We start from the raw sequence: 54,819 nt of genomic DNA, 5'->3' as shown, positions 1-54,819 counted from the left end.
CCGGCGGCCGGGAGGAAGCCGGAGAGGACACGAAAGCGGCCGGGGACGGCGCCGGGGGCGGGGATGTCCGCAGCGGGATCCGGCGTGCGCTCGCGCAGGCCCGCGCCTACCTCGACACGCCGCCGCCCCCCGGCCGGGTCCGGTCGTCCTTCGCGCCGGGCGGCGCGCGGACGCTGCGCGCCGACGGCCCCGGCTGGTCGCTGGTGGCCAGGACCGACGACATCGCGTTCGTGCTGCTCGACGAGGAGCCCGGCGAGGTCCTGCCGGTGGGCCGGGGACCGGAGCTGCCGGGCCTGCTGGAGGCCCTCGGCAGGATGGCCGTCCGTCCCGGCTGAGCCCCCGGGCGCCGCGGGGCTCCCCGGCACGGACACGGGGTTCCGGGCGGCGCCGGACCCCTTTCCCGCGGCCGCGGTCGTGCGCCGCGGCTCGGCCAGGCGCACGACCGCGGCGCGACGGCCTGCGCCGGTGGCCGGGGACTCACGCCCACGGCCTGCCCTCGGCCACCGCGTCCGGGCCTGACTCCAGAGGGTGCCGGCCCGTGGGCGAGGCGGAGGCGAGTCCGCAGCGTGGGGCGGCCCCGGGCCCGCCGCCCCGCGCCCCTCAGCGGCCGAGCTCCTTGCGGGTGACACGGCGCAGCCTGCGCCGCTGGGACGGGTCCAGCGCGAGGTACGCGGCGGCCGGGACTCCCAGAATCACCAGGAGGGCGGCCCACCAGGGCAGCCAGATCCACAGGACGAGCCCGGCCGCCACGCCTCCTGCGGCGATCTTGGCGTTGTTCGACATCGGTGTCGCCTCCTTCGCGGCGCTTGCCGCTCCGTTCTGAGAACGGGCCCGCGTCTGCGGCGGTTCCGGCCGGGACCCCGAGGGGACCCTGAGACTCGACCCTGATGTGCCCCGAGACGCCGCCGCCGGTTCCGCCTCGAAGAAGCACCGCCCTCTCGACATGGTGACCTACATCACAGTCTGGACCTGCCGGGCGGGCACGGAAGTCCGGTACTCTCGGCGACCCGAATCGACTAGTCAAATTTGAGGAGTCAGTCATCGCTGTGCAGACGCCTCCCGCGGCACCACCGTCCGAGATCTCCGAACTGGCCCGGTGCTGCGCCGTGTTCGTACCCGGCGACCCGGCCCGGACCGGCTCCGTGGCCTTCTGGCGGCCCGATGCCGGGATCCCGCCGGCGGTCGCGTCGGGATTCTCCGACGACCTGACGGTCGCCGTTCCCGCGGGCGCCGGGGTCGAGCTGGTGAGCGTGCCCGCCGTGCTGGTGCCGGTGCGGGCGGCCCTGCCGGTCCTCACCCGTGCGCGGGCCGGCGCGCACGGGCACCGGTCGGCCCTGTTCTGGGGGGCGGCGGCCGGGTACGCCCTGCACCTGGTGGCGCGCGGGCTGCTGCTGCCCGGCCTGTCGGCGGGCGGCCACGACGCCTGGCGCGCCGGCCCGCTGCGCGCGGCGGAGGCCGAGGGGATCCGTCACCTCGCCGCCGCGATGCCCCCGGAGGCGCACGCCGTGCCGGTGGACCCGGCCGGACCCCCGCGCCTGCCCGCCCCGGAGCGGCTGGTGCGCGCCTTCCTGGACGCGGTCGCCGACGCGCTGCCCCGCTCCCCCGCCGCCCCGCTCCTGACGGGCGGGCCGGCCTACGCGGCGCAGGAGCCGACGCACCTGTCCGAGCAGCGCGCCTGGGCCGCCGATGTCGCCGCGGGCCACGACGCGGGCGTACGGCTGTCGCTGCGGGTCGAGGTGTCCGGCCTGACGGCCGCGGCGCCGGAGGAGGCGACGCCTGCGTTCCGGGCCGTGCTGCAGGTGCACGGCGTGAGCGACACCGCGCTCGTCGCGGACGCCCGCGACGTGTGGACCGGCACCGGGGACGGGGCGTTCGGACCCGGCGCGCGAAGGGACGCCCTGCTCGCCCTGCGCCGCGCGGCGCGGGCCTGGCCGCCGCTGGCGTCCCTGCTGTCGGCCGCCGTGCCGGACCGCGTCGAACTCGCCGACGAGGAGGTCGCCGACCTCCTCGGGGAGGGCGCCCGGGCGCTCGCCGGCGCCGGGGTGGAGGTGCACTGGCCGAAGGAGGCGGCCCGCGGCCTGACCGCCCACGCGCGGATCGGTCCGCTCGACGACGGGCCGGGGACCGGCAGGCTGTCCGCGCGGGGGCCCTCGTTCCTGTCCGCGGACGCGCTGCTGGCGTTCAGCTGGCGGTTCGCGCTGGGCGGCCGGCAGCTCACGCGGGAGGAGCTGGACCGGCTCGCCGAGGCCGGCCGCCCCCTCGTACGGCTGCGCGACCGGTGGGTCCTGGTCGATCCCCGGGAGGTGCGCGACGCCCGCGCGCGCCAGGACCGCGAGGTCACGCCCGTCGACGCGCTCGCCGCCGCGCTGACGGGCGTTGCGGAGGTCGACGGCCGCCCGGTCGAGGTGCGGCCCACCGGGTGGCCGGCGGTCCTGCGGGAGCGGCTCGCGGATCCCGAGGCGCAGGAGCCCGTCGCCCAGCCCGCGGCCCTGGCGGCCACCCTGCGGGACTATCAGCGGCGCGGCCTGAACTGGCTGGCCCGCATGACGTCCCTGGGCCTCGGCTGCTGTCTCGCCGACGACATGGGGCTGGGCAAGACGATCACCCTGATCGCGCTGCACCTGCACCGGCAGACCGACGCGTCGGCCGCCGGGCCCACCCTCGTGGTCTGCCCGACCTCCCTGATGGGCAACTGGCAGCGGGAGATCGAGCGGTTCGCGCCCGGCACCCGCGTGCGCCGCTTCCACGGCACGCGGCGCGACCTGGACGGCCTGGCCGACGGGGAGTTCGTGCTCACCACGTACGGCACGATGCGCCTGGACGCGCACCGGCTGGCCGGCGTGGCGTGGGGCCTGGTCGTGGCGGACGAGGCCCAGCACGTGAAGAACCCGTACTCGGCGACGGCGCGGCAGCTGCGCTCCATCGGCGCACGCGCGCGCGTGGCGCTCACCGGCACCCCCGTGGAGAACGACCTGTCGGAGCTGTGGGCGATCCTCGACTGGACGACCCCCGGGCTGCTGGGCCGGCTCGGCACCTTCCGCAGGCGCTACGCGGACGCCGTCGAGGGCGGCCGGGACCCGGCCGCGGCGGAGCGGCTCGCCCGGCTCGTCCGCCCGTTCCTGCTGCGCCGCCGCAAGTCGGATCCGGGGATCGCGCCCGAGCTGCCGCCGAAGACGGAGACCGACCACCCCGTGTCCCTGACCGGGGAGCAGGCCGCCCTGTACGAGGCGGTGGTGCGGGAGGCGCTCGCCGGGATCTCCGGCGCCGACGGCATGGCGCGGCGCGGGCTGGTCGTGAAACTGCTGACCGGTCTGAAGCAGATCTGCAACCACCCGGCGCAGTACCTCAAGGAGGAGCGGCCGAGGATCGCCGGCCGGTCGGGGAAGCTGGAGCTCCTGGACGAACTGCTCGGCACCGCCGTGTCCGAGGGGGCGGGCGTCCTGGTCTTCACGCAGTACGTGCGGATGGCCCGCCTCCTCGAACGGCATCTGGCGGCCCGCGGGGTGCCCTGTCTGTTCCTGCACGGCGGGACGCCGGCCACCGAGCGGGAGACGCTGGTGCGGCGCTTCCAGGACGGCGAGGTTCCCGTCTTCCTGCTGTCGTTGAAGGCGGCGGGCACCGGGCTGAACCTCACCCGGGCCGAGCACGTCGTGCACTACGACCGGTGGTGGAACCCCGCCGTCGAGGCGCAGGCCACCGACCGCGCGTACCGCATCGGCCAGACGCGGCCCGTCCAGGTGCACCGGCTGATCGCCGAGGGCACTGTCGAGGACCGCATCGCCGGCCTGCTGAGCCGCAAGCGGGAACTGGCCGACGCGGTGCTCGGCTCCGGCGAGGCGGCGCTGGCGGAACTGACGGACGCGGAGCTGGCCGAACTGGTGGAGCTGCGAGGGGGCGCGCGATGACGCGGTACGACGAGGACGCCGGGCGCACGTTCGCGGTGCCGCCGCCCGCCCGCGGACAGGGCTTCGCGCGGACGTGGTGGGGGCAGGCGTGGCTGGCGGCGCTGGAGGACACGGCGCTGGACCCGGAGCAGGTGAGGGCGGGCCGCCGCCTCGCGCGCGCGGGAGCGGTCGGCGCGGTGTCGGTGCGGCCGGGACGCATCACGGCGGTCGTCCGGGACCGCGACCGCACGGCGCACCGGGCCGACGTCCTGCTGGAGGAGGTGTCCGCCGGGCAGTGGGACCGCTTCGTGGACCTGGCCGTCGAGCGGGCCGGGCATGTCGCGGCGCTGCTGGAGCGGGAGATGCCGCCGCACCTCGTGGAGGACGCGGCGGCCGCGGGCGTCGGCCTGCTGCCGGGCCCGGGCGATCTGGAGCCGGAATGCGACTGCGGCGCCTGGGACCACTGCGGGCACACGGCGGCGCTCTGCCACCAGATGGCGCGGCTGCTGGACCGGGACCCCTTCGTCCTGCTGCTGGTGCGGGGGCGCGGGGAACGCGCCCTGCTGGACGCCCTCCAGGCCCGCGGCGCCGCGCCCGCCGGGAACCGGCCCGCGCGGCCGGAGGGCGTGGACGCCGCCGAGGCGTACGCGGCGGGCGACGCGCTGCCCCCGCTGCCCGCCCTGCCCGGGCTCCCCCGGGAGCCGGGGGTTCCGCCGCCCCTGGACACCGGGACGCCGCCCGCGCCCGGGGTCGATCCGGCCGCGCTGGAGGTCCTGGCCGCCCGGACCGTCGCGGAGGCCCGCCGTCTGCTCGCCGAGGCGCTCCGGCCCGGACACGGCCGGCAGGCACCGGAGGAGGAGCCGACGGTGGCTCAGGACGCGGTGCGGCTGGCCGCCGCGGGCGGCCTCGACGGTGCCGTGCTGGACCGGCTCGCCGAGGGGTCGGGGCGCGGCCGGGAGGAACTGGAGTCGGCCGTGCGCGCGTGGCGTCACGGGGGTGCGGCCGCGCTGTCCGTGCTCGAGGAGGAGTGGGCCGTGACGGGTGAGGCCCTGGCCCGCGCGCGGGCCGCCCTGGAGTCGGCCTGGGACGAGGCCGAGCGGCCGTCGCTGCGGCGGCGCGGCAACCGGTGGACGGTCGTCGGCGCCCCGGGCCAGCTGCGGCTGGGACGTGACGGCCGTTGGTGGCCGTACCGCAGGGAACGCGGCCGCTGGGTGCCCGCGGGCGGCGCGGCCGGGGACCCGGCGACGGCTCTGGCCTGGACGGAGGCGGCTTCCGCGGACGGGACCGCCCCGTGAACTCCCCGAGGTCCGGACGGGCCGGCCCGCCGTGAGGCGCTCGGCCCGGACGTCCTCGCCGTCGCCGGTGAACCGGCCGAGGCCGGCGCCGGGGTCTTCACCGCCCCGCCCGGGAAGCGACGGGCCCCCGGGGGGACGGGGGCGGTCCGCCGGGCAGGACGGCCGGGAAGCCCGGGGAGGGAGCCGGGGAAGGACCGGCGCTCGCGCCGCTCCCGCCGGGCGGCCTCTCGTCCGGCGGGAGCGGCGCCGCCCCGGGCCGTCGGCATCACGGCGGTGAGGGCGCCGGCGGTCACGAGCACGGCGAGCACGAAGTGCGGCGGGTTCCTCCCCGGGGAGGGCCGCCCCCCGGGACCGTCGTGTCCCGGGGGGCGGCCCGCGGCGCGGCCCCCGCGCGGCGGTCGCCCGGGGCTCATGGCGGGGACCGCATGATTCCCGGGGCGTTCCGCGCGAGGCCGCCCGGGCGCGCGCCGCGCACGACGTGCCGTCGCCGGCCGCCGGCGCGCCCGCGCGTGCGGTCAGCCGCGTGCGCCCAGCAGGTGGTCCATCGCCAGCTGGTCCAGGCGCTCGAAGGCCATCCCGCGCGCGGCGGCCGCCTCGGGGTCGAAGTCCTCGAAGGCCGTGCGGTCCGCGAGCAGCGCCTGCAGTCCGTCCGCGGCGGTGGGCTGCGCCAGCTGGTCCAGGCGGGCGGCGCGCAGGGCCTCCTGGACCTCCGGGTCGGCGCGGAAGGCGGCCGAACGCTCCTTCAGGATGAGGTAGTTGCGCATGCAGCCCGCGGCCGAGGCCCACACGCCGTCGAGGTCCTCGGTCCGCGGCGGCTTGAAGTCGAAGTGGCGCGGCCCCTCGTAACCGGCGCTCTCCAGCAGGTCGACCAGCCAGAACGCGGCCCGCAGGTCGCCGGCGCCGAAGCGCAGGTCCTGGTCGTACTTGATGCCGGACTGGCCGTTGAGGTCGATGTGGAAGAGCTTGCCCGCCCACAGCGCCTGGGCGATGCCGTGCGGGAAGTTCAGCCCGGCCATCTGCTCGTGGCCGACCTCGGGGTTGACGCCGTACAGCTCCGGACGCTCCAGGCGCTCGATGAACGCCAGGGCGTGGCCGACGGTGGGCAGCAGGATGTCGCCGCGCGGCTCGTTCGGCTTGGGCTCGATCGCGAAGCGGATGTCGTAGCCCTGGGCGGTCACGTACTCGCCGAGGAGGTCGAACGCCTCCTTCATGCGGTCCAGCGCGGCCCGCACGTCCTTGGCGGCGCCCGACTCGGCGCCCTCGCGGCCGCCCCAGGCGACGTAGACCTCGGCGCCCAGCTCGACCGCCAGGTCGATGTTGCGGATCGTCTTGCGCAGCGCGTAGCGGCGCACGTCGCGGTCGTTGGCGGTGAACGCGCCGTCCTTGAAGACGGGGTGGGTGAAGAGGTTCGTGGTGGCCATCGGCACGGTCATGCCGGTCGCGTCCAGAGCCTGCCGGAAGCGCTTGACGTGCGACTCGCGCTCGGTGTCGGAGGCCCCGAAGGGGATCAGGTCGTCGTCGTGGAAGGTCACCCCGTAGGCCCCCAGCTCGGCCAGGCGCTGCACCGTCTCGACCGGGTCGAGGGCGCGCCGCGTGGCGTCGCCGAACGGGTCCTTCCCCTGCCAGCCGACGGTCCACAGGCCGAAGGTGAACCTGTCCTCGGGGGTGGGCTGGTAGTTCATGCCGCGGCTCCTTGCTTGCTTGCGACTATTTCGTCAGGGCGCTTTACAAATTAGTATGCGGACGCATCCTTGGGAAGGGAGCATTCCTGGGACGTGTCCTTCGGACACGTCCCCCGGCCGGGACGCGGTGTCCCGGAGGAGCGATGTCCGGGCCGCCCCGGCCCGGGTACCGCGCAGAACCCCAGGTCAGATTCCGCTGAGCCGCGGAAGAGGGAGAAGCCCGATGTCAGCAGCCGAGGGTCCGCTCGTCGTCGGCGTGGACACGTCCACCCAGTCCACCAAGGCGCTGGTCGTCGACGCGGCCACCGGCCGGGTCGTCGCCAGTGGGCAGGCGCCGCACACGGTGTCCTCCGGGGCGGGCCGGGAGAGCGACCCGCGCCAGTGGTGGGACGCCCTGTGCGAGGCCCTGCGCCAGTGCGGTGCCGCGGCGCACGAGGCCGCCGCGGTGGCGGTCGGCGGACAGCAGCACGGTCTCGTCACCCTGGACGACCGGGGCGAGCCGGTCCGTCCCGCCCTGTTGTGGAACGACGTGCGCTCGGCGCCGCAGGCCCGCCGGCTGACCGGGGAGCTGGGCGGCGCGAAGTTCTGGGCCGAGCGCACCGGACTGGTGCCGGCGGCCTCCTTCACGGTCACGAAGTGGGCCTGGCTCGCCGAGCACGAGCCGGAGGCGGTCCGCGCCACCAGGGCCGTGCGCCTGCCCCACGACTACCTCACCGAGCGCCTGACGGGCCAGGGCACGACCGACCGCGGCGACGCCTCGGGCACGGGCTGGTGGGCGTCCGGGACGGAGGCGTACGACGAGGAGATCCTCGCGCACGTGGGTCTGGACCCCGCGCTACTGCCCCGTGTGGTCCGGCCCGGCGAGGTGGCCGGGACCGTGCGCGACAGCCACGACCTGCCGTTCTCCAAGGGCACCCTGGTGGCCCCCGGCACCGGCGACAACGCCGCCGCCGCGCTGGGCCTCGGGGTGCGCCCCGGCACCCCGGTGATGAGCCTGGGCACCTCGGGCACGGTGTACGCCGTGTCGCGGCGGCGGCCCGCCGACCCGACCGGCACCGTGGCGGGCTTCGCCGACGCGCGCGGCGACTGGCTGCCGCTGGCGTGCACCCTGAACTGCACGCTCGCCGTCGACCGCGTCGCCGCCCTGCTCGGCCTGGACCGGGAGGCCGTCGAACCCGGCACGGGCGTCACCCTGCTGCCGTACCTGGACGGCGAACGCACCCCGGACCTCCCGAACGCCTCCGGGCTGCTGCACGGGCTGCGGCACGACACGACCGCCGGCCAGCTGCTCCAGGCCGCCTACGACGGCGCCGTGCACGCGCTGCTCGGCGCCCTCGACCTGGTCCTCGACGAGGACGCGGACCCCTCCGCGCCCCTGCTGTTGATCGGCGGAGGCGCCCGCGGCACGGCGTGGCAGCAGACCGTACGGCGGCTGTCGGGCCGCCCGGTGCAGATCCCCGAGGCCAGGGAGCTGGTCGCGCTCGGCGCCGCCGCCCAGGCGGCCGGGCTGCTGACCGGGGAGGACCCGGCCGCGGTCGCCCGGCGCTGGAACACGGCCGCCGGGCCGGTGCTCGACGCCGTGGAGCGGGACGAGGAGACACTGGCCAGGATCGCCGGGGTACTCTCCGACGCGGCCCCGCTGCTGGAGGGCGGCACCGAAGCGCGCTGAGGGACACCGCCCGAGGACCGACCGAGGACTGACGCCAGGCATGACCGCACCGCTGCACCAGACCCACCCGGCCGGTCCGGGGCGTGCGACGCCCGACACCCAGCAGGGCATGCGCCGCCGCAACCTGGCCCGGGTGATGCACACGGTCAGCGCCGGGGGCCCGCTGTCGCGCGCCGCCGTCGCCTCGCGCATCGGGCTGACCCGTGCGGCGGTGTCGTCGCTCGTGGACGAGCTCATCCGCTCGGGGCTGCTGGAGGAGCTGGGCCCCGAGCGTCCCGGCCGGGTCGGCCGGCCCGGGTCGGCGCTCGCCGTCAGCGGGCGCGGCCCCGCCGGCGTCGGCGCGGAGGTCGGCGTGGACCACCTCGCGGTCTGCGCGGTCGACCTGCGCGGGCAGGTGCGGGCGCGGGCCGTGCGGTACGGCGCGAACCGCGGGCGCCCGCCCGAGCCGGTCGCCGGGGAACTCGCCGGGCTGGTGCGCCGGGTGGTCGCCGAGGCGGAGGGCCAGGGCCTGTGGCCGGCCGGGCTCGCCGTGGCCGTCCCGGGCCTGGTGGCGCGCGACGCCCGGACCGTCGTGCGCGCCCCGAACCTCGACTGGCAGGACACGGACCTGGGCGCCCTGCTGCCCGGGGACCTCCCGCTGACCGTGGACAACGAGGCCAACTTCGGCGCGCTCGCCGAACTCTGGCTCGGCGACGGCACGCCGCGCGACTTCCTGCACGTCTCCGCCGAGATCGGCATCGGCGCGGCCGTGGTCGTGGACGGGCGGCTGCTGCGCGGGACGCGCGGCTTCGCGGGCGAGCTGGGACACGTGCCGGTGCGTCCGGACGGACCGGAGTGCGCGTGCGGCGGGCGCGGGTGCCTGGAGCAGTACGCCGGCGAGGACGCGGTGCTGCGCGCCGCCGGTGTGGCGCCCGGCGAGGACCGCGTCGGGCTGCTCGCGGGACGCGCCGCGCAGGGCGACGAGGCCGTACGGCGTGCCCTGCGCGACGCGGGGACGGCCCTGGGGATCGCGCTGACCGGGGCGGTGAACCTGCTGGACCCGGACGGCGTGGTGCTGGGCGGGGCGCTGGCCGGGCTCGCGCCCTGGCTGCTGCCGTCGCTGCGGGCCGAACTGGCCCGGCGTACGGCGGGTCCGGCCTGCCCGGTGTCCGTGTCGGAGCTGGGCTCCGAGGGGCCGCTGCTGGGCGCCGCGCACTCGGTGGTGCGGGGCGTGCTGGACGATCCGGCGTCGGTGGCCGGACGGTCCTGAACGGGGCCGCCCCGCACGGCCCTCACCCGATCGGGCGGGCGAGTTGTCCACAGTTCCGCGGCCGTCCACGGAAGCGCGCCCTGATCTTCTGCCCGGCCCGCACGCCCCGTACCGTGATGCACGCATGACGCGGTCGTGGACGGGCGCCCTCGCGTTCGTCCCGCCCCCCGGCCACGGCCCGCCCCCACCTCGGCGGACCCTCCTCCACCGGTCACCGGCAGAACGGAGCTGTGCAGCGATGAGCGACCCGCGGATCCTGACCGTGCGTCCCGAACCGGGCGAGTACGCCTGGACGTTCGGCGGCGTGCCGCCCGTGGCGCGCATCGCGCCCGGCACGGTCCTCGACCTGTACACCGAGGACTGCTTCGCGGGGCGGGTGCGGTCCGAGAAGGACCTGGTGTCCGAGGTGTGCGAGTTCCCGTTCCTCAATCCGCAGACGGGCCCCTTCCACGTGGAGGGCGCGGAGCCGGGGGACACGGTCGCCGTGCACTTCGTGTCGGTGGAGCCGGCCCGGGACTGGGCCGCGTCGACCACGGTGCCCCTGTTCGGCGCGCTGACCTCCACGCACACCACGGCCACGCTGCAGCCGCCGCTGCCGGAGAAGGTCTGGATCTGGCAGCTCGACCGGACCCGCCGCACGGCCCTGTTCCGGGCGCACGACAGCGACATCGAGGCGGAGCTGCCCCTGGACCCGATGCACGGCACCGTGGGTGTGGCCCCCGCCAACCTGGAGGTGCGCTCGGCCCTGGTGCCCGACGCGCACGGCGGGAACATGGACACGCCCGAGATGCGGGCCGGCGTCACCTGCTACCTCGGGGTGAACGTCGAGGGCGCGCTGCTCAGCCTCGGCGACGGGCACGCCCGGCAGGGCGAGGGCGAGACCTGCGGGGTGGCCGTCGAGTGCGCGATGAACACGGTGGTGATCGTCGAGCTGCTGAAGGGGCTGGCCACGCCCTGGCCGCGCATCGAGTCGGACACGCACATCATCTCGACGGGTTCGGCGCGCCCGCTGGAGGACGCGTTCCGGATATCCCAGCTCGACCTGGTGCAGTGGCTGGTGCGTGACTACGGGTTCAGCGAGCTGGACGCGTACCAGTTCGTCACCCAGGCCGTCGAGTCGCCGCTGGCCAACGTGTGCGACACCAACTACACGTGCGTGGCCAAGCTCCGCAAGCAGTGGCTGCCCGCCCGCGAGACCCACCGCGGCACGCACGCGCGGCTGCGCGAGACGGCGGCCGCGCTCCGAAGCTGATCCCGCGCCCCGGCCGCACCGCTGATCCCGCGCCCCGGCCGCACCGCTGATCCCGCGCCCGTGCCGGACCCCCGCCGCCGGAAGGCGGTTCCCCGCCCGTCTTCCGGCACCCGCGGCAGGCGGTGTCCGCGCCCCACGCCGTCCGCTCCGCCGACGGGCACGTCGCGCGGTGCGGCCGCGGGGCCGGCGCCGCCCTGGCGCGGCGGTCACGCCGTCCGGGGGACCCCGGCCGGAGAGGTTGTCCAGGCGCGCACCCGGAGTGACGATGTCCCCAGCCGCATCGCCCTCCGGGAGGCCGAGTTGACCGATCCATGGGTGGCTCTGGAGCCGGGAACCGACCCCGCCGAGCGCGCGCGGATGCTGCGGCGCGCGCACGAGACGTTCACCGAGGCGGGCACCGTGCAGCGGCCGGTGCGTGCCGTGGTGGCCGAATCGTGGCGGCGTTCGGCGCGGGCGGGCGTCGGGCCGGACGGCACCGCGAGCGTGGAACTGACCGACGGCGAGCTGCGCGCCTACCGCGCGGAGCATCCGCTGGCCCGGGTGATGCCGCTGGTCCGTGAGCTGATGGGCACCTTCGCCGACGACGGCAGGCACCTGCTCGCGGTGTGCGACGCGCACGGCAGGCTGCTGTGGGTCGAGGGGCATCCGGCCACCCGGCGGCGGGCGGGGCGGATGAACTTCGTGCCGGGCGCGCGGTGGGCGGAGACGGCGGTCGGGACGAACGCCCCGGGCACCGCGGTCGCCGTCGACCGGCCCGTGCAGGTCTTCACGGCCGAGCACTTCGTCCGGCGGGTACAGCCGTGGACGTGCGCGGCGGCCCCGGTGCACGACCCGCGTACCGGGCGGGTGCTGGGCGCCGTCGACATCACCGGCGGGGACGGACTGGCGCATCCGCACAGCCTGGGCTTCGTACAGGCGGTCGCGCGGGCCGCCGAGTCCCAGCTGGCGCTGCTGGCGCCGAGGCGGCCCACCGCCGGCACGGCCGAGCTGACCGCGCTGGGCCGTGACGAGGCGCTGCTGGTCACCGGCGGCCGCGGGATCCGGCTGAGCCGCCGGCACAGCGAGATCCTGGTGCTGCTGGCCCGCCGCCCGGAGGGGCTGACCGGCGACGAGCTGCTGTGCGCGCTGTACGAGGACGAGTCGGTGACGCCGGTGACGCTGCGCGCCGAACTGGCCCGGCTGCGCCGGGTGCTCGGGCCGGGCCTGCTGGCCTCGCGCCCCTACCGGCTCACGGTGCCGGTCGAGTCCGACGCCGCCGTCGTGGAGCGGCGCCTGCGGGCCGGCGCGGTGACGGCGGCCGCGACGGCGTACGCGGGCCCGCTGCTGCCCGGCTCCCGGGCCCCGGCCGTGGCGCGGCTCAGGGCCCGCCTCGCCGACGGGCTGCGCACCGCGCTGATCGCCCGCCGCGATCCCGACCTGCTGGCCGACTGGGCGTACGCGCCGTGGGGCGAGGACGACCTGGACGTCTGGCGGGCGCTCGCCGCCGTACGGCCGACGGCCGCGGTGCGGTCACGTCTGGCCGCGCTGGAATCCGAGCTGGCGGCGCCTCACGTCCCGTACGCCGCCGGCGGGGCCGCGGGCCCGCGCCGCGCAACGTGGTCGCAACGTCCCCGCCCCTAGTGTCGCGCCGGGAGCTGCCCGACGGCGGGCAGCGCTTCACCGGGAGGCAGACCAGGATGACCCGTTACGCGGCGCCCGGCACCGAGGGCGCGATCGTCTCCTACCAGTCGCGCTACGACCACTTCATCGGCGGCGAGTACGTGCCGCCGGTGCGCGGGCGGTACTTCGAGAACCCGTCCCCCGTGAACGGGCAGCCGTTCACGGAGGTGGCGCGCGGCACGGCGGAGGACGTGGAGCGGGCGCTCGACGCGGCGCACGCCGCCGCCCCGGCCTGGGGCCGTACGCCGGTCACCGAGCGTTCCGGCGTCCTGCTCCGGATCGCCGACCGCATGGAGGAGCACCTGGAGCAGCTGGCGGTCGCGGAGAGCTGGGAGAACGGCAAGCCGGTGCGGGAGACGCTGGCGGCCGACATCCCGCTCGCCATCGACCACTTCCGCTACTTCGCGGGCGCCGTCCGCGCCCAGGAGGGCTCGCTGGGCGAGCTCGACGACGACACGGTGGCGTACCACTTCCACGAGCCGCTCGGGGTGGTCGCGCAGATCATCCCGTGGAACTTCCCCCTGCTGATGGCCGCGTGGAAGCTCGCTCCGGCGCTGGCGGCCGGCAACGCGGTGGTCCTCAAACCGGCCGAGCAGACCCCGGCCTCCGTCCACTACTGGCTGAGCCTGGTCGCGGACCTGCTGCCGCCGGGCGTGCTGAACGTCGTCAACGGTTTCGGCGTGGAGGCGGGAAAGCCGCTGGCGTCCAGCCCGCGGGTGGCGAAGGTGGCGTTCACCGGGGAGACCACCACCGGGCGGCTGATCATGCAGTACGCCTCGGAGAACATCAGGCCCGTCACGCTGGAGCTCGGCGGCAAGTCGCCGAACATCTTCTTCGACGACGTGTGGGCGGCGGACGACGAGTTCCGCGACAAGGCGCTCGAGGGCTTCACGATGTTCGCGCTCAACCAGGGCGAGGTGTGCACCTGCCCGTCCCGGGCGCTGGTCCAGAGCGGCCACTACGCCGAGTTCCTGCAGGCCGCGGTCGCCCGCACCGAGCAGATCAAGCCGGGCCACCCCCTGGACACCGACACGATGATCGGCGCGCAGGCCTCCAACGACCAGCTGGAGAAGATCCTCTCCTACCTGGACGTCGGCCGGCAGGAGGGCGCGAGGATCCTCACGGGCGGTGAACGCGTCGAGTACGACGGCGAGCTGAAGGGCGGTTACTACGTCCAGCCGACGATCTTCGAGGGCCACAACCGGATGCGGATCTTCCAGGAGGAGATCTTCGGGCCGGTGGTGTCCGTGACGTCCTTCGCCGACTTCGACGAGGCCATCGAGATCGCCAACGACACGCTGTACGGGCTCGGCGCCGGCGTGTGGACGCGGGACATCAACACCGCCTACCGCGCGGGCCGCGCAATCCAGGCGGGCCGCGTCTGGACGAACTGCTACCACGCCTACCCGGCGCACGCGGCGTTCGGCGGGTACAAGCAGTCCGGGATCGGCCGGGAGACGCACAAGATGATGCTGGAGCACTACCAGCAGACCAAGAACATTCTTTGTTCCTACAGTCCCAAGAAGCTCGGGTTCTTCTAGGACCTCACGTCGGGCTGCCCGGAAGCGCTCCCGGCCCCGCGCGCCCCCCGGATCCCGCGGGCCGTGGCCCCGCCGACCGCCCGGCCGGGCACCACGCGTCGTCTGCGAGGATGGGAGCCGTTCTCGGAGCGCCGCGGTATGCGGTGCCCGTCGCCTGACAGGAGCACGCACGGTGTCGCCACAGCACGGGGCCTCCTCCCCCGGGAGACGCGAGCGCCCCTTCGCGGGCGAGGTCCGCAAGCGGACCTCTTCCGCCGAGGGGCGCGGGCGGCCGTCCGCCGCCGACGGGCAGGAGCGCCCGTCCCGGGCGGGCGAGCGCGAGCGGCGGTCCCCGGGCCAGGACCGGGAGCGCGGTGCCGCGGGCCGGGACCGGGAGCGCGCGGGCCGGGACCGCACGGGCCGGCAGGCCGGAACCGACCGGCCGGCCGGCGGGCACCGGCCGGCCCGCGGGAGCCAGGACCACAGGCCGCCCGGGGACGGCCGCGCGGCCTCCCCCGGTCACACGGCGTCCCGGCATCGCCGGGCCCTCCAGGACCGCGCGGACCTGCGGGCCGACTGCGCCGACTGCTTCGCCCTGTGCTGCGTGGCCCTGCCGTTCGCCCGTTCCGCCGACTTCGCCGCCGACAAGCCCGCCGGCCGGCCGTGCTCGAACCTCCAGCAGGACTTCCGCTGCGGCATCCACGCGCGGCTGCGCGACAAGGGATACCCGGGCTGCACCGTGTTCGACTGCTTCGGCGCCGGCCAGAAGGTGTCCCAGATCACCTTCGGCGGCGTCGACTGGCGTCGCGCGCCGAAGACGGCACGCTCCATGTTCGAGGTCTTCCCCGTCATGCGGCAGCTGCACGAGCTGCTCCGGTACCTCACCGAGGCCCTCGGTCTCGCACCGGCCCGCCCCCTCCACAAGCCGCTGCGGAAGGCGCTGGCCCACATCGACGGCCTGACCCGCGGCAGCGCCGAGTCGATCATGGAGTTGGATGTGAACGCGCTGCGTGGCGAGGTCAACGCACTGCTGCTGCGGGCCAGCGAGCTGGCCCGGGCCCAGGTCCCGGGCCGTGGGCGGAACCACCGCGGTGCCGATCTGATGGGCGCGAAGCTGTCCGGCGCCGACCTCAGGGGGGCGAGCCTGCGCGGCGCTCTCCTCGTCGCGGCCGACCTCACCGGCGCCGACCTGCGCGACGCCGACCTGATCGGGGCCGATCTGCGCGACGCCGACCTGCGCGGCGCGGACCTCACCGGCGCGCTCTTCCTCACCCAGGCGCAGCTGAACGCGGCCAGGGGCGACGCGGCCACCGTGCTGCCTCCGACGCTCAGCCGGCCCGCTCACTGGTAGGCGCGGGGTCCCGGACGGCGGTCCAGGCGTGCGTGCCGCGCGCGAGAAGGCCGTTGCCGGGCCGGCTGGGTTCCGGGCGGGCTCTCACCGGTGCCCGGACGCGTCCCGAGGGGGGATGCCGCCCGGCGGGACCGACGAGCGCGGATCGACGGTGAGAGCGGTGCACCCGAGGGGTGCGGCGAGGGAGCGCAGCGCGGCGGCGGAGAGCCTGATCCAGGGCTGGTCCTGGCCGAGGGTCGCCCGCAGTTGCGCGGGGGTGGTGAAGGCGACGGCCGTGCGGCGTCCGCCGGGAGTGCGGAAGAAACAGGTCACATAGCAGCAGCGGACCGGACGGACGGGTACGTACAGCAGGCGGGCCGGCGCGTGGTCACCGGGCGCGGGCCCGTCGCCGTCGCCGCGTCGCATGTCCGCCATGGGTGTCTCCGGCCGGCTCGGGCCTTCCCCGGTGCGGCGTCGGCGCGTCGCCCGGGGGGCACGGGGCCTCGGCGCTGCCGGCCGGGCGACCGGGGGCGGGGCCGGGCCCGTGGTCCGGACGCCTCGGCGCGTCGCGGACGGTTTCCCCGTGCTCACGGTCGTCCGCGGCGGCGATCCGCCGGCCGCCCACGGGTGCCCGACGTGCGCGGGGTTCACCGCACCGGCGTGAAATCGCGTGCTCCGACGAACGCGGGCCGCCGGGCCGGGGCCGCGAAGGGCTCCACCGCCGTGTTCTCCACGCTGTTGAACACGATGAACACGTTGCTGCGCGGGTATGGCGTGATGTTGTCCCCCGAGCCGTGCATGCAGTTGCAGTCGAACCAGGTCGCGGAGCCCGCCCGGCCCGTGATCAACCGGATGCCGTGCGGAGCGGACAGCGCGGTGATCGCCTCGTTCGAGGGTGTCCCCGCCTCCTGCATCCTCAGCGACTTCTTGTAGTTGTCCTTCGGCGTCTCGCCCGCGCAGCTCAGGAAGGTCCGGTGCGAGCCGGGCATGATCATCAGGCTTCCGTTGGTGGTGTGGTTGTCGGTGAGCGCGATCGACACCGACACGGCCCGCATGCGCGGCAGCCCGTCCTCCGCGTGCCAGGTCTCGAAGTCCGAGTGCCAGTAGAAGCCGCTCGCCCCGAAGCCGGGTTTGACGTTGACGCGGGACTGGTGGACGTACACGTCCGAGCCGAGGATCTGGCGGGCCGCTCCCACCACGCGTTCGTCGCGTACGAGCGAGGCGAACACCTCGCTGATCCGGTGCACTTCGAACACCGAGCGGATGGCTCGCGACTTGGGTTCGACGACGGCGCGCTCGTCGGCGCGGACCGCCGGGTCCCGGACGAGTCCGTCCAGTTCGGCGCGGTAGAGGGTCACCTCGTCCGGGTCCAGCAGTGCGTCCACGGTCGTGAAACCGGTGTTCTCGAAGTCCAGCAGCCCGGCTCTCGTCAGGGGGCCCGGCGTGCCGGGCGCGGACCACACCACGGGGTCGCGGCGCGGCATCATCGCCTCGGTCGCGCCCCGGGTCGGGTACAGGTCGGTGGTCCGGCGGTGGTGCAGCGTCGTCATGGTGTCCTCACGCCTCGTCGATCCCGGGTTCCGCCAGCAGCGGGTAGGCGCCGTTCTCGTCGTGGTCCTCCCGGCCGGTCAGGGGCGGGTTGAAGACGCACACGCAGCGGAAGTCGGTCTTGGTCCGCAGGGTGTGCCGCTCGTGGCCGTCCAGCAGGTACATCGTCCCCGGTGTGATCCAGTGCTTCTCGCCGGTCTCCTCATCGGTGAGTTCGGCCTCGCCCGCCACGCAGAGCACGGCCTCGACGTGGTGGGCGTACCACATCGTGGTCTGCGTGCCGGCGTAGAGCGTCGTCTCGTGCAGGGAGAAGCCGGCGTGTTCCCTGGCGAGGACGATGCGCTTGCTCTCCCAGGTGCCGGACGCACCCTTGACGTGCCGGTCGGTGCCTTCGATCTCCTCGAGCGAGCGGACGATCACGGTGTGTTCCCGCCTTTCTTCCGTGAGTCCGGGCCCTCGGTCTCCCGCACCGCGCGGCCGAAGAGCGCGAGCCCTTCCTCCAGTTCCTCGTCGCCGATGGTCAGCGGCGGGAGCAGTTTGACGACTTCGTCCCGGGGGCCGGACGTCTCCAGGAGCAGGCCCAGTTCGAAGGCGCGGGCGCACACGGCGGTGGCGCGCGCCGGGTCGGCGAACTCCATGCCCCACGCGAGGCCGCGACCGCGTACGGCGGGGGCGGGGCCCGGCCGGCCGGCTGCGATGTCGTCCAGCGCTTGCCCGACCTGGTCCCCGCGGGCCAGGGTCTGCTTCTCCAGCCGACCGTCGCGCCAGTACTCCTCCAGCGCGGCGGTGGCCGTCACGAAGGCCGGGTTGAAGCCGCGGAACGTGCCGTTGTGCTCGCCGGGCTCCCAGACGTCCAGCTCGGGGCGGAACAGGGTCAGCGACATCGGCAGTCCGTATCCGCTGACGGACTTCGACAGCGTCACGATGTCCGGTGTGATGCCGGACTCCTCGAAGGAGAAGAACGCGCCGGTGCGGCCGCAGCCCATCTGGATGTCGTCGACGATCAGCAGCATGTCCCCGCGCCGGCACAGTCCGGCGAGTTCGCGCAGCCACTCGGCCCGCGCCACGTTGATCCCGCCTTCGCCCTGCACGGTTTCCACGATCACGGCTGCCGGGGTGTCCAGGCCGGATCCCGCGCTCGTCAGCAGCCGCTCGAACCATCCGAAGTCGGGCGCCCGGCCGTCCGGGTGGTCGTCGAAGGGCATGGGGAGGGTGTGCGTCAGCGGGATGCCCGCGCCCGCCCGTTTGAAGGCGTTGCCGGTGACGGCGAGGGAGCCCAGCGACATGCCGTGGAAGGCGTTGGTGAAAAAGACGACGGTTTCCCTGTTCTTCACCTTGCGGGCCAGCTTCAGGGCGGCTTCGACGGCATTGGTGCCGGCGGGGCCCGGGAACATCACCTTGTACGGCAGCTCGCGCGGCTCCAGCACGATCTCCCGGAAAGCCGCCAGGAAAGTCCGCTTGGCGGCGGTCATCATGTCGAGGGCGTGGGTGATGCCGTCCCGTTCGAGGTAGTCGAGAAGCGCGCGCTTGAGCACCGGGTTGTTGTGTCCGTAGTTCAGGGCGCCGGCACCCGAGAAGAAGTCGAGATAGGGCCGGTTGTTCTCGTCGTGCAATCGGCTGCCGTGGGCGCGGTCGAAAATCGTGGGCCAGCCGCGGCAATAACTGCGCACTTCGGACTCGAGTGCCTCGAAGACGCCGGAATCGGGGTGTGCAACCGTCATGATGACTCGCCCCTCACGAGGAAGAAACGAAGTGGATTCGCCGTCCCGGCGCCGGCGCCCGGCTATCGGCGCAGCGGCCCGATGCGGTACAGGAATTCGGCGTCGTGGGAGTCGGGGAAGAGTTCCGCCGGGAACAGCATCTCCCGCCGGAGCGGCGCCGCGTGCCGCACGGCGAACGACCGGAACAGCCTGTGTGACGCGACGTTGTCCGGGCTGATGGTCGTCTCCAGGTAGCGCAGGGCACCGCCTGCCGTCAGCCGGGCGGTGAGGTGGTCCAGCATGGCGCTGGCGGTGCCGCGTCCCCGCTCTTCCCGGTCCACGGCGATCTGCCAGACGACGAGGGTGTCGGGCTGCTCGGGGCGGCGGAATCCCGTGATGAATCCGACTGGCGCGCCGTCGGTTCCCGAGGCCACCGCGGAAGTCCGCGCGAAGTCCCTGAACCACAGCAGATAGCTGTAGGAGGAGTTCGCGTCGAGTACCCGGGAGTCGCGGGCGATACGCCATGCCGCAGCCCCGTCCTCGATCGTGGGAACCGCCATGACCAGTGTGTCCATGGAACACACCTCGCTCTCACCGTACGGACCGCTCCGCGTGGTTGGTGCAGCTGGATCGATCCGTGTTCCTGCCGTCCGGCGGACGGCCGCCCGGCCTTGAGGGCCGCTCACTTCGTGAGCATCGCTTGGGCTCGGCTTTCGCAGGAAGCGCTGTGTCGGCGCTTCGCTTCGATATTACGCCTGCCGTTCGGAGGACGGCCACCGAGTCTGCCTGTTCGAGCAGGCAGAAGAGGGGAGTACCCGTCGTCGTCCTCGGAAAACCCGGATGAAATGGCTTTGTCCAGGGGGTTTTTCGCGGCGGGGTGGACGAATTCTAGCAATCGCCGTCCGAGTTGGCGAACCTGCGTGGCTCATATCGCGGGGAGGGTTCGCGGCAGGATCCGAAGTCGGGTGTGCCCGCCGTCCGCTCGGCGGGCACACCCGAGAAGCCCGCCGCGCGGGCGGCGGTCGGCGCCGCATCCGGGACGCGTGGTCCCGGATGCGGATCAGGAGTCGTCGCCGGTCACCTCATCGTGCGACGCCTCCCCGGTGCTGCGGTCCTCCACTTCGCCGCCCGACTCGGCCGGTTCGGCTCCGATCGCCTCCCGGGCCGCCTCGCCCCCGGTGTCGCGGTCGCCGAGATCCGCGCCGGAGCGCGGCATGTCCCCGATGCCCTCGGCGCTCCCGGCCGCTTCACCCGGGCTCTCCTCCCGCGGCGTGTCCTGCGTCTCGCTCCGCGTACCGGCCCCCGCCGGGTCCACCCGGCCTCCCGCGGTCTCCGCGGAGAGGTGGGCGACGCGCTCCTGGGCGATCTTGCGCAGGTCCTCGGGTTCGTCCTGGTGCTGTTCCGTCATGGGTCGTCCCGCCTTCTCGGTCCTCCGCCCGCGCGGCAGCCGTCCACTGCCGTGGATCTTTCCCTGCTCGGACACCCCCCGAGCAAATGGGAAGATTTGCACTTTATGTCCCTTTTCAGAGTGCCCATCCTACCGCCCGGTATGCACGTCGTCGCCCGCCCCGCGAGGCGGCCCGGTTCGCAGGCGTTCCGAGGCCCGCACCCCGGCCGGGCGCGGCGCACCGCGGCTCACACCCGGTCGCAGTCGGCCGATTGCCGCGGTCGACAACCCCAGAACGATCGGAAGCATCTTCGAAATATTTCGATACACATGACACGCCAGCCGATCCTGGAGCAGGGAATTCCGGTTCCTGGATCGAAGAAGGCTGACACTTCACAGCTCTCACCAGGAGTGATGACATCAAGAACCTTGCCGGTTCCGGAAGAACGTTTCGCAATCAATACCGAAACGGTTGACGGCCCCAGGGCCCACCAACACTGTCGGCACCGACAGGCCCCGCACGCCCTGCGAGGAGGACGCATGCGCGAAGACGACACCCGCCGTATCAGCCGGAGGGGTTTCGTCGGAGGCACCGGCGCCTCGGCGGTGGCCGCCGCGTCCGGGCTGGTGCTGCCCGGCACCGCCCACGCGGACACGGTCGTCACCACGAACCAGACCGGCGCCGACAACGGCTTCCACCACTCGTTCCGGACCGACGGCGGCGGACCGGTCTCCATGACCCTGAGCTCCGGCGGCAGCTACCGGACCACGCGGTACAACGCCCCCTCCGCCGGCGGCAACTCCAGCATCACGGTGAGCGGCCGAGCCACCGCGGCACCGCCCCGGCCGGGGCGCCTCCCGCCCCGGCCGGATCCTCCCGCGCCACGCGCCCGGCTCCGGGAGGAAGGGGGGACCCGCGGCGCGGCTCCGGCGCTTGTAAGCTGCTCCCAAGTGTGTGGTTGTCCGGGCAGGATGCCCGTTGTGCTGGGGGTTTTGACGTGGTTGTCGGTCGTGTGGTGCGTTTTGACGGCATGCGGGGTTACGGGTTCATCGCTCCGGACCACGGCGGGGAGGACGTCTTCCTGCACGTGAACGATCTGCGCATCCCGGAGCAGCAGGTGCGGCCCGGGCTGGCGGTGGAGTTCGAGGTCGAGGAGGGCGAGCGCGGCCTGAAGGCCTCGGACGTACGGCTGGCCGAAGGGCCCGACGGCAAGCCGCTGACGCCGCCGAACGGCGTGGCGCGGGCGGCGTCCCCGGGCGCGGGCCGGCAGGCCGACGGCGACGAGTCGCTGTGCGACGTGCTCACCACCGGCGAGTATCTGCACGAGATCACCGAGATCCTGCTCAACGCGGCGCCGTCCCTGACCGCGGAGCAGATCCTGGCGGTCCGGCGCCGGCTGCTGCAGTTCGGCCGGGACCACGGCTGGACCGAGGACTGACCGGACCGGGCCGTCCCCGGTCCCCCCTCCCACCGCCCTGCCGCGCCGACGTCCCGCCGGGGCGGGCGGCCCGCCCCGGGTGACGATTCGTCAGGCCGCCCGCTCCCGTACGTGCAGGTGACCGTCCAGGGGGAACGCGGGCGGCGCGGCGGGCAGCGTACCGGTGAAGGCGTACCGGCTCTTCTCCGCGACCCGGCAGGACGCCGTGTTGTCGGCCTGGTGGAGCAGTTCGAGGCGTTCCAGGCCCCGGTCGGCGAAGGCGGCGAACGCCCAGTCCGTCAGTGCGCGCAGCGCCCGGGGAGCCACGCCCCGGCCGCGTGCGTGAGCCGCGGTCCAGTAGCCGACCTCGGCCGAGGGGGCGCCGGGCGTCACGTTCTTGAGGACCGCGTGGCCCACCAGCCGCTCCCCGGAGCCGCCCGCCCCGGTGTCGACGACGGCGAAGGCGAACCGCTTCCCCCTCTGCCATCCGAGGCGCTGCTCGTTCACCCACCGCGCGGCGCCCGCCTCGTCGGCCACGTCCGCGGCCGCCCGGCGCCGCAGCGCCGGGTCCCGGTACAGCTCGGCCAGGCCGGCCGCGTCCGACGAGGTCCAGGGACGGAGCAGCAGGGCACGGCCGCCCGGCGCGGCCGCCGTCGTCAGCCGTACGGCGGTCATGTCCATGGGCAGAGCCTACGAGACCGCCCCGCGGCGTCCGAGGGACCGGACAGACCTCACGTACCGGTTACAAAACGCTCAACCCCTGGTTGCGGCGCGGTAATCGAGCGACGATGGGATTATGACTCTGGCCCAGCGCGCCCTGGAGAAACTGCAGGCCTGGCCCGACCTCACTCCGGGCCCGGCCAGTTGCGGCATCGGGAAGGCGCTCCGTTCGCACCGCGACGAGATCGTCCACTTCCACTCGGACCGGGACGTGGACCTCCACCTGACCCACCGGGCCATCCAGCGTTTCCACTACGACCTCGGCGGCTCCAGCGCGATCCACCTGGTCCCCGGCTCCCGCTGGGTGACCGTGCACCTCGACTGCGACGCGGACGTCGACCTGTTGCTGAGCCTGGTGAGCATCGCCCTCAAGGCCCATCAGACCTGGCCCTCCGCCACGGCCTCCCCCGGCGGATGCAACTTCCACCGCGTCACCGTGCTCCCGCGCGACGCCGCGGCCGGCGGCTGAGCCGTACGCGGGGGTGACGGCGCGCCGCACGGCACCGTCACCCCGCGGCGCGGCGGCCGGGCGGAGGACGCCGGTGAGGGCCACGGCCTCGTGGACGCCATCGGGGAACGCCTGCGCGCCGCCCCCTCCCGGCGGTGACCCGGCGCCGGGCGCAACCCTCTCGCAACCTTCCCCGTGCTGCCCTGGTCCCCGGCCGGTGACCCGGATCGAGGCCTGTCTTGGGACGGTTGGCATGGACGAGAACACCCCGCACACCCGGCACGAGGACGCCCCGCACGCCCCGCACGAGGACGCCCCGCGCACCGGACACGACGGCATCGCGCGCGCCGGACACGAGGAGACCCCTCGGGTCGAACTCACTCCCGCGGCCGCCGGTCTGCTGCGCCGGCTGCGGGCCGCGCACGGCCCGCTGATGTTCCACCAGTCCGGCGGGTGCTGCGACGGCAGCGCCCCGATGTGCTACCCGGCGGGCGAGTTCCGCACGGGCGCCGCGGACGTGCTGCTCGCGGAACTGGACGTCGCGGGGCTCGACGAGCCCGTGCCGTTCTGGATGTCGCGCGGCCAGTACGCGGTGTGGAGCCACACCCGGCTGATCGTGGACGTCGTCGAGGGCCGGGGCAGCGGCTTCTCGCTGGAGGCGCCCGAGGGGGTGCGTTTCCTCATCCGTTCCCGCGTGGTCGGCGCATGACCACCCCGGCGGTCACCGCCCTCTGGTGCAATTTCCTTGAGGGCAAGGGAAGTTGGCCGAGCATCAGGGGGGACCGGTGGCACGTCGTCACGGGCGGGGAAGAGCGGGCAGAGCGGTCCTGGCGTACGGCGCGGCGTTCGCCGTGCTGACGGGGGCGGCCCTGGCGGGGGCGGCGCCGGCCGGTGCCGCGCAGCGGGCCGTCGAGATCGCGCCGGGTGTCGGGTACGAGGAGTTCGACGTCCCGGCGTCCCGGGGCGTCGCGCACGCCCATCTGCTCCGCGTCGACCTGCGCGACCCGCGCGTCCGCCTCGGGCTGCTATACCCCGGCGCGGTGGCCGCGCGGGCTCCCCTGTCGGGTCTGGCCGACGCCCGGGGCGCCGTCGCGGGCGTCAACGGGGACTTCTTCCACCTCACCGAGACCCAGCACCCGGGCGTCGAGGCGACCGGCGCGAGCGTGGGACCGGCCGTCGCGCACGGCCGCGCGCTGAAGGCGGCCGTGCCGGACGGCCAGCGCTTCGGCCCCGCGCTGCCGCCCGGCACGAGCACCGAGGACGTGGTGGGCGTGGGCGCCGACCGCCGGGCCCGGCTGGACGGCCTGGCCCTCGACGGGTCGGTCACCTCGGCCGGGGAGCGGCTGCCGCTCGGCGGACACAACCAGTACGCGCTGCCGGTGGACTCGGTCGGCGCGTTCACCGCCGACTGGGGCAGCGCCTCACGGGTGCGCGCCACCTGCGGCACCGACACCAGCCGGGCCGCCCCGTGCAGCACGGACACCCACGAGGTGACGGTCCGCGGCGGCCGGGTGGTGGCCGCCTCCGGCACGCCCGGCGGCGGCCCGATCGCCCGGGGCACCACCGTGCTGGTCGGCCGGGAGGCGGGCGCGCAGTGGTTACGGAAGCTGTCCGTCGGGGAGCGGGTCCGGGTGCGGCACCGTCTGGTGGCCGCCGCGTCCCGCATCCCGTACCGCTTCGCGCTCGGCGGCTTCCCGGTCCTGCGGGGCGGCCGGCCGCTGCCCGGCCTCGACGACCGGACCTCGGCCGTGCGCACCGCCGTCGGCGTCGCGGACGGCGGGCGGCGCGTGCTGCTGCTCGCGCTGGACGGGGCGCCCGGGTACCGCACCGGCCTGACCGTCGCCGAAGTCGCCGCCGTGTTGCGCGACCTGGGCGCGGCCGACGCCGTCAACCTGGACGGCGGCGGCTCGACGACGCTGGTCGTCCGGGAGGCGGGCGCGGCCGGCGCCGCGGTGCGCAACCACCCCAGCGGCGGCGCGGAACGGCCCGTCCCCAACGGCATCGGGGTCTTCACCGCCCCGTGACGCCGGCCCCGGTCGTCACGGCCTCAGGCCGGCGACGATGTCCGCCGTGGCCGTGAGACCGCTGTGGATGGTCGGGGCGACGCTCGTGCTGGCCAGGTAGAAGCCCAGCAGCACGCACACCAGCGCGTGCGAGATCTTCAACCCGCCGCTGCGTACGAAGATCACCGCCAGGATCGCGAACAACAGCACCACAGAGATGGAAACAGCCACCGTCAGCCTCCTCCGCCACGTCCGCTTCGCGGCGTTCGGCCGTAAGTGTGGCGTAGCGGAGGGTTCGTCCGGGCGGCGGGCCTGTCCTCCGAACGAGTGGTGTCACGCCTGCCGGTGCGCGTCCAGGAACGCTTCGAGCCCGGCCAGGTCGTCGGTGTTGAGGTGGTCGACGCCCGCGGCGAGCAGCTCGGTCCACACCGCGTCCCGGGCGGGCCCGGCCGCGTCCGGCGTGGCCCAGAACCGCACGCGCTGCCCGCGCGCGTGCGCCGTCCGCACGAGGGTGTGCAGCTTGCGCCGCTCGGCGTCCGGGAACGCGCCGACGCCCCGCCAGGTGAAGTGGAGCGTCCAGTTGTCGCTGATCAGCGCGATGAGGGAGGCCGGAGCCGGGCTGCCGAGATCGGCGAGGCGCCCGTCGTAGAAGGCCCGGCGCACGGTCTGGGCCTCCATGGGGGCGCGGGCCGCGCGGTCACCTGAGATCACGACGGTGACCGGGCCGGGCAGCACCCGGCCGTGGGCGTAGGTGGTGAACAGGTGCTGGTAGCGCCTGAGCCGGCGGTCGAGTTCGAGGTAGGTCGCGGAGCCCTCGGTCTTGAGGTCGACGAGCAGGTTCAGGGGCCTGCGGTGACCGCGGTACACCCAGCCGCGGTTGGCCCGCACCCGGGCGGCGAGCGGGTCGAGGTAGAGGGATTCGAGGGTGCGGGAGGGGTCGAGGTCCTCCGGGTCGTGGGCGACGAGGAGCTGGTCGCCGACGAGGTGGATGTCGGCCTCGACACTGCCGAAGCGGTGGTCGAGGGCGTCGAGGAGCGGGCGGGGGTGCTCGTAGTCGTTGTGGGCGTGGGCGCGCCACAACGGGCGCGGGCCGCGCCGCTGTTCGCCGGCGAACGCGTCGGCGGCGGGCAGGACGACCGAGCCCGCGAGGGCGGCGCCGAGGGTGGTGAGGGCTCTGCGGCGGGTGGTGGGGGCCATGCTCTGCCTTCCCTGAGGGTCTTACGGAACCTCAGGGAGTATGCGGCCCGTGCGGGCCGGAGAGACGCAACCGGACGGGGAGTTGGCCGGACCGCCGCCGGGCGTTCACTTCGCCGCGGCGGGGCGCACGGGAAAGCCCGCCCCCGGTGGGGCGGGCTTTCCCGGCGCTTCAGCCAGGTGTACGTCAGGGGGCCCGCAGGTCGACCAGCGCGGCCAGCGCGGCACGCTGGGCGCCCGCCGTGCCGTACGCGATCGAGTCGGCCTTCGCCCGCTTCAGGTACAGGTGGACGGGGTGCTCCCACGTCATGCCGATGCCGCCGTGCAGTTGCAGCGCCTCCTCGGCCGCACGGACGGCGACGGGCGCCGCGTAGGCCTGGGCGACGGCGACCGCCACGTCGGTGTCCTCGCCGGTCGCCAGGGCGTCGGCGGCGTTGCGGGCGGCGGCGCGCAGGTGGACGACCTCCAGCCACAGCTGGGCGAGCCGGTGCTTGAGCGCCTGGAAGCCGCCGACCGGCCGGTTGAACTGCCTGCGCTCCTTGAGGTAGCTCACGGTCTGCGCCAGCGCCCACTCGGCCAGGCCCAGTTGCTCGGAGGCGAGCAGCCCGGCCCCGGCCCGCAGGGCGCGTCGTACGGCCGGTTCGGCGTCCCCGATCCGCCGGCCCGGCGCTCCGTCGAGGGCGACCGTGGCCACCGGGCGGGTCAGGTCCAGGGACACCTGCGGCGTGACGGCCGCGTCCCCGGCCCGCACCGCGTACAGGCCGCCGTCGTCCGCCGGGACGAGCAGCAGCCCGGCGACGGCCGCGTCCGCGACGCCGGTCAGCTCGCCGTGCAGGGCGCCGTCCGTCACGCGCACGGTCCTGACGGCGGTGCCCGGCGCCGTGTGCAGGCCGACGGCCAGGGCGCCGACGGTCCGCCCGGACGCCAGCTCGGCGAGCAGGTCGTCGGCCGCGCAGGCGAGCAGCGCCTCCGTGGCGACCACGGCGCTGGTCAGGTAGGGCACGGGGGCGACGGCCCGGCCCAGTTCCTCCAGGACGACGGCGGCCTCGCGGTGCGTGGCGCCCTGGCCGCCTCGCGCCTCAGGCACGAGGAGGCCGGCGAGGCCCATGCCGTCGGTGAGCGCCTTCCACGCCGCCGGATCGTGCGGGGTGCCGGACTCGACGCGGGCGAGCACCGACGGCGCGTCGCAGTGGTCGGTGAGCAGGTCCCGGACGGCGGCGCGCAGCGCCTCTTCCTCCTCCGAGTACAGCAGATCCGTCATCGGGCGAGGTCCTTCCAGGCGACGTCCTTGTCGGTGCGCGGCTCGGCGGGCAGGCCGAGGACCCGCTCGGCGACGATGTTCAGCAGGATCTCGCTGGTCCCGCCCTCGATGCTGTTGCCCTTGGCGCGCAGGTAGCGGTAGCCGGCCTCGCGGCCGGTGAAGTCGACCAGCTCCGGGCGGCGCATGGTCCAGTCGTCGTACAGCAGGCCCTGCTCGCCGAGGAGTTCCACCTCCAGGCCGCTGATCTCCTGGTTGAGGCGGGCGAAGGCGAGCTTCATGCCGGCGCCCTCGGGGCCGGGCTGGCCGGCGGCGAGCCGCTGGCGCAGCCGTTCGCCGGTGAGGCGGGCGACCTCGGCCTCCACCCACAGCGTCAGCAGACGCTGGTGCAGGTCGTGGGTGCGCAGCTCGGGGCGTTCGCGCCAGGTCCTCGCGACGGGTCCGATCATGCCGCCCTCGCGGGGCAGCCGCATGCCGCCGATGGCGACGCGCTCGTTGTTCAGCGTGGTCTGCGCGACCCGCCAGCCGTCGCCGACCTCGCCCAGGCGGCGGGAGTCGGGGATGCGGACGCCGGTGAGGAAGACCTCGTTGAACTCGGCCTCGCCGGTGATCTGCCGCAGCGGCCGCACCTCGACGCCGGGGTCGGTCATGTCGCAGACGAAGTAGGTGATGCCCCGGTGCTTGGGCGCGTCCGGGTCGGTGCGGGCGATGAGGATGGCCCAGCGGGCCAGGTGCGCGCTGGACGTCCACACCTTCTGCCCGTCGACCACCCAGGTGTCGCCCTCGCGGACGGCCCGGGTGCCCAGGGCGGCGAGGTCGGAGCCGGCGCCGGGCTCGCTGAACAGCTGGCACCACACCTCCTCGCCGGTCCACAGGGGCCGCAGATAGCGCCGCTTCTGCTCCTCGGTGCCGTACTGCAGGAGGGTCGGCGCGGCCATGCCGAGGCCGATGCCGATGCGCCGGGGGTCGTTGTCGGGGGCGCCCGCGGCCGCCAGCTCGGCGTCCACGACGGGCTGCAGGGAGCGTGGGGCGCCGAGGCCGCCGAGGCCCTCGGGAAAGTGCACCCAGGCCAGTCCCGCGTCGAAGCGGGCCCGGAGGAAGTCGAGGCGGTCCGTCCGCGCGGGCGGGTGCGCGGCCAGCAACTCCCTGGTGCGGCGGAGCAGTTCTCCGGCGTCGGTCATGCCGATCCCTCCATCACGACGGCGATCCGGCCGGTGGTGCGGCCGTCGGCGACCTTCTGCACGGCCGCCGCGGCCCCGGCCAGCGGCACCCGCTCGCTGACCAGCGGCCTGATCGCGCCCCGCGCGGCCAGCTCGGTGAGCTGCTCGTGGCAGTGCCGGACCAGCTCGGGGTCCTTGGTGTTGTACAGGCCCCAGTGCAGGCCGAGGATCGCGTAGTTCTTCACCAGGGCGTGGTTGAGCGCCGGGCTGGGGATCGTCCCGCTCGCGAAGCCGACGACCACGATCCGGCCCTCGAAGGCGACGGCCTTGGCGGACTGGGTGTAGGCCTCGCCGCCCACGGGGTCGTAGACCACGTCGGCGCCCCGGCCGCCGGTGGCCTCCTTCACCGCGGCGACGACGTCCTCGCCGTGCCGGTCGATCACCACGTCGCAGCCCAGTTCCCGGGCGACGGCCGCCTTCCCGGGGCCGCCGACGACCCCGATGACGGTGGCGCCGGCGGCCTTGCCGAGCTGTACGGCCGCGCTGCCGACCCCGCCGGCGGCGGCGTGTACGAGCAGGGTCTCCCCGGCCCGCAGCCCGGCCCGGCGGTGCAGGCCGAACCAGCCGGTCTGGTAGCCGATGTGCAGGGCGGCGGCCTCGGCGTCGTCCAGCGAGCCGGGCGCGGGCAGCAGGGCGGCGGCGTCCGCGACGGCGTACTCGGCGAAGCCGCCGTACGGCAGGGCGGGGTTGGCGATCACGCGCCGCCCGTCCGGTGTCTCGCCGCAGACCTCCACGCCCGGCGTGAACGGCAGCGGCGGCCGGACCTGGTACCGGCCCCGGCACAGCAGGGCGTCGGGGAAGTTGACGTTCGCGGCGCGCACCCGCAGCAGGACCTGGCCCTCGCCGGGCGTGGGCGGTGCCACGTCCCGCAGCCGCATCACCTCGCTCGGCTCACCGTTCTCGTGCACGTGCCATGCCTGCATGCGGGGCCTCCAGGGACTGCGTCGTCGAACCGGGGTCCTCCGCATACTAAGCGGTCGCTTGCCGATCGGGGAACCGTCACGCGCGTCACGACCGCTCGGGCCGCGCCCGTACGCGCGTCACGACCGCTCGGGCCGCGCCCGTACGCGCGTCACGACCGCTTGGGCCGCGCCCGTACGTGCATCCGCTCCCCCTGCGGCCCGAACAGGCTCAGGAACTCCACCGGCCCCTCCCCCGTCGACCCGAACCAGTGCGGCACCCGCGTGTCGAACTCGGCGGCCTCCCCGGCGGTGAGCACCACGTCGTGCTCGCCCAGGACCAGCCGCAGCCTCCCGGACAGCACGTACAGCCACTCGTAGCCCTCGTGGGTGCGCGGCTCCGGCCTCGGCGCCCGCTTCGGCTCGACCATCTTGTAGGCCTGCAGGCCGCCCGGCTGCCGGGTCAGCGGGAACAGGGTCCGCCCGTCCCGCACGATCGGCTTCGCCCGCACCCGCGGATCGCCGACCGGCGGCGCGCCGACCAGCTCGTCCAGCGGCACCTGGTGGGCCCGCGCGATCGGCAGCAGCAGCTCCAGGCTGGGCTTGCGGCGGCCGGACTCCAGCCGCGACAGGGTGCTGACGGAGATGCCGGTGGCCTCGGCGAGCGCCGCGAGGGTCACCTCCCGTTCCTTCCGGATCCGCCGCAGTCTGGGGCCGACGCCCGCGAGTACCTCGTCCGTGGTCATGCTCGTATTGCAGTTTCGGCAAACTCGTTTGTCAATGCCGCGGCGCCTGGGCGACCTTTCCGGTGGAGGTGGTCACCATGACCGAGAACGAGAGGTACGACGTCGTGATCGTCGGCGGCGGCGCGGCGGGCCTGTCCGCCGCGCTGATCCTGGGCCGGGCCCGGCGCCGGGCGCTGGTGGTCGACGCGGGCGAGCCGCGCAACGCGCCCTCGGCCCACATGCAGGGCTATCTGTCCCGGGACGGCATGCCGCCCGCCGAGTTCCTGGCGGCCGGCCGGGAGGAGATCGCCCGGTACGGGGTGGAGCTGGTGCGGGACCGGGCGGTGGACGTGGCGCGGGACGGGGACTTCGCCGTGGCGCTGGCCGGCGGGCGGACCGTGCGCGCCCGCCGGCTGGTCGTGGCGACCGGGCTGCGGGACGAGCTGCCGGACGTGCCCGGCGTCGCCGAGCGCTTCGGCCGGGACGTGCTGCACTGCCCGTTCTGCCACGGCTGGGAGGTGCGGGACGAGCCGTTCGGCGTGCTCGCCTCCTCCCCGGCGAGCGTGCACCAGGCGCTGATGGTGTCCCAGTGGTCCGCGGACGTGATGTTCTTCCTGCACACGGTCGCCGAGGAGGAGCTGTCGGACCTGGACCTGCGCCGGCTCGCCGCGGCCGGGGTGAAGGTGGTGCCCGGCGAGGTCGCCGGGCTGGTGGTCGGGGACGACCGGCTCACCGGCGTCCGGCTCGCCGACGGCACCGTGCACGGCCGCTCGGTGCTGTACGTCGGACCGCGCCCCGTCCCGCAGACCGGCCTGCTGGAGAAGCTGGGCGCCGAGATGCACGAGACCCCGTTCGGCACCTACCCCGTGGTGGACCCGACGGGCCTGACGAGCGTGCCCGGCGTCTGGGCCGCGGGCAACGCGGTCGGCTTCGCCGAGCAGGTCGTCCACGCGGCGAGCGGCGGCTACCGCGCGGCGACCGCGATCGTCGGCGACCTGCTGACGACCGACCTGGACGCCGCCCTCGGGGAGGTGTAGAGCCGCCGTCCGCGGTGCACCCTGACTGCATGTTGCTGTCCCGGCTGGCCCGTGTGTCCCAGGAGGTCGCCGCCGCCTCGGCGCGGTCCCGGAAGATCGCCCTGCTCGCCGGGCTGTTCCGGGAGGCGGAGGCGGCGGACGTGCCGGTGGTCATCCCGTACCTGGCGGGCCGGCTGCCGCAGGGCCGGCTCGGCGTCGGCTGGAAGGTGCTCGGGCGGCCCGTCCCCCCGGCCGCCGAGCCCTCCCTGACCGTGCGCGGGGCCGACGCCCGGCTCACCGCGCTCGGCGCGGTGTCCGGCCCCGGGTCGCAGGCCGAACGCGCCCGGCTGGCGGGCGAGTTGATGGGCGCGGCGACCGAGGCCGAGCAGCGCTTCCTGCGCGGCCTGATCACCGGCGAGGTCCGGCAGGGCGCCCTGGACGCCGTGGCCGTCGAGGCACTGGCCGAGGCGACCGGGGCGCCCCCGGCGGACGTGCGGCGGGCGGTGATGCTCGCGGGCTCCCTGCAGGCGGTCGCCGAGGCCCTGCTCGCGGACGGCCCCGCCGCCCTGGACCGCTTCCGGCTCACCGTCGGCCGTCCCGTGCTGCCGATGCTGGCGCACAGCGCCTCCTCGGTGGCCGAGGCGGCCGGCAGGTTCGGCGCCTGCGCGGTGGAGGAGAAACTGGACGGCATCCGCGTCCAGGTGCACCGGGACGGCGGCACCGTGCGGGTGTACACCCGCACCCTCGACGACATCACCGGCCGCCTGCCCGAGGTCGCGACGGCGGCGCTGGGGCTGCCGGGCGAGCGGTTCGTCCTGGACGGCGAGGTGATCTCCTTCGACGGCACCGGCCGGCCCCGGTCGTTCCAGGAGACCGCCGGGCGCGTCGGCTCCCGCGTGGACGTGGCCACGGCCGCGCGGGCCGTGCCCGTCTCCCCCGTCTTCTTCGACGTGCTCTGCGTCGACGGCCGCGACCTGCTCGACCTGCCGCTCACCGAGCGGTACGCGGAGCTGGCCCGGCTGGTCCCCGAGCCGATGCGGGTGCGGCGCACGGTGGTGTCCGGGCCCGGGGACGTGCCGACCGCCGAGGCGTTTCTCGCCCGGACGCTGGAGCGCGGCCACGAGGGCGTCGTCGTCAAGGCGCTCGACGCCGCCTACAGCGCGGGCCGGCGCGGCGCGTCCTGGCTGAAGGTCAAGCCCGTGCACACCCTCGACCTGGTGGTGCTGGCCGCCGAGTGGGGGCACGGCCGCCGCACCGGCAGGCTGTCCAACCTGCACCTGGGCGCCCGCGCCGCCGACGGCTCCCTCGCCATGCTCGGCAAGACCTTCAAGGGCATGACCGACGCGATGCTGGCCTGGCAGACCGAGCGGCTGCGCGAGCTGGCCGTCGCCGACGACGGGCACGTCGTCACCGTGCGCCCCGAGCTCGTCGTCGAGATCGCCTACGACGGCCTGCAGCGCTCCACCCGGTACCCAGCCGGCGTCGCCCTCCGCTTCGCCCGCCTGGTCCGCTACCGCGAGGACAAGCGTCCCGAGGACGCCGACACGGTGCAGACGCTGCTGGCCGCCCACCCGGGGGTGCGGCCGTGAGACGCAGCGCGGGCCTGCTGCTGTTCCGCCGCGCGGACGGCGGCCTCCAGGTGCTCCTCGGCCATCTGGGCGGCCCCTTCTTCGCCCGTCGGGACGCCGGGGCCTGGACGCTGCCCAAGGGCGAGTACGGGCCCGGCGAGTCCGCGTGGGCGGCGGCCCGCCGCGAGTTCCGGGAGGAGCTGGGGCTGCCGCCGCCCGACGGCGCGGCCGTCGCCCTCGGCGAGGTCCGGCAGGCCGGCGGCAAGGTCGTCACGGCGTGGGCGGTGGAGGCCGACCTCGACCCGGCGACGATCGACCCCGGCACGTTCCGGATGGAGTGGCCGCCGCGGTCCGGGCGGTTCGCGGACTTCCCCGAGCTGGACCGCGTGGCCTGGTTCGGCCTGGAGCGCGCCCGGGAGGTGATCGTCACGGCGCAGGCCGCGTTTCTCGACCGCCTGGCGGAGCACTCGGCGTGACGAGATGCGGTACCCGATGCCGCGCGGGAAAGTCGAAGCAGGCCCGCTCCGAGGGAGGTCAGCCATGCCCATCGCAACGGTGAACCCGGCGACCGGCGAGACGCTCAAGACGTACGAGGCCATGGGCGAGGAGGAGATCGAGCGCCGGCTCCAGCTCGCCGAGGCCACCTTCCGCACGTACCGGACGACGGGCTTCGACGAGCGTGCCCGGCTGATGAGGAGCGCCGCCGACCTGCTGGAGGAGGACCAGCGGGAGATCGGCCGCGTCGTCACCACCGAGATGGGCAAGCCGATCGTGCAGGCCCGCGCGGAGGCCGCGAAGTGCGCCAAGGCGATGCGCTGGTACGCCGACCACGCCGCGCGGCTGCTCGCCGACGAGGAGCCCGCCGAGGCCGACGTGCACGACTCCGGCGCCGCACGCGTCCTGGTGCGCTACCGGCCGCTGGGCCCGGTGCTCGCGGTGATGCCGTGGAACTTCCCGCTGTGGCAGGTGATCCGGTTCGCGGCGCCGGCGCTGATGGCGGGCAACGTCGGCCTGCTCAAGCACGCCTCCAACGTGCCGCAGACCGCGCTGTACCTGGAGGACCTCTTCCACCGGGCGGGCTTCCCCGAGGGCTGCTTCCAGACCCTGCTGATCGGCTCGGCGGCCGTCGACGACATCCTGCGCGACGAGCGCGTGAAGGCGGCCACCCTCACCGGCAGCGAACCCGCGGGCCGCGCGGTCGCCTCCACCGCCGGAGAGATGATCAAGAAGACGGTGCTGGAGCTGGGCGGCAGCGACCCGTTCGTCGTCATGCCGTCCGCGGACCTCGACCGGGCCGCTGAGGTGGCGGTGAACGCGCGGGCGCAGAACGCCGGGCAGTCGTGCATCGCCGCCAAGCGGTTCATCGTGCACACGGACGTGTACGACGCCTTCGCCGAGCGTTTCACCGCGGGCATGAAGGGACTGCGGGTCGGCGACCCGATGGACGAGGAGACGCAGGTCGGCCCGCTGTCCAGCGAGCGGGGCCGCGACGACCTGGCGGAGTTGGTCGACGACGCCGTGCGCGGCGGCGCCACCGTGCTGTGCGGCGGCGAGCGGCCCGACGGGCCCGGCTGGTACTACCCGCCGACCGTCCTCGCCGGCATCACCCGCGCGATGCGCGTCCACCGGGAGGAGACCTTCGGGCCGGTCGCCACGCTGTACCGCGTGGACGACCTGGACGAGGCGGTCCTGATCGCCAACGACACCGAGTTCGGGCTGAGTTCCAACGTCTGGACGCGCGACGAGGCCGAGGTGGACCGCTTCGTGCGCGACCTGGAGGCGGGCGGCGTGTACGTCAACGGGATGACCGCCTCCCATCCGGCGCTCCCGTTCGGCGGGACGAAGCGGTCCGGGTACGGGCGTGAGCTGTCCGGGCACGGAATCCGGGAGTTCTGCAACATCACCACGGTTTGGCACGGTGCGTGAGCGCCGCGCGGCTACCATCCCGTCTGTGAACCGCGAAGTGACTCTCCCTCTGATCGTTGACGACCGCGGTACCTTGCAGGTGGCCGCGGCCGACGTGAGCAGACTGCTCCGCACGGTGGGCGGGCGGTGGCTGCGGCTGGTGGAGGCCGGTGAGGAAGGGCTCGACGAGGACACGGTCGCCGCGCTGACCATTGAGCTCGCGAAGCTGGCCGACCGGATCGACGTGGCGTGCATCGCGCACAGCAGCGGGGCGCCGTAAGGGGTGCGGTCCGAGGGCGGCCGCGGATCCGCCGCGGCCGGCCGCGCGGTTCCCGCGCCCGCTCAGGCCGGCTCGTGCAGCGTCCGCCAGAACAGGGCCTCGTACGCCTGGAGCAGGCGGCCGTACCGGTGGGCGAGCCCCTCGTCGAGGCGGCCGGCGTCCAGGCCGGCCTGCACCGCCGCCGTCGCCTTCCGCTCCAGCTCGGGTGCGGGCTTCGCGAAGAAGTCGAAGAAGGCGCAGGCCTCGTCGGTGAAGCCGTAGTGGTTGCGCAGGGCCCCGGCGATCGTGGCGCAGTAGCCGCCCCAGGCCGAGAAGTTGGCGTGCACGGCGAGGACGACGTCGGCGGGTGCGCCGTTCAGGGCCAGCCAGGCCAGGTACGCCGGGTAGGCCTGGCAGCCCGGGAGGGGTTCGTACGCCGCCGCCTGCTCCTCGTCCACGCCGCACGCCTGCGCGAAGACCACCAGCCGCCGCGCCGCCAGCACCTCGCCCTCGGTCAGCGTCGCGAAGAACGCGGCGGCCTCCGGCTCCCCCGCGGCGCGGTCCGCCAAGTGCCGGAACGAGCGCTGGTCCGAGGCGATCACCCAGCGCTGCTCCAGGGCGAGCCGGGCCAGCGTGTCCCGGCTCGCCGCGCCCCGGGCGATCAGCGGCACGAGCCGGTTGGCCGCGGGGTCGGGGGCCAGGCGTGCGGTGGTCGTCTCCAGCAGGTCCCGGGCCGTACCGGTCATCGTCGCCTCCGTGTGCGGTGATGCGGATGCTGCCCTCGACCCTGGCACGGGGTTCCCGGGACGGAGTAGTCCGGCGGGAGATCGTCGCCCCGACGGGTGACCCTGGAGGGAAGCACCCGCACCGGGTGGACCACCCCCGCGGCCGGCGGGCGAAGGCCTGCCGGGCGGCGGGCGCGGGCATGGCCGCGGTGACTTCGCGCAGCCGCCGGCGTCCGTTCCGGAGGACGTGATCACGGTGGCGCGGACGCCGGGGCCGGCGCGCTCGCCGCCCCCGGCCGGCCCGGCTGACCGAGAGGCCGTGAGATGAGCGAGGAGACGATCCCGCGGAGCGCGCCGCCCGGCCGGGACGGGGCGGCGCGCCGGGGTCCGGTCACCCGCGTCGAGCTGCCCGGCGGCGCGGGCCGGGCCTGGCTCGTGACCCGCCACCACGAGGTGCGCGTGGTCACCGGCGACCCCCGGTTCAGCCGCGAGGCGGTCGTGGGCCGGCAGGCCGCCCTGCTCGCCCCGCACGCCGTCCCGGCCCGCGGCACGGTCGTCCTCCTCGACCCGCCCGGCCACACCCGGCTGCGCCGCCCGGTGGCCGCGGCGTTCACGGCGCGCGGGGTGGAGCGGGTCCGTCACAGGGCCCGGGAGCTGCTCGACGAGCTGGTCGGCGCGATGCTCCGGCAGGGGCCGCCGGCCGACCTCACGGCCGCCGTGCTGAGCCCCTTCCCCATCGCGGTCGGCTGCGAGCTGATGGGCGTTCCGGCCGCCGACCGGCACGCCATGCACACCTGGACCCAGCTGGCCCTGTCCCGCGCGCACGGCGCCGGGGCCGGCGCGCGGGCCCGGCACGAGATGGCCGCCTGCTTCTCCGACCTGATCGGCCTGCGGAGGGACGGCGCCGGACAGGACGCCGCCTCGCTGCTCGGCGCCGCCGTGGGCCGGGGCGAGATGACGCCGGAGGAGGCCGTGGGCCTGGCGGTGCTGCTCCAGACCGGCGGCGAGGCGGTGACGGACAGCGGCAGGCAGCTCCTCCGCGTTCTGCTGACCCGCCCGGACCTGGCCGAACGGCTGCGCTCCGAGCCGGAGAGCCGGCCCCGGGCCGTCGACGAGCTGCTGCGCTGGATCCCGCACCGCGCCGCGGCCGGCCCGCCGCGGATCGCCCTGGAGGACGTCCGGATCGGGGGCGCGCGGATCCGGGCGGGCGACGCGGTCCACGTGTCGTACCCGGCCGCGAACCGGGACCCGGACGTCTTCCCGGACCCGGACACGATCGACTTCTCCCGCAGCCCGAACCCGCACCTGGCCTTCGGCTCCGGACCGCACCGCTGCCCGGGCGACCGGCTCGCCCGGATGGAGGCGGAACTCCTGGTCGGCGTCCTCCTCGACCGCGTGCCGGGCCTGAGGCCGGCGGTGCCGCTCGAGGACGTGCCGTTCGGGGCGGGCGCGCCGGTCCCCGGCCCCCAGGCCCTGCCCGTGACCTGGTGAGGGGCCGACGACGGGGCTCGTGGCGCCCCGGGGCACGGTCACGCCGTCGGGGCGCGGGCGGGCGGTGCGGCGCCGGGCGCCCGGCGCCGCACCGCAACCGTCAGCGGATGGGCAGGCCCGACAGGGTCCGGGCGATCACCAGCCGCTGGATCTCGCTGGTGCCCTCGAAGATCGTGTAGATGGCGGCATCGCGGTGCATGCGCTCCACCGGGTACTCCCGGGTGTAGCCGTTGCCGCCGAGGATCTGGATGGCCTGGGCGGTCACCTTCTTGGCGGTCTCGCTGGCGAAGAGCTTGGACATGGATCCCTCAGCCGCCGTGAACGGCCTGCCGTTGACCGCCATCCAGGACGCCCGCCACACCAGCAGGCGGGCGGCGTCGATCTGCGTGCGCATGTCCGCGAGCTGGAAGGCGACCCCCTGGTTGTCGATGACGGGCCGGCCGAACTGCTCCCGGGTCCTCGCGTAGTCGAGGGCGACCTCGTACGCGGCCCGCGCGGTGCCCACCGCCATCGCGCCGACCGCCGGGCGGGACGCCTCGAAGGTGGCCATGGCGGCGTTCTTGACGCGCTCGCCGCCCTTCTTCGCCTTCTCGCGCGCGCGGGCGAGCCGCTCGTCCAGCTTCTCCTTGCCGCCGAGCAGGCAGGAGCCGGGGACGCGCACGTCGTCGAGGATCACCTCGGCGGTGTGCGAGGCGCGGATGCCGTGCTTCTTGAACTTCTGGCCCTGGGACAGGCCGGGCGTGTTCGGCGGGACGATGAAGGAGGCGTGGCCCTTGGAGCCGAGCTCCGGGTCGACCACGGCCACCACGACGTGGACGTTGGCGATGCCGCCGTTGGTCGCCCAGGTCTTCGTGCCGTTGAGCACCCACTCGTCCTTGGCCTCGTCGTACACCGCGCGCGTGCGCATGGAGGCCACGTCGGAGCCGGCGTCGGGTTCGGAGGAGCAGAAGGCGGCGACCTTGACGTCATGGGCGTCGCCGTACATCTGGGGGATCCAGGTGCCGATCTGCTCCTCGGTGCCGTTGGCGAGGACGCCCACGGCGGCCAGGCCGGTGCCGACGATGGACAGGGCGATGCCCGCGTCGCCCCAGAACAGCTCCTCCATGGTCATCGGGATGCCGAGACCGGTGGCGTCGAAGTACTGCCGGGCGTAGAAGTCGAGGGAGTAGATGCCGACCTTGGCGGCCTCCTGGATGACCGGCCAGGGAGTCTCCTCGCGCTCGTCCCATTCGGCGGCCGCGGGGCGGATCACGTCGGCGGCGAAGCCATGGAGCCAGTCCCGGACCTCCTTCTGTTCGTCGTTGAGCTCCATGGTGAACTCGGCCATGTCCCCTCCAGCGGCGCACCTGCATGTTACTTGCGGTAACGTCAGTCTGTTACCGGCCGGTAGGAAAGTCAACTCCCGATCATCCGTCGGCAGCTCGTTCGATGTCCGGGGCGGGTTCGGTGTTAGTTTGCGCAGGCGTCACCGGACACAGCACGGGTGGGGGAGAGCACATGGAGACCACACAGCGAGCCGATCAGCAGCGGTCCGCCGACCGACGCCGGCGCGAGCTGCTGGAGGCGGCCGACCGGGTGGTGCTGCGCGACGGGCCCCAGGCGTCGATGAACGCCATCGCCGCGGAGGCCGGCATCACCAAGCCGATCCTCTACCGCCACTTCGGCGACAAGGGCGGGCTGTACGCCGCGCTCGCCAAGCGCCACACGGACGCGCTGCTGGATTCCCTGCGGGCGGCGCTGGACGCGCCGGCGGACCGGCGCGAGCGGGTGGAGTCCACCCTGGACACGTACCTGGCGGCGATCGAGGCGCGGCCCCAGGTCTACCGCTTCCTGATGCATCCGGCGGAGGGCTCGCCGGGCGACCAGGGCTTCGACGTCGGCAAGCACAGCGCGCCCCTGCTCCGCAGGATGGGCGAGGAACTGGCCCAGGTGATCGAGGAGCGGCTCGACCTCGGGCCGGACAGCCAGCGGCTGGCCCGGGTGTGGGGACACGGGATCGTCGGCATGATGCACGCCGCCGGGGACTGGTGGCTGGGCGAGCGGCCGTGTTCCCGGGCCGAGCTGGTGCGCAGCCTGGCCGACCTGCTGTGGGGGCGGCTCACGGCGGCCGGGGACAGGGTGGGCGGGCCGGGGTTCTGACCTCCCCCGGCCACCGGCGCCCGCCCGGGGTCCGCCGCCGCGTTCACCGGTTCCACGGGGCGCGCGCCACCTGCCGCATGAGGCGGCGGTGGCGCCGGCCCGTCAGGCGGTCGGCGTACAGCCGGCCCTCCAGGTGGTCGCACTCGTGCTGCAGGCAGCGGGCGAAGAACCCCGTGCCGTGCACCGTCACCGGCTCCCCGGTCACCGTGAAGCCCGTCACGACGGCGTGGTCGTGGCGCTCCGTGGCCGCCTCCAGGCCCGGCAGCGACAGACAGCCCTCCGGCCCGCGCACCACCACCCCGTCGGTCTCGACGAGCCGGGGGTTGACCACGTGCCCCAGATGGCGCACGTCCTCGTCGTCCGGGCAGTCGTACACGAACACCCGCAGCGGTTCGCCGATCTGGTTCGCGGCCAGCCCCACCCCGTGCGCCGCGTACATGGTGGCGAACAGGTCCTCCACGAGCGCCGCCAGCCGGGGCCCGAAGTCGGTGACCTCCCGGCACGGTTCGCGCAGCACCGCGTCGCCGAGCAGGGTCAGGGGGCGGACGCGCCCGCGGGCGCCCGGGATGGAACCGTGTCGCATGACCGCAAGGGTACGGTTCCACCTGATCATGCCCCACCGCGCGGGCAGGCCGGGATTCGGGAGTGCGAACGGATCTCGATAGGCTGACGTCCACACCACGTGTCCGGCAGGCTTCAGGGCGCGGCGCGTACGCAAGGAGGATCGAGAACTGATGGCAGGCAACTCGGACCCGCTCACGCCGCGGGCCAAGCTGGCCGTGACCGCGGGCAAGGCGGTCGCAGCGGCATCCCGTGCCGCGGGACGCGGCAGCGGTTCGGTGATCGGCGGCCGGGTGGCCCTCAAACTCGACCCCGACCTCCTCGGCAAGCTCGCCCAGAACCTGGACTGCGTCCTGGTCTCGGCGACCAACGGCAAGACCACGACCACCCGGCTCATCGCCGAGGCCCTGCGCGCGGCGGGGCCGGTGGTCTCCAACGCGCTCGGCGCCAACATGCCCGCCGGCATCACCTCGGCGCTCGCGGGCGGCTCGGACGCCCGGTACGGCGTCATCGAGGTCGACGAGAAGTATCTCGCCGGCGTCGCCCGGGACACCGAGCCGAAGTGCATCGCCCTGCTCAACCTCTCCCGCGACCAGCTCGACCGGGCCGCCGAGACCCGGATGCTCGCCGAGAACTGGCGCGAGGGCCTGGCCGGCTCCAAGGCGGTCATCGTCGCCAACTGCGACGACCCGCTGGTGGTGTGGGCCGCCTCCTCCTCCCCCAACGTGATCTGGGTCGCCGCCGGGCAGATGTGGAAGGACGACGCCTGGTCCTGCCCGTCCTGCGGCGGCGTGATGCAGCGGCCCGGCGACGACTGGTTCTGCGGCGAGTGCGGTTTCCGCCGGCCCACGCCGACCTGGGCGCTCTCCGGTGACCACGTCCTGGACCCGCACGGCTCCGCCTGGCCGATCCACCTCCAGCTGCCGGGCCGCGCCAACAAGGCCAACGCCGCCACCTCCGCGGCCGTCGCCGCCGTCTTCGGCGTGCCGCCGCAGGTCGCCCTGGAGCGCATGTACCAGGTGCAGGCGGTGGCCGGGCGCTACGACGTCGTCCAGTTCCAGGGCCGCGACCTGCGGCTGCTGCTGGCGAAGAACCCGGCCGGCTGGCTGGAGACGTTCTCCCTGATCGACCCGCCGCCGGCCCCGGTGATCCTGTCGGTGAACGCGCGCAGCGCCGACGGCACCGACACCTCCTGGCTGTGGGACGTCGACTACACGCGGCTGACCGGCCACCCGATCTGCGTGATCGGTGACCGGAAGCTGGACCTCGCGGTGCGCCTGGAGGTCGCCGACCAGCAGTTCCAGGTCTGCGAGAACCTCGACCAGGCCGTTCAGCTGTGCCCGCCGGGCCGGATCGAGGTCATCGCGAACTACACCGCGTTCCAGGATCTGCGCCGCCGGGTCGGCAACTGACCACCGAGCACTCAGGGGAACTTTCGTGAGCGACAACAGCCTGCGGATCGTCTGGATCTACCCGGACCTCCTCAGCACCTACGGCGACCAGGGCAACGTCCTGGTCATGGAGCGCCGGGCCCGGCAGCGGGGCCTGGACGTGGCCCGGCTCGACGTGCGCAGCGACCAGCCGATCCCGACCTCCGGCGACATCTACCTGATCGGCGGCGGCGAGGACCGGCCGCAGCGGCTCGCGGCCGAGCGGCTGCGCCGGGACGGCGGCCTGTACCGGGCGGTGGAGAACGGCGCGATCGTGTTCTCGGTGTGCGCCGGCTACCAGATCCTCGGCCACGAGTTCATCAACGACCTCGGCCAGCGGGAGCCCGGCCTCGGCCTGCTCGACGTGGTCTCGGTGCGCGGCGAGGGCGAGCGGTGCGTCGGCGACGTGCTGGCCGACATCGACCCGCGCCTCGGCCTGCCCCCGCTGACCGGCTTCGAGAACCACCAGGGCGTCACCCACATCGGCCCCACCGCCCGCCCGCTCGCCCAGGTGCGCTTCGGCAACGGCAACGGCACCGGCGACGGCACCGAGGGCGCGTACAACGAGACGGTCTTCGGCACGTACATGCACGGGCCGGTGCTGGCCCGCAACCCGCAGATCGCGGACCTGCTGCTGAAGCTGGCCCTCGACGTGAACGCGCTGCCGCCGGTCGACGACCACTGGTACGAGGCGCTCCGCAACGAGCGCATCGCGGCCGCGCAGCAGACCGCCTAGGAGCGGGGGCGCCGCGCGGCCGCCCGGCGCGCCGCGGCTGTCCGGCCCTTCGTCAACGGCCCGTCTGACGGTGCGTCCGCACAGGTGAGCGCGATCGTCCAGCAGGCGGACGCATGCTTCGGCCCCGCCCCCTGCTGCGGCTAGGGTGGCGGGGATCGAACCGGACAGCGCGGTCCGGTCCCCGTGCCCACGTGGAGAAGGTATTTCGGGCTATGCGCATTGGTGTCCTCACCTCCGGCGGCGACTGCCCCGGCCTGAACGCCGTCATCCGGTCCGTCGTGCACCGTGCCGTCGCCGACCACGGCGACGAGGTCATCGGCTTCCGGGACGGCTGGAAGGGCCTTCTGGAATGCGACTACCTCAAGCTCGACCTCGACGCGGTGGGCGGCATCCTCGCCCGCGGCGGCACCATCCTCGGCTCCTCCCGGGTCCGTCCCGAGCACCTGCGGGACGGCGTCGAGCGGGCCAGGGGCCACGTCGGGGAACTCGGACTCGACGCGATCATCCCGATCGGCGGCGAGGGCACGCTGAAGGCGGCCCGGCTGCTGTCGGACAGCGGCCTGCCGATCGTCGGCGTGCCGAAGACCATCGACAACGACATCGCCGTCACCGACGTCACCTTCGGTTTCGACACCGCCGTCACCGTCGCGACCGAGGCCCTGGACCGGCTGAAGACCACCGCCGAGTCCCACCAGCGGGTGCTGATCGTGGAGGTCATGGGCCGGCACACCGGCTGGATCGCCCTGCACTCGGGCATGGCGGCCGGCGCGCACGCCGTCGTCGTGCCGGAGCGGCCCTTCGACATCGAGGAGCTGGCCCGGAAGGTCGGCGAGCGGTTCGCGGCGGGCAAGCGGTTCGCCATCGTCGTGGCGGCCGAGGGGGCCAAGCCGAAGCCCGGGACCATGGAGTTCGACGAGGGCGGCAAGGACGCCTACGGGCACGAGCGGTTCGCCGGGATCGCCCGCCAGCTCTCCATGGAGCTGGAGCGGCGCCTCGGCAAGGAGGCCCGGCCGGTGATCCTCGGGCACGTCCAGCGCGGCGGGACCCCGACGGCGTACGACCGGGTGCTCGCGACGCGGTTCGGGTGGCACGCGGTGGAGGCCGTGCACCGCGGGGAGTTCGGGAAGATGACCGCGCTGCGCGGGACGGACATCGTCATGGTGTCGCTGGCGGAAGCCGTGGAGACGCTGAAGACGGTGCCGCGGGAGCGGTACGCCGAGGCCGAGTGCGTGCTGTAGGCCGTACGCGGGTCCCGGCCGCCCCCGGTCGCAGCGGCGGCCGGGGGCGGTTCTACTCTGGTGCGGACAAACAGCTGTCGGCAGACAGCTGGGACGTCACGGCACATTCCCCCACGAAACAGGAGCCGGTCGATGGACCACAGCGGGCACGGCACGACCATGGATCTGCCGCCGTTCACGCTGGGACGAGGCCTCGGATGGTCGACGGACCCCTTCTTCCTCGTCGCCTGCCTGCTGGGACTGGCGCTGTACGGATGGGGCGTCGTGCGGCTCGTGCGGCGCGGGGACAAGTGGCCGGTCGGACGGACCGTCGCCTACGTCGCCGGTGTGCTGAGCATCGGGCTGATGATGTGCACGAGGCTGAACGACTACGGCATGGTCATGTTCAGCGTGCACATGGTGCAGCACATGGTGATCAGCATGGTCTCGCCCATCCTGGTCCTGCTCGGCGCGCCGATCACGCTGGCGCTGCGCGCGCTGCCGACGGCGGGCCGCGGGCGCAGGGGGCCGCGCGAGCTGCTGCTGATGCTGCTGCACAGCCGCTACATGCGGATCGTCACGCACCCCGTGTTCACCATCCCGCTGTTCATCGCGAGCCTGTACGGGCTGTACTTCACCCCGCTGTTCGACTTCCTGATGGGCTCCAAGGTGGGGCACATCGCGATGATGGTGCACTTCCTCGCCGTCGGCCTGGTGTTCTTCTGGCCGATCATGGGTGTGGACCCCGGCCCGCACCGGCCCGGCCATCTGATGCGGATGCTGGAGCTGTTCGCGGGCATGCCGTTCCACGCCTTCTTCGGCATCGCGCTGATGATGGCGTCCACGCCGATGGTCGGGACGTTCGAGAACCCGCCCGCCTCGCTCGGCATCGAGGCCCTGGCCGACCAGAACGCCGCGGGCGGCATCGCCTGGGCGTTCAGCGAGATCCCGTCGGTGCTGGTGCTGATCGCGCTGCTGTTCCAGTGGCACGCGTCGGACCAGCGGCAGGCCAGGCGCAAGGACCGGGCCGCCGACCGCGACGGCGACAAGGAACTGGAGGCGTACAACGCCTATCTGGCCTCGCTGAACGCGCGCGGCCGCTGAGGGACCGTCCGGCGGCGGCGCGGGACGCCCGGGAGAGCGCCCGGGCAGGGCGCCGGTGCGCGCCCTGCGGGCCGGGCGGGGCGCGGCTGCGCGGACCCGCCCCGGCCGCGGCCCGGAGAAATCCGGCACTCGTCCGGCCATGGGCCCCGTGCGGAAGCGGAACGGGGGCACCATGGAGGGGACGGACCATGAGGAGGGTGTCGCGATGCCCGGTTCTACGGACGGCTCCACGAAGGCGATGGGGGTGCTCACCGTCGGCGGACTCGTCGTGGTGACCGCCTACACGGTGGCGCTCGGCAGCAACGGCTGGCTGTGGTTCGGCTGGGTCGTCCTGGGGCTGATCACCCTCGGCATGATCGCCACCACCCGCAGCACCTGACGCGCACCCGCGGCGTCCGGCGGCTCACTCCCGGGTGAGCCGTCCCGCCGAGTGCACGCCCGGCTGGTACTTCGGCAGCCGGACGGTGATCCTCATGCCCGCGCCGACGGCGGTCTCGATGACGAGGCCGTAGTCGTCGCCGTAGACCTGGCGGAGCCGGTCGTCGACGTTGGACAGCCCGATGCCGCCCGAGGGGCTGACCTCGCGGGCGAGGATGCGGCGCAGCAGGACGGGGTCCATCCCGGCGCCGTCGTCCTCGATGACGACCAGGGCCTCGGCGCCCGCGTCCTGCGCGGTGATCTGGATGCGGCACGTGTCGGCCCTGCCCTCCAGGCCGTGCTTGACGGCGTTCTCCACGAGCGGCTGCAGGCACAGGAAGGGCAGGGCGACCGGCAGCACCTCGGGGGCGATCTGCAGGGTGACGGCCAGGCGGTCGCCGAAGCGGGCCCGGACCAGCGCCAGGTAGTGGTCGATGGCGTGGAGCTCGTCGGCCAGGGTGGTGAAGTCGCCGTGCCGGCGGAACGAGTAGCGGGTGAAGTCGGCGAACTCCAGCAGCAGCTCGCGGGCGCGCTCGGGGTCGGTGCGGACGAAGGAGGCGATCACCGCGAGCGAGTTGAAGATGAAGTGCGGGGAGATCTGGGCGCGCAGGGCCTTGATCTCGGCCTCGATGAGGCGGGTGCGGGACTGGTCGAGGTCGGCGAGTTCGAGCTGGACGGAGACCCAGCGGGCCACCTCGCCGGCGGCCCGGACCAGGACGGCGGACTCGCGGGGCGCGCAGGCCACGAGGGCGCCGTGCACCCGGTCGTCGACGGTGAGCGGGGTGACGACGGCCCAGCGGACCGCGCAGTCGGGGGTGTCGCAGGCGAGCCGGAACGCCTCGCCGCGGCCGGTCTCCAGCGGCCCGGCCAGGCGCTCCATGATCTCCGCACGGTGGTGGGCGCCCGCCCCGTCCCAGACCAGGACCTCCTTGAGGTCCGTCAGGCACAGCGCGTCGGTGCCGAGCAGGGAGCGCAGCTTGCGGGCCGCCTTGCGGGCGGTCTCCTCCGTCAGGCCCGCCCGGAGCGGGGGCGCGGCCAGGGAGGCGGTGTGCAGGGTCTGGAAGGTGGCGTGCTCGACGGGGGTGCCGAGCCCGGCGAGGCCGGCGGGCCGGGCCGTGCGGCGGCCCAGCCAGAAACCGGCGGCCAGCAGCGGGAGCGCGGCCACGCACAGGCCGGCCAGGAAGCCGCTCATGCCGTCGTCTCCGTCCGCAGTTCCTCCGGCAGGTGGAAGCGGGCCAGGATCGCCCCGGTCCCGGCCGGCACCCGGCCCGGGGTGGCCAGGGACACCAGCGCCATGGTCAGGAAGCCCAGCGGCACCGACCACAGCGCGGGCCAGGCGAGCAGCGCGTGCAGCGCCCCGCCGCCGGGGAGGCCCGCCATGGTCGCGGCGACGGCCAGCAGCGCGGAGCCGCCGCCCACCAGCATCCCGGCGGCGGCGCCGGGCGGGGTCAGGCGCCGCCACCAGATGCCGAGGACGAGCAGCGGGCAGAACGACGACGCGGACACGGCGAAGGCGAGCCCGACGGCGTCGGCGACCGGCAGCCCGCCGACGAGGAAGCTCGCCGCGAGGGGGACGGCCATGGCGAGCACCGTGCCGAGCCGGAAGTGCCGGACGCCGCGCGCGGGCAGGACGTCCTGGGTGAGGACGCCCGCCACGGCCATGGTCAGCCCGGAGGCGGTGGACAGGAACGCGGCGAAGGCGCCGCCGGCGACCAGCGCGCCGAGCAGGTCGCCGCCCACTCCCCCGATCATGCGGTCGGGCAGCAGCAGGACGGCGGCGTCCGCGTCGCCGGTGAGGGTGAGCTCGGGGGCGTAGAGGCGGCCCAGGGCGCCGTACAGGGGCGGCAGGAGGTAGAAGGCGCCGGTCAGGCCCAGCACCGCGACGGTGGTGCGGCGGGCGGCGACGCCGTGCGGGCTGGTGTAGAAGCGGACCACGACGTGCGGCAGCCCCATGGTGCCGAGGAAGGTGGCGATGATCAGCCCGTACGTGGCGTACAGCGGGCGTTCCTCGCGGCTCTCGGCCTGTGAGGGCAGCAGGTTCCCCCCGGTGCGTTCGGCTGCCGGGACCGGGGTGCCCCGGTCGAAGGTGAGGCGGGTGCCGGCCTCGATGCGGTGGGTGCCGGCGGGCAGGCTCAGCCGGGTGTCCTGGTGGGCGCGGCCGTCGACCGTGCCGCTGACGGTGACGGTCAGGGGCCGCTCCAGCCTCAGGTCGAGGCTGTCGCCGACGTGGACGGACCGCTGCTCGCGGAAGGCCGCCGGTTCCTCGAAGGCGTGCCGGGGGGCTCCGTCGCCCCGCCAGGCCAGGAGCAGGAAGAGCGCGGGGACCAGCAGGGCGGTGAGTTTCAGCCAGTACTGGAAGGCCTGCACGAAGGTGATGCTGCGCATGCCGCCGGCGGCGACGATCGCGGTGACCACGACGGCGACGATCACCCCGCCGAGCCAGGCGGGCGCCCCGGTGAGCACGGTCAGGGTCAGCCCCGCGCCCTGGAGCTGCGGCAGCAGGTACAGCCAGCCGACGCCGACGACGAACGCCCCCGCCAGCCGCCGCACCGCCGGGGAGGCGAGCCGGGCCTCGGCGAAGTCGGGCAGGGTGTAGGCGCCGGAGCGGCGCAGCGGGGCGGCGACGAACAGCAGCAGCACCAGGTAGCCGGCGGTGTAGCCGACCGGGTACCAGAGCATGTCCGGGCCCTGCACCAGCACCAGGCCGGCGATGCCGAGGAAGGAGGCGGCGGAGAGGTACTCGCCGCTGATGGCGGCGGCGTTCAGGCGGGGGCCGACGGTGCGGGAGGCGACGTAGAAGTCGGAGGTGGTGCGGGAGATGCGCAGGCCGAACGCGCCGACGAGGACGGTCGCCACGACGACGAGGGCGACGGCGGGGACTGCGTAGCTGGAGTTCATCGGTCGTGGCCGTCCGGGATTCAGCGGTCCTCGACGAGGCGCACGAAGTCGCGTTCGTTGCGCTCGGCGCGGCGTACGTACCAGCGGGCGAGGAGGACGAGCGGGGCGTACAGGCAGAAGCCGAGGACGGCCCATTCCAGGCGGCGGGCGCCGGGCAGCGCCGCGAACAGCAGCGGCAGCGGGCCGACCAGCAGCCCGAGGACCGCAAGGACGGCGAGGGCGGCGCGCAGCTGGGTGCGCATCAGGGAGCGGACGTAGGTGTGGCCGAGCGTGGTCTGCTCGTCGATCTCGGTGCGGGGCCGGTAGTAGCCGAAGGCGTGGGGGTACCGCCCGCGCGAGCGGAGCCGGGCGTGGGGAAGGGCGCGGCGGGGCGGGCCGGTGACGACGACGCGGCGTTCGGCGGGGTCCTGGTTCGGCACCGTCAGGGCCTCCTCATGAGCAGGTCCCGCAGCTCGCGGGCGTGGCGGCGGCTGACCTGGAGTTCCTCGGAGCCGACCAGCACGCTGACCGCGCCCGCGTCCAGCCGGAGCTCGTCGATGTGGCGCAGGGCGACCAGGTGGCGGCGGTGGATGCGGACGAAGCCGCGGGAGCGCCAGCGCTCCTCCAGGGTGGACAGCGGGATGCGGACGAGGTGGCTGCCCTTGTCGGTGTGCAGGCGGGCGTAGTCGCCCTGCGCCTCGACGTGGGTGATGTCGTCGACCGCGACGAAGCGGGTCACGCCGCCGAGCTCGACGGGGATGTGGTCCGGGTCGGGCTCGTGCACGGGGACGCGCGGGGCGGTGCCGCGCAGCTCGGCGGCGCGTCGCACGGCCTCGGCCAGGCGTTCCCTGCGGACCGGCTTGAGGACGTAGTCCACGGCCTTGAGGTCGAAGGCCTGCACGGCGAAGTCCTCGTGCGCGGTGACGAACACGACCAGCGGCGGCCGGGCGAACCCGGTGAGCAGCCGGGCGAGGTCGAGGCCGTCCAGGCCGGGCATCTGGATGTCGAGGAAGACCACGTCGATCGCCTCCGGCCCGTGCGGCCCGGACTCCAGCGCGCGGTTGATGCGGCGCAGCGCCCCGGTCGCGTCGCCGGCGCCTTCCGCGCTGCCGATGCGCGGGTCGGCGTTGAGCAGGTAGAGCAGTTCCTCCAGTGAGGGGCGTTCGTCGTCGACGGCCAGAGCGCGCAGCATGAACGTGGAGTGTAGGTGGAATCCGTACGCCTGGACACGGGATCGGCGTGGACGTTTCCGCTGGGTACGGTGGCGGGGGCGGGGTGGATACAGTGCCCGCATGGACAGCAGGCCCGCGCCGTTCGACGAGCTCGACCGGAAGATCGTCACCGCGTTGATGGCGAACGCCAGGACCAGCTTCGCCGAGATCGGCGCGGAGGTCGGGCTGTCCGCGACGGCGGTCAAGCGCCGGGTGGACCGGCTGCGGGAGACCGGGGTGATCACCGGGTTCACGGCCACGGTGAAGCCGTCGGCGCTGGGCTGGCGCACCGAGGCGTACGTGGAGGTGTACTGCGAGGGCGCGGCCCCGCCCCGGCGGCTGGCGAAGGTGGTGCGCAACCATCCGGAGATCACGGCGGCGATGACGGTGACCGGCGGCGCCGACGCGCTGCTGCACGTGCGGGCGCGGGACGTGCAGCACTTCGAGGAGGTGCTGGAGCGGATCCGCGCGGAGCCGTTCATCCGCAAGACGATCAGCGTGATGGTGCTGTCCCATCTGATCCCGGACAGCCCGGAGGCCGGAGCCAGCCACGCCGCCCCGGACGACGCAGCAGACCTGCGCTGATCCGGGCGACGACGCAGCGTTCCTGCGCCGACACGCAGCTTTCGTCGCTTGTCGCCCGTCTCGCTCGCTTCCTACCGTGGTGTCACCCCTCGTCACGCACCGTCAGGAAGCGGAGGAACCCCTCTGTGCCCGACTCCCGTGTCCCGCGCCGGCGGCGCTTCCTCGTCTGCGAACCCAGACACTTCGCCGTGCACTACGCGATCAACCCCTGGATGGATCCCGGCCGGTCCGTCGACGTCATCCGCGCCCTGGACCAGTGGCGGGCGCTGGTCGACGCCTACCGCGCCCACGGGCACACCGTCGAGACCGTGGCGCCCGTGCCCGGGCTGCCGGACATGGTCTTCGCCGCCAACGCGGCGGTCGTGCTGGAGGGGCGGGTCCTCGGCTCGCTGTTCCACGCGCCCGAGCGCCGCGCCGAGTCCCTCCCGTACGAGGCCTGGTTCAAGCAGGCGGGTTTCGAGGTCCACCGGCCCGGATCGGTCTGCGAGGGCGAGGGCGACCTGGTGCCGGCGGGCCGCTGGATCCTCGCCGGGACCGGCTTCCGCACGACCCCCGAGGCCCACCGGGAGGCGCAGGAGTTCTTCGGCGTCCCGGTGATCGGCCTGACGCTGGTGGACCCGTACTTCTACCACCTGGACACGGCGCTGTTCGTCCTCGACGACGAGGGCGACGGGAACGTCGCCTACTACCCCGGGGCGTTCTCGCCCGGCAGCCGTGAGGTGCTCGCCCGGCTGTACCCGGACGCGGTGATCGCCACCCGCGAGGACGCGCTGGCGTTCGGCCTCAACGCCGTCTCCGACGGACGTCACGTCTTCCTCTCGCCGGGGGCGACGGCCCTGGCCGGCCAGGTGGCCGACCGCGGCTACGTCCCCGTCCCCGTCGACCTGTCCGAGTTCCACAAGGCCGGCGGCGGCATCAAGTGCTGCACCCAGGAGATCCGGGAGAACCGCTCATGACCGCACCCGCCCGCACCCGTACCTCCGACGAGCTGATCCGGGCGGAGGAGCCGGTCCTCGCGCACAACTACCATCCGCTGCCCGTGGTGGTCTCCCGTGCCGAGGGCGCCTGGGTGGAGGACGTGGAGGGCCGCCGCTACCTGGACATGCTGGCCGGGTACTCGGCGCTCAACTTCGGCCACCGGCACCCGGCGCTGATCGAGGCGGCCCACCGCCAGCTGGACCGGCTCACCCTCACCTCGCGCGCCTTCCACAACGACCGGCTCGCCGGGTTCGCCGAACGGCTGGCCGCGCTGACCGGCCAGGACATGGTGCTGCCCATGAACACCGGCGCGGAGGCCGTGGAGAGCGGCATCAAGGTGGCCCGCAAGTGGGCGTACGACGTCAAGGGCGTCCCGGCCGACCGGGCGACGATCGTGGTCGCGGCGGACAACTTCCACGGCCGCACGACGACGATCGTCGGCTTCTCGACGGACGAGACGGCGCGGGCCGGTTTCGGCCCCTTCGCGCCGGGCTTCCGGATCGTGCCGTACAACGACCTGGCCGCGCTGGAGGCGGCCGTCGACGACACGACGGCGGCCGTGCTCATCGAGCCCGTCCAGGGCGAGGCGGGCGTCGTCGTCCCGGACGACGGCTACCTGGCCGGGGTGCGGGAGCTGACCCGCCGCGCGGGCTGCCTGTTCGTGGCGGACGAGATCCAGTCGGGCCTGGGCCGCACCGGGCGCACGCTCGCCGTGGAGCACGAGTCGGTCGTCCCGGACGTCGTGCTGCTGGGCAAGGCGCTGGGCGGCGGCATCGTCCCGGTGTCGGCGGTGGTGGCGCGCCGGGAGGTGCTCGGGGTGCTGCACCCGGGCGAGCACGGCTCGACGTTCGGCGGCAACCCGCTGGCGGCGGCGGTCGGCACGGCGGTGGTGGAGCTGCTGGAGACCGGCGTGTTCCAGCGGCGCGCCGCCGAGCTGGGCGAGGTGCTGAGGGAGGGCCTGACGGCGCTCGTCGGCAAGGGCGTCGTCGGCTTCCGCGCGCGGGGCCTGTGGGCGGGCGTCGACGTCGACCCGGTGCTCGGCACCGGCCGCGCGGTCAGCGAACGGCTGATGCGGGAGGGCATCCTGGTCAAGGACACCCACGGTTCCACCATCCGCCTGGCCCCGCCGCTGACGATCACGGCCGAGGAGCTTCGGGGGGCGCTCGAGACGCTGGAGAAGGTCCTCGCCGAAGGACTCGCGGAGAGGGCCTGAGCCGCGGAGCGGCCCGGTGCCCGGCGCCGGCCCGTCGGCGCGCGGAACGGCCGCGGTCTCAGCCCGCGTCGCGGGGCGGCCGCGGCCCGTCCGGCTGCGCCGCGCCGTCCGCGCGTCCGGCGGCCCGGTCCCGGTCGAGCCGTGCCACGTGCTCGACGTTCTCCCGGTCCTCGGCGTCGTCGCTGGGCCCGCCGGCGAACCAGGCGTCGAGGATCTCCTTCAGCAGCGGCCCGGAGGTCAGCCGCAGGCTGAGGGCGAGGACGTTGGCGTCGTTCCAGCGGCGGGCGCCGTCCGCCGTGTAGGCGTCGGTGCACAGCGCCGCCCGTACGCCCGGCACCTTGTTCGCGGCGATCGACGCGCCCGTCCCGGTCCAGCAGCACACCACCGCCTGGTCGGCCGTCCCGGCGGCGACCTCCCGGGCGGCCGTCTCCGTGCACGCGGCCCACCGGGGGTCCGCCCCGGGGCGCAGCGCCCCGTGCGTCCGTACGTCGTGGCCGCGTCCGCGCAACTCCTCGACGAGGAGGCGGGCCACGGGTTCGTCCATGTCCGAGGAAACGGCGATCCGCATGTCCGGGAGCCTACCCGGCCCGGTTCCGGCCGGCCTGCCCCGCACCTACACTTGCACCCCGCCGGGCCCACGGGTGAGCCGCGCGGACGCGGCGCTCGAGTGAGGAGCGAGGCCTTGTTCTACCACCTGCTGAAGTACGTGCTGCTGGGCCCGTTGCTGAGACTGGTCTTCCGCCCGCGGATCGAGGGCCTGGACAACGTCCCGTCGTCGGGCCCGGCCATCGTCGCCGGCAACCACCTGTCGTTCTCGGACCACTTCCTGATGCCCGCGGTCCTCGGACGGCGCATCACCTTCCTCGCGAAGGCCGAGTATTTCACCGGCCCCGGCCTCAGGGGCCGGCTGACCGCGGCCTTCTTCCGCGGCGCCGGGCAGATCCCGGTCGACCGTTCCGGCAAGGAGGCGGGCCGGGCGGCGATCCGCGAGGGGCTCGGCGTGCTGCGCAGGGGCGAACTGCTCGGCATCTACCCGGAGGGCACCCGCTCGCACGACGGCCGGCTCTACAAGGGCAAGGTCGGCGTCGCGGTGATGGCGCTGAAGGCCGGGGTGCCGGTGGTGCCGTGCGCGATGATCGGCACCTTCGAGGCGCAGCCGCCGGGCAGGGTCGTGCCCCGCGTCCGCCCCGTGACGATCCGCTTCGGCGAGCCGCTGGACTTCTCCCGCTACGCCGGCCTGGAGGACGACAGGACGGTCCTGCGCGCGGTCACCGACGAGATCATGTACGCGATCCTGTCGCTGTCGGGGCAGGAGTACGTCGACGAGTACGCGGCCGTCGTCAAGGAGAAGCAGGCCGCCGCGAGGGAGCGCAGGTTCCCCCGGATGCCGCTGAGCTGATCTCTGCCCTCGGCAGAACCGCCTGGAACCGGCGCGCCGGTGACCGTACGGTCACGGCATGGGACGTGCTGTGGTGATCGGGGCGACGGGACAGATCGGGCGGGTGGCCGTGGGCGCGCTGGCCCGGGACGGCTGGGAGGTCACGGCCGTCTCGCGGGGCGGCGGCCGGGACGCGGACTGGCCGGACGGCGTGCGGGTGGCGCGGGCCGACCGGGAGGACGGCGCGGCGCTCGCCGCCGTGGTCGGCGACGGCTGCGAGGTGCTGGTGGACATGGTCGCCTTCTCGGCGGCGCACGCGCGGCAGCTGACCTCGCTGGCCGGCCGCGTCGGCTCGGCCGTGGTGATCTCCAGCGTGGCGGTCTACGAGGACGGCGCGGGACGCACCTTCGACACGCAGGACGAACCGGACGGTTTCCCCCACTACCCCGTGCCGGTCACGGAGCAGCAGCGCACGATCCGCCCCGGCGACACCTCGTACAGCACCCGCAAGGCGGCCCTGGAGCGTGAGCTGCTGGCCGCGGGCGACCGGCTGCCGACGACGCTGCTGCGGGCGGGCGCGGTCCACGGGCCGCACTGCCGGACCCCGCGCGAGCTGTACTTCGTCAAGCGCAACCTGGACGGCCGCAGGCGGCGGGTCCTCGCCTTCGGCGGCAGGAGCCGCTTCCACCCGGCGAGCGTCCACACCCTCGCGGAGCTGATCCGGCTGGCCGCCGCGCGGCCGGGCAGCCGCGTCCTCAACGCGGTCGATCCCGAGGCGCCGACGGTGGCGGAGATCGCGGCGGAGATCGACGCCGTGATGGGCGTGGAGACGGACACCGTGCTGGTGGACGGCCCGCCGCCCGCGCCCGGTGTGGGCGACACCCCGTGGTCGGTGCCGGCGGACGTGGTGTGCGACATGTCGGCCGCGGAGCGGGAGCTGGGCTACCGGCCGGTGGTCCGGTACGCGCAGACCCTGCCGGAGACGGTCGCGTGGATCGAGGGCCGGCTCGCCGGGCGGGACTGGCGGGAGGCGTACCCGAAGATGTTCCATGCCTACGGCGACCTGTTCGACTACGCGGCCGAGGACGCCTGGCTCGGGGCGTGACGGCGCCGGCCATCAGCGTGGCGGTGACCAGCGCACCCGCCGAACCGAGCGCCGTCACCCGCCGCTTCGGTCCACTCCCTCTCAGGAGGGTCCTCCCGGAGTGTCGTTGACGTGAGCACGGGGGATCCTCGCGGTTGTGCGTCGGCCGAGCACACAGGCGGCCGGGCTTCTGTGCCGGTCCGACAACCGGAGTTCAGCGTTCGGTCGGCGGAGCAGGGGAGAGAAGGGCCAGGGCCTCGTCGAGCAGTCGCCGCAGCCGCAGCGCGTCCGGCGCCACCGCGGTCACCAGGGCGGCGGGCCCGGCCAGCGGGACGACCGCCGCGCCCTCCCCCAGCACCCGCGCCGCCGCCGGCCGCCCGGCGAACTCCGGCCGTACGACGACGAGCTGGCCGACGGCACGGTGCCCGGCCAGCACGGCGGGCCCGTCCCAGCCGCCCGGCGCGCCGGGCCCGCAGGCCAGCTCCTGGTCGAGGACGCACCGTCCCGCGATCCGCACGGCGAGCCGGCTGGTGAGCCGTCCGGGTTCCTCGTGGGCCCGCCCGAGCACCTGCTCCTCGCGCAGCACGAGCCGGGCGCCCGCGGCCAGGTCGGCGCGGGTCGTGACGTACAGGTCGCTGCCCCGTACGGAGACCAACTGCTCCGGCAGCCAGCACAGTTCGCCGCCGCCGGCGACGGTGAGCCGTACGTCGTAGCGGGCCTCGCCCCTGGTCTGCCCCGGCAGCGCGAGGGTGGCGGCGGCCGAGCCGACGTCGAGCCGGGCCCCGTCGCCGACGTCCGCCGCCACCGTGAACCGGTCGCCGCCCAGCGGGCCGCTCATGGCCCCGACCAGCATGACCCGCGCCCC

55 protein-coding genes (2 of these 55 running past the window's edge) are annotated in these 54,819 nt (G+C 74.7%); 31 read left to right on the top strand and 24 right to left on the bottom strand.

From position 1 onward, the window contains the following. Window positions 1-335: the 3' end of a hypothetical protein gene (locus ABD363_RS17790; RefSeq protein ID WP_344604599.1), read on the top strand. It extends 532 nt beyond the left edge of the window; 335 of the gene's 867 nt are visible here — the last part of the coding sequence; its start codon lies off the left edge, out of view; its stop codon occupies window positions 333-335. 265 nt (window positions 336-600) lie between these two features. On the opposite strand, the gene ABD363_RS17785 is transcribed toward ABD363_RS17790, so the two are convergent. Then, a complete protein-coding gene (locus ABD363_RS17785) occupies window positions 601-783 on the bottom strand; it encodes a hypothetical protein (protein ID WP_344604597.1) in 183 nt (60 codons plus the stop codon). A 263-nt stretch (window positions 784-1,046) separates the two neighbouring features. Between ABD363_RS17785 and ABD363_RS17780 the strand changes: the two genes are divergently transcribed. Together ABD363_RS17780 and ABD363_RS17775 are read left to right on the top strand one after the other, a co-directional pair. Continuing rightward, window positions 1,047-3,905 (top strand): DEAD/DEAH box helicase, encoded by a 2,859-nt coding sequence (locus tag ABD363_RS17780; RefSeq protein WP_344604595.1) that lies wholly within the window; start codon window positions 1,047-1,049, stop codon window positions 3,903-3,905. Beyond that, entirely contained in the window at window positions 3,902-5,179 is a 1,278-nt protein-coding gene (locus ABD363_RS17775; RefSeq protein ID WP_344604593.1) for an SWIM zinc finger family protein, read from the top strand. The genes ABD363_RS17780 and ABD363_RS17775 overlap by 4 nt, the downstream gene beginning before the upstream one ends. Window positions 5,180-5,694: 515 nt before the next feature. Here the strand turns inward: ABD363_RS17775 and xylA are convergent. Then, the gene (xylA, locus tag ABD363_RS17770; RefSeq protein WP_344604591.1) at window positions 5,695-6,861 is read right to left on the bottom strand and encodes a xylose isomerase; all 1,167 of its coding nucleotides are present in this window, start codon (window positions 6,859-6,861) and stop codon (window positions 5,695-5,697) included. A 223-nt stretch (window positions 6,862-7,084) separates the two neighbouring features. On the opposite strand from xylA, the gene xylB reads away from it, so the two are divergent. The 6 genes from xylB to ABD363_RS17740 all read left to right on the top strand — a co-directional run bounded on the left by xylB (window position 7,085) and on the right by ABD363_RS17740 (window position 15,561). Continuing rightward, window positions 7,085-8,530, top strand: a complete 1,446-nt coding sequence (gene xylB, locus ABD363_RS17765) for a xylulokinase (protein WP_344604589.1) — start codon at window positions 7,085-7,087, stop codon at window positions 8,528-8,530. A gap of 40 nt (window positions 8,531-8,570) precedes the next feature. Then, on the top strand, window positions 8,571-9,779 hold the full coding sequence (locus ABD363_RS17760; protein WP_344604587.1) for an ROK family protein: 1,209 nt from the start codon (window positions 8,571-8,573) through the stop codon (window positions 9,777-9,779). 238 nt (window positions 9,780-10,017) lie between these two features. Then, the gene (locus ABD363_RS17755; RefSeq protein WP_344604585.1) at window positions 10,018-11,031 is read left to right on the top strand and encodes an acetamidase/formamidase family protein; all 1,014 of its coding nucleotides are present in this window, start codon (window positions 10,018-10,020) and stop codon (window positions 11,029-11,031) included. A 300-nt stretch (window positions 11,032-11,331) separates the two neighbouring features. Continuing rightward, window positions 11,332-12,651 (top strand): GAF domain-containing protein, encoded by a 1,320-nt coding sequence (locus tag ABD363_RS17750; protein WP_344604583.1) that lies wholly within the window; start codon window positions 11,332-11,334, stop codon window positions 12,649-12,651. A gap of 56 nt (window positions 12,652-12,707) precedes the next feature. After that, on the top strand, window positions 12,708-14,231 hold the full coding sequence (gene exaC / locus ABD363_RS17745) for an acetaldehyde dehydrogenase ExaC (RefSeq protein WP_344604581.1): 1,524 nt from the start codon (window positions 12,708-12,710) through the stop codon (window positions 14,229-14,231). 544 nt (window positions 14,232-14,775) lie between these two features. Then, window positions 14,776-15,561, top strand: coding sequence for a pentapeptide repeat-containing protein (locus ABD363_RS17740; RefSeq protein ID WP_344604622.1), 786 nt, complete (start codon window positions 14,776-14,778; stop codon window positions 15,559-15,561). Window positions 15,562-15,645: 84 nt separating this feature from the next. Here the strand turns inward: ABD363_RS17740 and ABD363_RS17735 are convergent, their stop codons facing one another. From ABD363_RS17735 to ABD363_RS17710, 6 genes are all read right to left on the bottom strand, one after another. After that, window positions 15,646-15,975: an SAV_915 family protein gene (locus tag ABD363_RS17735; protein ID WP_344604579.1), complete on the bottom strand. Its 330-nt coding sequence runs from the start codon at window positions 15,973-15,975 to the stop codon at window positions 15,646-15,648. A 212-nt stretch (window positions 15,976-16,187) separates the two neighbouring features. Next, entirely contained in the window at window positions 16,188-17,090 is a 903-nt protein-coding gene (gene thpD / locus ABD363_RS17730; protein ID WP_344604577.1) for an ectoine hydroxylase, read from the bottom strand. A gap of 7 nt (window positions 17,091-17,097) precedes the next feature. Beyond that, window positions 17,098-17,508, bottom strand: a complete 411-nt coding sequence (locus ABD363_RS17725; RefSeq protein WP_344604575.1) for an ectoine synthase — start codon at window positions 17,506-17,508, stop codon at window positions 17,098-17,100. Further along, on the bottom strand, window positions 17,505-18,809 hold the full coding sequence (ectB, locus tag ABD363_RS17720; protein WP_344604573.1) for a diaminobutyrate--2-oxoglutarate transaminase: 1,305 nt from the start codon (window positions 18,807-18,809) through the stop codon (window positions 17,505-17,507). Before ectB ends, ABD363_RS17725 begins: the two co-directional genes overlap by 4 nt. 62 nt (window positions 18,810-18,871) lie before the next feature. Beyond that, window positions 18,872-19,363 (bottom strand): diaminobutyrate acetyltransferase, encoded by a 492-nt coding sequence (ectA, locus tag ABD363_RS17715; RefSeq protein WP_344604571.1) that lies wholly within the window; start codon window positions 19,361-19,363, stop codon window positions 18,872-18,874. Window positions 19,364-19,848: 485 nt separating this feature from the next. Further along, window positions 19,849-20,196: a hypothetical protein gene (locus tag ABD363_RS17710; protein ID WP_344604569.1), complete on the bottom strand. Its 348-nt coding sequence runs from the start codon at window positions 20,194-20,196 to the stop codon at window positions 19,849-19,851. Between the two features lie 105 nt (window positions 20,197-20,301). Between ABD363_RS17710 and ABD363_RS32660 the strand changes: the two genes are divergently transcribed. Both ABD363_RS32660 and ABD363_RS17700 read left to right on the top strand, forming a co-directional pair. Next, window positions 20,302-21,267 (top strand): twin-arginine translocation signal domain-containing protein, encoded by a 966-nt coding sequence (locus tag ABD363_RS32660; protein WP_425577995.1) that lies wholly within the window; start codon window positions 20,302-20,304, stop codon window positions 21,265-21,267. Beyond that, window positions 21,174-21,614, top strand: coding sequence for a cold-shock protein (locus ABD363_RS17700; protein WP_344604567.1), 441 nt, complete (start codon window positions 21,174-21,176; stop codon window positions 21,612-21,614). Before ABD363_RS32660 ends, ABD363_RS17700 begins: the two co-directional genes overlap by 94 nt. Window positions 21,615-21,704: 90 nt before the next feature. Here ABD363_RS17700 and ABD363_RS17695 read toward each other — a convergent pair whose 3' ends face one another. Continuing rightward, a complete protein-coding gene (locus ABD363_RS17695; protein WP_344604565.1) occupies window positions 21,705-22,274 on the bottom strand; it encodes a GNAT family N-acetyltransferase in 570 nt (189 codons plus the stop codon). 115 nt (window positions 22,275-22,389) lie between these two features. Here ABD363_RS17695 and ABD363_RS17690 point away from each other — a divergent pair, with 115 nt between their 5' ends. From ABD363_RS17690 to ABD363_RS17680, 3 genes are all read left to right on the top strand, one after another. Then, window positions 22,390-22,782 (top strand): luciferase domain-containing protein, encoded by a 393-nt coding sequence (locus ABD363_RS17690; RefSeq protein ID WP_344604563.1) that lies wholly within the window; start codon window positions 22,390-22,392, stop codon window positions 22,780-22,782. Between the two features lie 316 nt (window positions 22,783-23,098). Further along, window positions 23,099-23,470, top strand: a complete 372-nt coding sequence (locus ABD363_RS17685; protein WP_344604620.1) for a DUF779 domain-containing protein — start codon at window positions 23,099-23,101, stop codon at window positions 23,468-23,470. Window positions 23,471-23,546: 76 nt separating this feature from the next. Further along, the gene (locus tag ABD363_RS17680) at window positions 23,547-24,785 is read left to right on the top strand and encodes a phosphodiester glycosidase family protein (RefSeq protein WP_425577994.1); all 1,239 of its coding nucleotides are present in this window, start codon (window positions 23,547-23,549) and stop codon (window positions 24,783-24,785) included. 15 nt (window positions 24,786-24,800) lie between these two features. Here the strand turns inward: ABD363_RS17680 and ABD363_RS17675 are convergent, their stop codons facing one another. The 6 genes from ABD363_RS17675 to ABD363_RS17650 all read right to left on the bottom strand — a co-directional run bounded on the left by ABD363_RS17675 (window position 24,801) and on the right by ABD363_RS17650 (window position 30,081). Beyond that, window positions 24,801-24,995 carry a hypothetical protein gene (locus tag ABD363_RS17675; protein ID WP_344604561.1) on the bottom strand — a complete coding sequence of 65 codons (195 nt, stop codon included), beginning with the start codon at window positions 24,993-24,995 and terminating at the stop codon, window positions 24,801-24,803. A 102-nt stretch (window positions 24,996-25,097) separates the two neighbouring features. After that, the gene (locus ABD363_RS17670) at window positions 25,098-25,961 is read right to left on the bottom strand and encodes a phosphatidylinositol-specific phospholipase C/glycerophosphodiester phosphodiesterase family protein (RefSeq protein WP_344604559.1); all 864 of its coding nucleotides are present in this window, start codon (window positions 25,959-25,961) and stop codon (window positions 25,098-25,100) included. Between the two features lie 184 nt (window positions 25,962-26,145). Then, the gene (locus ABD363_RS17665) at window positions 26,146-27,219 is read right to left on the bottom strand and encodes an acyl-CoA dehydrogenase family protein (protein ID WP_344604557.1); all 1,074 of its coding nucleotides are present in this window, start codon (window positions 27,217-27,219) and stop codon (window positions 26,146-26,148) included. Further along, window positions 27,216-28,397, bottom strand: coding sequence for an acyl-CoA dehydrogenase family protein (locus ABD363_RS17660; RefSeq protein ID WP_344604555.1), 1,182 nt, complete (start codon window positions 28,395-28,397; stop codon window positions 27,216-27,218). The genes ABD363_RS17665 and ABD363_RS17660 overlap by 4 nt, the downstream gene beginning before the upstream one ends. After that, window positions 28,394-29,359 (bottom strand): NADPH:quinone oxidoreductase family protein, encoded by a 966-nt coding sequence (locus tag ABD363_RS17655; RefSeq protein WP_344604553.1) that lies wholly within the window; start codon window positions 29,357-29,359, stop codon window positions 28,394-28,396. The genes ABD363_RS17660 and ABD363_RS17655 overlap by 4 nt, the downstream gene beginning before the upstream one ends. Before the next feature lie 149 nt (window positions 29,360-29,508). After that, entirely contained in the window at window positions 29,509-30,081 is a 573-nt protein-coding gene (locus ABD363_RS17650) for a helix-turn-helix domain-containing protein (RefSeq protein WP_344604551.1), read from the bottom strand. Window positions 30,082-30,158: 77 nt separating this feature from the next. Between ABD363_RS17650 and ABD363_RS17645 the strand changes: the two genes are divergently transcribed. The 5 genes from ABD363_RS17645 to ABD363_RS17625 all read left to right on the top strand — a co-directional run bounded on the left by ABD363_RS17645 (window position 30,159) and on the right by ABD363_RS17625 (window position 34,829). Continuing rightward, a complete protein-coding gene (locus ABD363_RS17645) occupies window positions 30,159-31,097 on the top strand; it encodes an NAD(P)/FAD-dependent oxidoreductase (protein WP_344604549.1) in 939 nt (312 codons plus the stop codon). 29 nt (window positions 31,098-31,126) lie between these two features. Then, window positions 31,127-32,665, top strand: a complete 1,539-nt coding sequence (locus tag ABD363_RS17640; protein WP_344604547.1) for an ATP-dependent DNA ligase — start codon at window positions 31,127-31,129, stop codon at window positions 32,663-32,665. Continuing rightward, window positions 32,662-33,120, top strand: coding sequence for an NUDIX hydrolase (locus tag ABD363_RS17635; RefSeq protein WP_344604545.1), 459 nt, complete (start codon window positions 32,662-32,664; stop codon window positions 33,118-33,120). Before ABD363_RS17640 ends, ABD363_RS17635 begins: the two co-directional genes overlap by 4 nt. A 64-nt stretch (window positions 33,121-33,184) precedes the next feature. Continuing rightward, on the top strand, window positions 33,185-34,570 hold the full coding sequence (locus ABD363_RS17630; protein WP_344604543.1) for an NADP-dependent succinic semialdehyde dehydrogenase: 1,386 nt from the start codon (window positions 33,185-33,187) through the stop codon (window positions 34,568-34,570). Window positions 34,571-34,595: 25 nt separating this feature from the next. Then, window positions 34,596-34,829 carry a DUF6213 family protein gene (locus tag ABD363_RS17625; RefSeq protein WP_344604541.1) on the top strand — a complete coding sequence of 78 codons (234 nt, stop codon included), beginning with the start codon at window positions 34,596-34,598 and terminating at the stop codon, window positions 34,827-34,829. Window positions 34,830-34,891: 62 nt separating this feature from the next. Here ABD363_RS17625 and ABD363_RS17620 read toward each other — a convergent pair whose 3' ends face one another. After that, window positions 34,892-35,554 carry a thiaminase II/PqqC family protein gene (locus ABD363_RS17620; protein ID WP_344604539.1) on the bottom strand — a complete coding sequence of 221 codons (663 nt, stop codon included), beginning with the start codon at window positions 35,552-35,554 and terminating at the stop codon, window positions 34,892-34,894. Window positions 35,555-35,857: 303 nt separating this feature from the next. Between ABD363_RS17620 and ABD363_RS17615 the strand changes: the two genes are divergently transcribed. Then, a complete protein-coding gene (locus tag ABD363_RS17615) occupies window positions 35,858-37,024 on the top strand; it encodes a cytochrome P450 (protein ID WP_344604537.1) in 1,167 nt (388 codons plus the stop codon). Window positions 37,025-37,124: 100 nt separating this feature from the next. On the opposite strand, the gene ABD363_RS17610 is transcribed toward ABD363_RS17615, so the two are convergent. Then, a complete protein-coding gene (locus ABD363_RS17610) occupies window positions 37,125-38,351 on the bottom strand; it encodes an acyl-CoA dehydrogenase family protein (protein ID WP_344604535.1) in 1,227 nt (408 codons plus the stop codon). Between the two features lie 170 nt (window positions 38,352-38,521). On the opposite strand from ABD363_RS17610, the gene ABD363_RS17605 reads away from it, so the two are divergent. After that, complete coding sequence (locus ABD363_RS17605) at window positions 38,522-39,163, top strand: TetR/AcrR family transcriptional regulator (RefSeq protein WP_344604533.1); 642 nt, start codon at window positions 38,522-38,524, stop codon at window positions 39,161-39,163. A 43-nt stretch (window positions 39,164-39,206) separates the two neighbouring features. On the opposite strand, the gene def is transcribed toward ABD363_RS17605, so the two are convergent. Next, window positions 39,207-39,746 (bottom strand): peptide deformylase, encoded by a 540-nt coding sequence (gene def / locus ABD363_RS17600; protein WP_344604531.1) that lies wholly within the window; start codon window positions 39,744-39,746, stop codon window positions 39,207-39,209. A 151-nt stretch (window positions 39,747-39,897) separates the two neighbouring features. Between def and ABD363_RS17595 the strand changes: the two genes are divergently transcribed. The 5 genes from ABD363_RS17595 to ABD363_RS17575 all read left to right on the top strand — a co-directional run bounded on the left by ABD363_RS17595 (window position 39,898) and on the right by ABD363_RS17575 (window position 44,590). Next, window positions 39,898-41,136 carry a MurT ligase domain-containing protein gene (locus ABD363_RS17595; protein ID WP_344604529.1) on the top strand — a complete coding sequence of 413 codons (1,239 nt, stop codon included), beginning with the start codon at window positions 39,898-39,900 and terminating at the stop codon, window positions 41,134-41,136. A 25-nt stretch (window positions 41,137-41,161) separates the two neighbouring features. Continuing rightward, window positions 41,162-41,890, top strand: coding sequence for a type 1 glutamine amidotransferase (locus ABD363_RS17590; RefSeq protein WP_344604527.1), 729 nt, complete (start codon window positions 41,162-41,164; stop codon window positions 41,888-41,890). 212 nt (window positions 41,891-42,102) lie between these two features. Further along, complete coding sequence (locus tag ABD363_RS17585) at window positions 42,103-43,128, top strand: 6-phosphofructokinase (RefSeq protein WP_344604525.1); 1,026 nt, start codon at window positions 42,103-42,105, stop codon at window positions 43,126-43,128. Window positions 43,129-43,260: 132 nt separating this feature from the next. Further along, window positions 43,261-44,211 (top strand): cytochrome c oxidase assembly protein, encoded by a 951-nt coding sequence (locus ABD363_RS17580; RefSeq protein ID WP_344604523.1) that lies wholly within the window; start codon window positions 43,261-43,263, stop codon window positions 44,209-44,211. 205 nt (window positions 44,212-44,416) lie between these two features. After that, a complete protein-coding gene (locus ABD363_RS17575) occupies window positions 44,417-44,590 on the top strand; it encodes a hypothetical protein (protein WP_344604521.1) in 174 nt (57 codons plus the stop codon). Between the two features lie 24 nt (window positions 44,591-44,614). Here ABD363_RS17575 and ABD363_RS17570 read toward each other — a convergent pair whose 3' ends face one another. Genes ABD363_RS17570 through ABD363_RS17555 form a run of 4 tightly spaced genes read right to left on the bottom strand, consistent with a single transcriptional unit; the run spans window position 44,615 to window position 48,697 of the window. After that, the gene (locus tag ABD363_RS17570; RefSeq protein ID WP_344604519.1) at window positions 44,615-45,820 is read right to left on the bottom strand and encodes a sensor histidine kinase; all 1,206 of its coding nucleotides are present in this window, start codon (window positions 45,818-45,820) and stop codon (window positions 44,615-44,617) included. After that, the gene (locus ABD363_RS17565) at window positions 45,817-47,526 is read right to left on the bottom strand and encodes a sodium/solute symporter (RefSeq protein WP_344604517.1); all 1,710 of its coding nucleotides are present in this window, start codon (window positions 47,524-47,526) and stop codon (window positions 45,817-45,819) included. The genes ABD363_RS17570 and ABD363_RS17565 overlap by 4 nt, the downstream gene beginning before the upstream one ends. Before the next feature lie 20 nt (window positions 47,527-47,546). Continuing rightward, a complete protein-coding gene (locus ABD363_RS17560) occupies window positions 47,547-47,945 on the bottom strand; it encodes a hypothetical protein (protein WP_344604516.1) in 399 nt (132 codons plus the stop codon). 2 nt (window positions 47,946-47,947) lie between these two features. Further along, entirely contained in the window at window positions 47,948-48,697 is a 750-nt protein-coding gene (locus tag ABD363_RS17555; RefSeq protein WP_344604514.1) for a LytR/AlgR family response regulator transcription factor, read from the bottom strand. A 100-nt stretch (window positions 48,698-48,797) separates the two neighbouring features. On the opposite strand from ABD363_RS17555, the gene ABD363_RS17550 reads away from it, so the two are divergent. The 3 genes from ABD363_RS17550 to rocD all read left to right on the top strand — a co-directional run bounded on the left by ABD363_RS17550 (window position 48,798) and on the right by rocD (window position 51,492). After that, window positions 48,798-49,301 (top strand): Lrp/AsnC family transcriptional regulator, encoded by a 504-nt coding sequence (locus ABD363_RS17550; RefSeq protein WP_344604512.1) that lies wholly within the window; start codon window positions 48,798-48,800, stop codon window positions 49,299-49,301. Window positions 49,302-49,426: 125 nt separating this feature from the next. Beyond that, window positions 49,427-50,257: a dimethylargininase gene (gene ddaH / locus ABD363_RS17545; protein ID WP_344604510.1), complete on the top strand. Its 831-nt coding sequence runs from the start codon at window positions 49,427-49,429 to the stop codon at window positions 50,255-50,257. Beyond that, window positions 50,254-51,492: an ornithine--oxo-acid transaminase gene (gene rocD / locus ABD363_RS17540; RefSeq protein ID WP_344604508.1), complete on the top strand. Its 1,239-nt coding sequence runs from the start codon at window positions 50,254-50,256 to the stop codon at window positions 51,490-51,492. Before ddaH ends, rocD begins: the two co-directional genes overlap by 4 nt. Before the next feature lie 58 nt (window positions 51,493-51,550). Here the strand turns inward: rocD and ABD363_RS17535 are convergent, their stop codons facing one another. After that, entirely contained in the window at window positions 51,551-52,060 is a 510-nt protein-coding gene (locus tag ABD363_RS17535) for an RpiB/LacA/LacB family sugar-phosphate isomerase (protein ID WP_344604506.1), read from the bottom strand. 114 nt (window positions 52,061-52,174) lie between these two features. Here ABD363_RS17535 and ABD363_RS17530 point away from each other — a divergent pair, with 114 nt between their 5' ends. Together ABD363_RS17530 and ABD363_RS17525 are read left to right on the top strand one after the other, a co-directional pair. Beyond that, window positions 52,175-52,891 (top strand): lysophospholipid acyltransferase family protein, encoded by a 717-nt coding sequence (locus ABD363_RS17530; RefSeq protein WP_344604504.1) that lies wholly within the window; start codon window positions 52,175-52,177, stop codon window positions 52,889-52,891. Between the two features lie 70 nt (window positions 52,892-52,961). Then, complete coding sequence (locus tag ABD363_RS17525) at window positions 52,962-53,975, top strand: NAD-dependent epimerase/dehydratase family protein (RefSeq protein ID WP_344604616.1); 1,014 nt, start codon at window positions 52,962-52,964, stop codon at window positions 53,973-53,975. A gap of 193 nt (window positions 53,976-54,168) precedes the next feature. Here the strand turns inward: ABD363_RS17525 and ABD363_RS17520 are convergent, their stop codons facing one another. Further along, on the bottom strand, window positions 54,169-54,819 hold the 3' portion of the coding sequence (locus tag ABD363_RS17520) for an urease accessory protein UreD (protein ID WP_344604502.1). The gene runs 129 nt beyond the window's last position; the window shows 651 of its 780 coding nt (coding positions 130-780); its start codon lies beyond the right edge, outside the window — the gene reads right to left on this strand; it ends in the stop codon at window positions 54,169-54,171.

Origin of the sequence: Streptomyces glaucus, assembly GCF_039533365.1 — a bacterium.
GTDB classification, from domain to species: Bacteria; Actinomycetota; Actinomycetes; order Streptomycetales; family Streptomycetaceae; genus Streptomyces; species Streptomyces glaucus.
The sequence above is the reverse complement of the archived record's forward strand: the minus strand, read 5'-3'. Positions and strand labels throughout refer to the sequence as shown.

What these genes read in the sequence shown, in the direction of transcription:
- ectA (WP_344604571.1), bottom strand. Translation starts at nt 19,363, where the DNA reads ATGGACACACTGGTCATGGCGGTTCCCACGATCGAGGACGGGGCTGCG.
- ABD363_RS17615 (WP_344604537.1), top strand. Translation starts at nt 35,858, where the DNA reads ATGAGCGAGGAGACGATCCCGCGGAGCGCGCCGCCCGGCCGGGACGGG.
- ABD363_RS17620 (WP_344604539.1), bottom strand. Translation starts at nt 35,554, where the DNA reads ATGACCGGTACGGCCCGGGACCTGCTGGAGACGACCACCGCACGCCTG.
- ABD363_RS17555 (WP_344604514.1), bottom strand. Translation starts at nt 48,697, where the DNA reads ATGCTGCGCGCTCTGGCCGTCGACGACGAACGCCCCTCACTGGAGGAA.
- ABD363_RS17640 (WP_344604547.1), top strand. Translation starts at nt 31,127, where the DNA reads ATGTTGCTGTCCCGGCTGGCCCGTGTGTCCCAGGAGGTCGCCGCCGCC.
- ABD363_RS17665 (WP_344604557.1), bottom strand. Translation starts at nt 27,219, where the DNA reads ATGACGGATCTGCTGTACTCGGAGGAGGAAGAGGCGCTGCGCGCCGCC.
- ABD363_RS17535 (WP_344604506.1), bottom strand. Translation starts at nt 52,060, where the DNA reads ATGCGGATCGCCGTTTCCTCGGACATGGACGAACCCGTGGCCCGCCTC.
- xylB (WP_344604589.1), top strand. Translation starts at nt 7,085, where the DNA reads ATGTCAGCAGCCGAGGGTCCGCTCGTCGTCGGCGTGGACACGTCCACC.
- ABD363_RS17565 (WP_344604517.1), bottom strand. Translation starts at nt 47,526, where the DNA reads ATGAACTCCAGCTACGCAGTCCCCGCCGTCGCCCTCGTCGTCGTGGCG.
- ABD363_RS17785 (WP_344604597.1), bottom strand. Translation starts at nt 783, where the DNA reads ATGTCGAACAACGCCAAGATCGCCGCAGGAGGCGTGGCGGCCGGGCTC.
- ABD363_RS32660 (WP_425577995.1), top strand. Translation starts at nt 20,302, where the DNA reads ATGTCCCTTTTCAGAGTGCCCATCCTACCGCCCGGTATGCACGTCGTC.
- ABD363_RS17655 (WP_344604553.1), bottom strand. Translation starts at nt 29,359, where the DNA reads ATGCAGGCATGGCACGTGCACGAGAACGGTGAGCCGAGCGAGGTGATG.
- ABD363_RS17660 (WP_344604555.1), bottom strand. Translation starts at nt 28,397, where the DNA reads ATGACCGACGCCGGAGAACTGCTCCGCCGCACCAGGGAGTTGCTGGCC.
- exaC (WP_344604581.1), top strand. Translation starts at nt 12,708, where the DNA reads ATGACCCGTTACGCGGCGCCCGGCACCGAGGGCGCGATCGTCTCCTAC.
- ABD363_RS17570 (WP_344604519.1), bottom strand. Translation starts at nt 45,820, where the DNA reads ATGAGCGGCTTCCTGGCCGGCCTGTGCGTGGCCGCGCTCCCGCTGCTG.
- ABD363_RS17710 (WP_344604569.1), bottom strand. Translation starts at nt 20,196, where the DNA reads ATGACGGAACAGCACCAGGACGAACCCGAGGACCTGCGCAAGATCGCC.
- ABD363_RS17760 (WP_344604587.1), top strand. Translation starts at nt 8,571, where the DNA reads ATGACCGCACCGCTGCACCAGACCCACCCGGCCGGTCCGGGGCGTGCG.
- xylA (WP_344604591.1), bottom strand. Translation starts at nt 6,861, where the DNA reads ATGAACTACCAGCCCACCCCCGAGGACAGGTTCACCTTCGGCCTGTGG.
- ectB (WP_344604573.1), bottom strand. Translation starts at nt 18,809, where the DNA reads ATGACGGTTGCACACCCCGATTCCGGCGTCTTCGAGGCACTCGAGTCC.
- ABD363_RS17595 (WP_344604529.1), top strand. Translation starts at nt 39,898, where the DNA reads ATGGCAGGCAACTCGGACCCGCTCACGCCGCGGGCCAAGCTGGCCGTG.
- ABD363_RS17580 (WP_344604523.1), top strand. Translation starts at nt 43,261, where the DNA reads ATGGACCACAGCGGGCACGGCACGACCATGGATCTGCCGCCGTTCACG.
- rocD (WP_344604508.1), top strand. Translation starts at nt 50,254, where the DNA reads ATGACCGCACCCGCCCGCACCCGTACCTCCGACGAGCTGATCCGGGCG.
- ABD363_RS17670 (WP_344604559.1), bottom strand. Translation starts at nt 25,961, where the DNA reads ATGGCCCCCACCACCCGCCGCAGAGCCCTCACCACCCTCGGCGCCGCC.
- ABD363_RS17575 (WP_344604521.1), top strand. Translation starts at nt 44,417, where the DNA reads ATGCCCGGTTCTACGGACGGCTCCACGAAGGCGATGGGGGTGCTCACC.
- ABD363_RS17735 (WP_344604579.1), bottom strand. Translation starts at nt 15,975, where the DNA reads ATGGCGGACATGCGACGCGGCGACGGCGACGGGCCCGCGCCCGGTGAC.
- ABD363_RS17695 (WP_344604565.1), bottom strand. Translation starts at nt 22,274, where the DNA reads ATGGACATGACCGCCGTACGGCTGACGACGGCGGCCGCGCCGGGCGGC.
- ABD363_RS17650 (WP_344604551.1), bottom strand. Translation starts at nt 30,081, where the DNA reads ATGACCACGGACGAGGTACTCGCGGGCGTCGGCCCCAGACTGCGGCGG.
- ABD363_RS17585 (WP_344604525.1), top strand. Translation starts at nt 42,103, where the DNA reads ATGCGCATTGGTGTCCTCACCTCCGGCGGCGACTGCCCCGGCCTGAAC.
- def (WP_344604531.1), bottom strand. Translation starts at nt 39,746, where the DNA reads ATGCGACACGGTTCCATCCCGGGCGCCCGCGGGCGCGTCCGCCCCCTG.
- ABD363_RS17550 (WP_344604512.1), top strand. Translation starts at nt 48,798, where the DNA reads ATGGACAGCAGGCCCGCGCCGTTCGACGAGCTCGACCGGAAGATCGTC.
- ABD363_RS17630 (WP_344604543.1), top strand. Translation starts at nt 33,185, where the DNA reads ATGCCCATCGCAACGGTGAACCCGGCGACCGGCGAGACGCTCAAGACG.
- ABD363_RS17755 (WP_344604585.1), top strand. Translation starts at nt 10,018, where the DNA reads ATGAGCGACCCGCGGATCCTGACCGTGCGTCCCGAACCGGGCGAGTAC.
- ABD363_RS17775 (WP_344604593.1), top strand. Translation starts at nt 3,902, where the DNA reads ATGACGCGGTACGACGAGGACGCCGGGCGCACGTTCGCGGTGCCGCCG.
- ABD363_RS17605 (WP_344604533.1), top strand. Translation starts at nt 38,522, where the DNA reads ATGGAGACCACACAGCGAGCCGATCAGCAGCGGTCCGCCGACCGACGC.
- thpD (WP_344604577.1), bottom strand. Translation starts at nt 17,090, where the DNA reads ATGACGACGCTGCACCACCGCCGGACCACCGACCTGTACCCGACCCGG.
- ABD363_RS17690 (WP_344604563.1), top strand. Translation starts at nt 22,390, where the DNA reads ATGACTCTGGCCCAGCGCGCCCTGGAGAAACTGCAGGCCTGGCCCGAC.
- ABD363_RS17610 (WP_344604535.1), bottom strand. Translation starts at nt 38,351, where the DNA reads ATGGCCGAGTTCACCATGGAGCTCAACGACGAACAGAAGGAGGTCCGG.
- ABD363_RS17645 (WP_344604549.1), top strand. Translation starts at nt 30,159, where the DNA reads ATGACCGAGAACGAGAGGTACGACGTCGTGATCGTCGGCGGCGGCGCG.